The following is a 47,329-nucleotide window of genomic DNA, read 5'->3' on the forward strand; positions in this document are numbered from 1 at the left end:
TGGGGAGACATTTTTCCGGCATCAGAAGTAGTACCAACTGAATTATAGGCCGGATCACCCGCACAATATACATCGGTATCCGATTCTTTATCGTACCAGTTATTGCCAATTATGCCATGCATAGCCGGTGTTGTACCTGTATATACAGAAGTATGCCCAGGTCCTGTACTCGTGGGAGCATAGTTATAATGATTGTTCTTACAATTGAAACCTTCATTTACCAAGCGTTTAAATCCATCATCACCATAATGGTCCCAAAAACGGGTAATATAATCATAGCGCATTTGATCCACAATAATACCCACCACAAGCTTTGGGTCTGTTTTCAATTGGGCTTCAGTTTGTTCTTTTGATTTTTTTTGACCGAATGACGTAAGCGGTAAAAAAGTAATGGTACAAATGGTAAAAAATAAGACGGTAAAATTCTTGGACATAGTTGTTTTATTGAGATAGCAAAAGTAAATAAATTCCCCTTTTAAAGTTTAAATGGAGGTTAAATGAAATCGTTTATTGTTATTTTTGTTAGGATATACCTATTTTCATCACATGAACTACCTAAGATCGATTGGCAGATATGCCATTATGATAAAAGAGGTCTTTAAGAAACCTACAAAATGGCGCATTATGAAGTCGCTCATTTTGAAAGAAGTAGACGAATTGATCTTCGGTTCTTTGGGTATCTTAATTTTCATTTCTTTTTTCATGGGAGCTGTTGTCGCCATACAAACGGCATTGAACATTACCAGTGAACTTATACCAAAAAACCTGGTGGGCTTTGCAACTAGGCAATCTATTATTCTTGAGTTTGCCCCTACTTTTTGCTCAATTATCATGGCAGGAAAAGTAGGATCCTATATCACATCTAGCATTGGTACTATGCGAGTAACAGAGCAAATAGATGCGCTAGAGGTCATGGGAGTAAATGCGCTTAACTATCTGGTTTTTCCAAAAATTATAGCACTTTGCCTTTACCCGTTCATTATCTCAATTGCTATGTATGTTGGGATTTTTGGAGGTTGGATGGCGGCCGTATTTGGAGGATTTAGCACCAGTGCAGATTTTATAGAAGGGGTTCAATTAGATTTTATTCCTTTTCACGTAACCTATGCCTTTCTCAAAACATTGGTATTTGCTTTTGTTTTAGCTACGGTACCTTCCTATCATGGTTTTTACATGACCGGTGGAGCTTTAGAAGTAGGAAAGGCCAGTACCACCTCGTTTGTTTGGACGAGTGTGGTAATAATCATTGCTAACTATATACTCACCCAACTCTTATTAGGCCAATGATAGAAGTAAACGACATACACAAATCTTTTGATGGCACCCATATTCTTAAAGGGGTGACCACTAGTTTTCAAAAAGGAAAGACCAATTTAATAATTGGACAAAGTGGCTCCGGTAAGACCGTTTTCTTAAAGTGCTTGTTAGGACTTTTTACTCCAGAGGAAGGCACGATTAGTTATAACGGTCAAATCTATACGGAACTTACCGATGAACAAAAGAGAGACCTACGCCAAGAAATGGGCATGGTGTTCCAAGGAAGCGCTCTGTTTGATTCTATGACCGTAGAAGGCAATGTGAAATTTCCGTTGGAAATGTTTACAAAACAGTCCAAATCCGAAATGCAGGACAGAGCGGATTTTGTACTAAAGAGAGTTAATCTAGTAGATGCGCATCATAAATATCCTTCCGAAATTTCCGGGGGAATGCAGAAAAGGGTAGCCATTGCCCGCGCCATTGTTATGAACCCTAAATATCTCTTCTGTGACGAACCCAATTCTGGACTTGATCCAAAAACCGCTATTGTCATAGACAACTTGATCAAGGAAATTACAGAAGAGTATGACATTACCACTATTATCAATACCCACGATATGAACTCGGTAATGGAAATAGGAGAAAAAATTCTTTTTCTTAAAGACGGTTTAAAGGCTTGGGAAGGCACCAACAAGGAAATATTTAAAACCGATAACGAAACGGTTACCGATTTTGTGTATTCTTCCGACCTCTTTAAGAAAGTGCGCCAGATGTATATTGAAGAGCGTAACTAAATTTATAATCCTATTTAGCAGTTCCTCGCAGCTGTATGGTGGTATCCTTCAATCGTACTTTTAACCACTCGTGAACCCTTTTGTTCTCCGAAGCAATTTTAGCATTGCTCAGCCCTTCTTTCCATTTTACTTCAAAGATTGATAGGGTATCTGTTTTACTGAAATCCGTAATAACGGCATTATCATACTGCAACGAAACCAAATTCTCATAGTTGGCTTTTGCCTCGGCACTTATATCCTGAAAAGGAATTTGTTTTCTACTAGATGCATCCTTTTGCAAGCGAGTGACCTCGGCCTCTAAAAACGCAATTTTCTCCGCTTTACTAGACAATTGGTTTTTCTGGGACTCATAGAGTTCGTTAATATATTTCAACTGATCTACCTGATCATTTTGAGACCCTTGAATAATATGAAGCTCGGTATTCGTAAGCCGCTTATAATCTTCATCTTCTTTTAGCATGGTATTCCATGAGGAAATTATATTGGCCGGAATAACCTCGTTACCCATACAAACAATCTCAATTACCGGCTGTTCACCTTCATTATATTCAATACTGGTAAAATTATCCAGATACCTTCCTCCACTTGTAAATTGGTATTTTCCTATGGTCTCACTAACAAATTCATTGGCCTGCTTTTTAAACATGGACTCCTGAAACACCTTATAGAACGTCCATCCCGCAGGTATCATAACCAATAAAGCCACAATAGAAGCTATACGCGCTATACGCCTTCTTTTGGCGGAGTTTACATAACGCACCATAGGAAACTTTAAAAGTTTTATGGTCAAGAAAGTCGCCAAGGCTATGAAAATGGTATTTATGATAAATAAATACATGGCCCCAAAAGCGTAACCGGGATTACCTATTGCCAGACCAAAGCCTACCGTACACAAAGGCGGCATTAAAGCCGTAGCAATGGCAACACCAAAAATAACGCTGGCAATAGTTCCTTTTTTAGCCCTTGCAATTACCAATGCCAAACCACCAAAAAAGGCAATAAGAACATCCCTAATATCCGGAGCCGTACGTGCCAATAACTCAGAAGACTCATCTTGAATTGGAAAGAATTCAAAAAATAGATAAGCCGTTAGCACACTAAGAACTACCATTACAGCAAAGTTCTTTAATGATCGCCTTAGTGTGTCAATATCATTAATGGCCAAAGACATACCCAGACCCAAAATGGGGCCCATAAGCGGTGATATTAACATGGCACCAATAACTACCGCTGTAGAGTTTGCATTAAGACCAATAGAAGCAATAAAGATAGAACAGATCAAAATCCATGAAGTATGCCCTTTGAAGGGTATATCTGCAATAATAGCTTCCTTCGTAGCTTCTTGATCCGTATTTTCACGAATATCCAATAATTCACGCATAAACCTCCGCAGGCTTTCCCACAGACCTTTTGCATCTTTCCTTACGGCCTCTTCGCTCTCCTTTGGAGCCTCAGTTGGCGTGATATTATCTTGATTCAATTTATCGCTCATGTATTAGAATTAGGCATATTCGTCGCCATATTTATTCTTAACGGCACCCAACACCTTTTTAATATCCTGTTCTTTAGTTTTCGGGTATATTAAAAGTACTTCTTTTTTGTCTACGATGATATAGTCGTTAAGACCATCTACCACAACAATTTTATCTTTTGGGGATCTGATCATATTGCCGGATGCATCAGTAGTTACCACCTTGCTGTTTACAATGGCGTTATTATCATCATCCTTGTCCAATTTATCGTATAAAGAGCCCCAAGTACCCAAATCGTTCCAGTCAAAAGTAGCCGGTAGTACAAATATGGATTTTGAATTTTCCAAAATAGCGTAATCTATAGAGATGTTTTCTGCTTTTGGATAGTTCTCTTTTATAAACTCTTTTTCTTCGCCAGTATTGTAACAAGACATACCGGATTCAAAAAGTGAATACTGTTCAGGTTGATAGTTTTTGAACGCATTTACAATGGTCTTCACGCTCCACATAAAAATTCCCGCATTCCAAAGAAAATTTCCTTGGGCCAAAAATTCCTTTGCCGTTTCGTAATCAGGTTTTTCACGGAACTGATTTACCTTCTTTAAACCTTCCGGACTTTCCTTTTCAAATTCTATATAACCAAAGCCTGTATTAGGAAACGATGGTTTAATACCTAAAGTACAAAGTACGTCTTCCTTCTCACATTTATCAAAACAGGTGGTTACATCTTTGGCAAAGGCATCTTCATCTTCGATCCAATGATCACTGGGCGCTACAATCATTACACCGTTCTCGTTCATCTTTTGAATTTTTAATGCTGCGTACAGAATACAAGGAGCTGTATTTCTCATGGCAGGTTCAAGCACTACTTGATCCTGTTTAACCAAAGGTAGCTGCTCCAAAACCAAATCATTATAGCGCTCATTGGTCAGGATAAGAATATTTTCGGTAGGAACAAACTTGTTCAGACGCTTAAAAGTTTTTTGAATTAAGGTGTCTCCCGTACCCAACATGTCATGAAATTGCTTTGGATAAGAAGATGTACTGATTGGCCAAAACCTTGAACCGACACCACCGGCCATTAGAACTGCGTAATAATTGTTGTTTTTCATTTCTTGATTGCTATGAAAGCGGAAGTAACCAAATCTTTCGCTTATTATTAATAGTTAGTTATCCTTAATTTACGTAATTTCTTACAATTTTAATCAAAAACCAATTCCACTTCTGCATTAGGTTGAAAAAGATACATTCGCCCTGTAGCCACCTCTATACATTCATATCGCTTAACGCGTCTATTCCCTTTTTTGTACAATTTACCATTATGAATGCGAAAAATACTACCTAACGGCACCTCAAAAACGTAGGTCCTATCCGTTTTTTGTTCGTCAAAATGTTTTAATGCTATGGACAGCCTTGCATCCGTACTACTACTTGCCTTTGGATTTTTAAAATGATTTGCTAAAAGAGGTAGTAATTGGGTAGGGAAAATTTCGGGCCTTATAAACGGTAACATTAAATATTGAAAAATGCGTTTCCACTCCGTACCATGTGGTTTTATAGTCCTGCCGTATTTTTCAAAAGCCACTAAATGGGCAATTTCATGTATGAGCGTAATTAAAAATCGATATTTATTGAGATTGGCATTTACTGTTATCTGATGCTTTCCATTGGGCATCCGCCGGTAATCCCCATGGCGGGTAACCCGTTCGTTAACAATCTTTAAGTGAACGCCTGTCTTCTGAATCAACTCCAAACAGGATTCTATAGCCCTTTCGGGAAGATATTTTTGTAGCACATTATCCACTGCGGACAAAAATAAGTTAACTCAACCAATAAATGAAGTTATCTATTATTAAGCCTATGTCAAAAAATAACACCTATTCACAAGAACGACCCTATGTAAGGAAAAACCAAAAGTTTAGGGCGTACTATTAGTGACCTGAAGTAGTTTTCCGTTATACAGCTGATGCCCTTCTAAAGCAAAGTTCTTGATGTATTTGGCCATTTGCAAAGCTGTTGTAGGCGCTTCATACCCTGGAAAAGCCTCTTGTAGCATTTCAGTCTGGACTGCGCCCAACGCCAACACATTAAAGGAAGGACCGGTTTCCTTAAATTCTTCGGCCCACAATTCGGTTAGAGTAATTACCGCCCCCTTACTGGAACTATATGCAGATAAGCCCGGAAACTTAACACTGCCCTGCACACCTCCCATAGAACTAATGGTAAGCACATGGCCGTCTTTAGGCATTCTTGGTAGAATCTTCCTTGTCATTTCCGCTACTCCAAATACATTTACTTTGTAAACAGCCTCAAACTCCTCGGCTTCGGTTTCAAGAAAAGGTTTGTTCAACAACTTTCCCGCATTATTTATAAGTACGTCTACCGTTTCAAAGTTTTCAGCTAAAAAATCCTCCATCTTTTTAAAATCGGATGGATTACCTAAATCAAAGGAGAAACTAAAAATATTTTCATGAGTCAAACCGGAAATTGACTTATCATTTCGGGATAGAGCCAAAACTTTGTGCCCCTCATCAGCAAACAATTTGGCCAGTTCAAAACCTATACCCCTACTAGACCCCGTTATTACGATATTTGCCATTAGTTGTACTTAATTTCTTTTGTTGGCGCGTTAACGATACCCTCCACAACCGGAATACTCTTATTTATTAAGTTAGCCATGTGACCGAAGTCCATTTCAGAAAGTTCATCTCCCACTTTGTGATAATGGTTAAAGTTCGTAAAATCAAACGTACTGAAAGTCTGTGAAGGCACCCCAAAGGCTTCATGAAACGGATAATTATCCGATCGCTTAAAAAGATTGAATTCCTTTGCTTTAGGAAGAAAGCCCGCGTAGGTCTGTTCTGCATAGCTATTAGCTACTTTGGCCATATTGGATTCTTCAAATCCGGTTAAGTAAGCCAAGTAATCCTTACCTACCAAGGGCACACCAACCATTTCATAATTAAGCATTGCATACAGGTTCAAATTCTCCTCCTTTAGCTTTTGCGCCAAGTGTTTTGACCCTAACAATCCCTTTTCTTCAGCACTGAAAAGAGCAAAAATTATGCTTCGCTTATTTGTTCTTGATTTCCCAAAATAACGGGCAAGTTCCATCACGGTTGTAGTTCCCGTTGCGTTATCATTTGCACCATTGGCTATGGCATCTCCATTCTCCTCTGCTATAAGTCCTATGTGATCGTAGTGAGCACCAATTATTACAAACTCATTTTTTAGTTTAGGATCACTGCCTTCAACCACACCAACAACATTAAAAGCGGGCGCATCATAATTAGAAAGGTCATCTCTATACGTTTCAAAATAAGGTTTGACGTTATTTTTTGAGAAGCTGCCTTCAATGAGCTCAGCGGCTTTTTCAATTCCTTCACTTCCAGTATCCCTACCTTGTAGCTCGTCCGAAGCCAGAAAATTCATGATTGAAGCCACTTTTTCCGCGTTTGAAAATTGATTTTGCCCCGCACCTACAATACTCCCTATACCATTTAAATCGTCTGCCTTTTTAGGCACCTCCATTAAGCTGCGGTCAAACTGCACCGCTTCTTCACTTTCTAATGTTACGGATTCATCAATCTTTTGAGAACCGCACGACAAAGCCAATATACTGGCAACAAACAGAAAACTCTTTTTCATAGGTGTTATTTTTAATGGTACAATTTAGAAATAAAAAAAGGCATCCGGAAATAACCAAGATGCCTTTATTATAATAGTTAGCGATCTGTTTAAGCCAGCATGGTTACCGGATTTTCCAAATACGCACGTAGTGTTAATAAAAATTGAGCGCCTGTAGCCCCATCAACCGTTCTATGGTCACACGCCAAAGTTACCTTCATTGTATTACCAACTACAATCTGGCCATCTTTAACCACTGGTTTTTGAACAATGGCTCCAACGGATAAAATTGCGGAGTTAGGTTGATTAATGATTGAAGTAAACTCGGTAATACCGAACATACCCAAGTTAGAAACTGTAAACGTACTACCATCCATCTCGGCTGGAGTCAGTTTTTTGTTTCTCGCACGACCGGCCAAATCCTTAACGGCAGCACCGATCTGAGTTAAACTCAATTGCTCAGTAAATTTCAATACAGGAACAACAAGACCTTCATCTACAGCTACGGCAACACCAACATGTACATGATGGTTATAACGTGTAGTATCTCCGTTCCAAGTAGTATTTACCTGCGGATGCTTCTTCAAGGCCATGGCACATGCTTTCACTACCATATCGTTAAAAGAAACCTTTGTATCAGGCAAATCATTTATCTGTTTTCTAGAAGCCATGGCATTGCTCATGTCTACTTCTATAGTCAAGTAATAGTGAGGTGCGGTAAATTTAGATTCGGACAAACGCTTTGCGATGGTTTTTCGCATTTGCGAATTTTTGACCTCCTCAGAACCTTCTTCACCTACTGGCAGGATTACAGGAGCACTTGCAGGCGCCGCCGCTTGTGAACTAGCCGCTTTTTGCGGAGCTTGTGAAGCTGCAGCAGGAGTATACCCCTCTACATCTTTCTTCACAATTCGCCCGTTATCTCCAGAACCTTTAACATTGGCTAAATCAATACCCTTTTCCTTTGCTATTTTCTTGGCCAAAGGCGATACAAATATACGTTGACCGTCATTTGCAGCCTTGGGAGCTGAAGTATCTTTAGAAGCTTCCTTCTTTGGCTCTTCTTTCTTAGTCTCAGAAGAAGTACTTTCTTTCTTACCCGAAGACGGCTTGGCATTAAGCACAGCATCAACATCCGTACCTGCAGGTCCTATAACCGCCAACACTGCATCAACCGGAGAAGATTCACCCTCTTGAATACCGATATATAATAAGGTACCCGAGTAGAAGGATTCAAATTCCATTGTAGCTTTATCCGTTTCGATTTCAGCTAAAATATCTCCTTCTTCTACCGTATCACCCACTTTTTTCAACCAAGCAGCAACAGTACCTTCTTCCATAGTATCACTAAGGCGAGGCATCTTTACCACTTCTACGCCCTCTGGAACATCTGCAGAAGCAACTTCCTCAGAATCTTCAGAACTTGCAGCTACAGGTTCATTGGATTCTTCCGCCTCTTCTTCGCCAGAAGTATCTGCACTACCGTTTAACAATGATGAGATATCTTCTCCCTCTTCACCTATAATGGCCAAAAGAGAATCTACCGGTGCACCATCTCCTTCTGCAATACCAATATGCAATAAAGTACCTTCATAAAAGGACTCAAATTCCATTGTGGCTTTGTCAGTTTCTATTTCTGCAAGTATATCGCCTTCCTCAACTTTGTCACCAACGTTTTTCAACCATTTGGCTACGGTACCTTCTTCCATGGTATCGCTCAAGCGGGGCATGTTTATTACTTCTGCCATTTACCTAAAATTATTTATGTTGTACAAATGGAAAATCTTCTTGCTCATAGACCATATCGTACAATTGCTGTACTGGCGGATAATCTGATTCGTCTGCGAATTTTTCGCATTCCAACACCAAATCCTTAACTTTTTTGTCTATTGCCTTAATGTCTTCTTCAGATGCGTAATCGTTCTCTTTAATAATATCAAGAACTTGGGTAATAGGATCTATTTTCTGATATTCCTTTACTTCCTCCTTAGTTCTATAATGTTGTGCATCCGACATAGAATGACCTCTATATCTATATGTTTTCATTTCAAGGAAAGTTGGCCCACCTCCAGAGCGTGCTCTTTCTACGGCTTTACTTACCTCTTGAGCAACCGTTACCGGATCCATACCGTCTACAGGACCACAAGGCATCTCGTAACCCAAACCTAGTTTCCAAATTTCAGTAGAATATGATGTTCTCTCTACGGAAGTACCCATAGCATAACCATTGTTTTCACAAATGAATACTACTGGAAGTTGCCAAAGCATTGCCAAGTTCAACGCTTCATGAAAAGAGCCCTGACGTACGGCACCATCACCCATATAACATAAGGTAACGTTATCCCTACCGGCGTACTTATCACCAAAAGCCATACCAGCACCTAATGGAATTTGTCCTCCTACGATACCATGACCACCATGAAAACGGTGTTCTTTTGAGAATATATGCATTGAGCCTCCCATACCTTTGGAAGTACCAGTAACCTTACCATACAATTCTGCCATTACTTGTTTAGGATCAACACCCATACCAATTGGTTGAACGTGATTCCTGTAGGCGGTGATCATACGGTCTTTGGTTAAGTCCATTGCATGCAATGAGCCAGCCAAAACAGCTTCTTGACCATTATACAAGTGTAAAAAACCTCTAACTTTTTGTTGAATGTAGACCTGTGCCAGCTTGTCCTCGAACTTGCGCCAGAACAACATATCTTCATACCATTTCAGATATACTTCTTTGGTAATTTTTTTCATTGATGCTAATAATTTGGATTCGTGGTTACAACACCCTGACCGTTCCTTTTTTATTCACGGAACCAACCAGAAGGGCAAAAATACATATTAAATCAATAGTTGAAAAAAATTGAAGTAAAAGGTTTGTTAGAATTTATCCTTAGGTTGTTCAGAACTGTTACAAAAACGAACTATCAAAGCCCAATGGCAGAATATCCGCCATGGAATTACATTTAAAAATTTTGCCTTTTTCCCCCATCATCAAAAGTGCTATGGGAGTTTTTTGCTTTACTTCATACTCCGAGATAGCCTGCCTACAGTTTCCACAAGGTGCCGCCGGGTTGGTTAACTCGTAATTGATAGAGGTTGCGGTTATGGCTATAGCAGTAATGCCCACACCCGGATATTTTGCCCCAGCGTAGAAAATTGCCACACGCTCAGCACAAAGCCCGGACGGATAAGAAGCGTTTTCTTGATTGTTACCTATAACCACTTCGCCATTTTCCAATAGCACCGCAGCACCAACCTGAAAGCTCGAGTAAGGTGCATAAGCATTTTTTCTTGCTCCAATGGCATCTATCATAAGTTTACCATCCTCTTCCGAAAGCTCCTGAATTGAATCAAAAATGGTCAATTCAAAAGATATATTCTGTTTTTGCATACTTGTTTAATAAGGGCCTAAAATAAGAAAACCTACCGTATGGCAGGTTTTCTTATTATATATTTATACGAATCTTAATCGTTGTAGAACTCATCCCCTAAATTAAAGGTTAAAGAGAAACGAAGTGAATTCTCTACAGGGTTAGTGATTTTAGATGTAGAAAATAGATAGGATAAATCTATTTGAGCGGAATTAAATTTAAAACCTGCACCTAACGTAAAGTATTTTCTAAAACCTTTTACATCACTCTCATTGAAATAACCTGTACGGAACATAAAAGCATCTTGGTATGTATATTCTGCACCTAAAGCCCATGTCATTTCTTTTAGCTCCTCACTAAAACCATCAGGGGCATCTCCAAAAGATTTAAACACACCACTTAAAAATCCAATATTTTGATACTCGTCGTTATCCGCGGCATCCATATCCCCATCATTATCAAAATCCTGAGGTGTTGGTACTAACAACTTATTGAATTCGGTAGTAAGGCCAATTACATTGTCTTGATCAAGAATAAAATCAAAACCAAAACCAAACTTTAAATTTGTTGGAATGAAGTTATCTTGCCCATTTTCATCATAAGCAATTTTACCCCCTAAGTTTGAAATATTAAAACCACCTCTCCAGCGGCCGTCAAACCTGTTATAGGCAATTTCCCTAGAACGGTAAAAACCTGCTACATCAACAGCGAAAGTGCTTCCCGGCTTAGAATCTACATTATTATCATTTTGGAATTTGAGGTTAGACCTAATATATCTACCCCCTACAGCCATTGAAAAAGTAGGGCTCAATTTTAAAGAATACGACCCATCAAAAGACAGTTCGTTTGGCTTAACAACCGTTCCTACATCATCAAAAGTTTGCCTAAGCTCAATATCTCCCAAGGTAAAATAGCGAAGACTAACGGCAAAAGCGCTCTGATCATTAATTTTATTGAAATAACTTGCGTTTAAAAGACCAATACCGGAGATGGCATTGCTAAGATAAGGCGTATACCCCATACCAATACCCATTTTACGCTCCGCAAATGCAAACTTTGCAGGGTTCCATTGCTGAGAATATGCGTCGGTTGAAGTGGCCACACCCAAATCACCCATACCTGCCGCTCTGGCATCTGCTGTTATGTTCAAAAAGGGAACTGCAGTGGTAATTACACGATCACCTGCTTCTTGGGCCGATACTTTGCATGCAAACACAAGCAAAATAAGTATTGAAATTTTTTTCATTTTTAATATAGCTAAATTTAGTCGGTCAAATATTACAATATAGTGCTACAAACCAAAAATATATTAGTTGTATTACATGTAAACGGCCTTTTAAGGAATATCTTGCATAGAAAACACAAAATTTTCAAATTTTCGTTTCAAATCAAAAACGGGGTATAAAGTACGTACATCTTTTGTAATTTCGCATTCGCTTAGAAATATTATGACCTTCATACTGTTTTTTGGGCAAAAGAAATGCATCTAGCCATACTATAAAGTTATTTGCACCGTTATGATTTTTGAGGCGGCATCGGTTAATTGCAAACGCGATGTCTCCTTGGCAGACAAAATAATTTTTCACAAATAAAATATTCTGTGCAAATCATCGTTTTATATGCCGAAAGTGACACTAAAAATTAATCAAAATAAAATAACCAACTGCGCTACCATTTTATGCAGTGGTACTATTTGAACTCAAGTCCTAATTATGAAAAAACAGTTTATCAAAGTTGTACTTTCTTGTGCAGTACTAGCGGGAGGTTTTACGGTTACCAGCTGTAAAAATTCCGGTTCTTCCAAAGACGTGTCAAGAGCCACAGGCTGGAAAATAAACGCCAAAGAAGGTGGTTTTCAATACAATACGGATTTTAAAGAACAAGAAACGGCACCAGGCCTTGTGTTTGTTGAAGGTGGTACTTTCACCAAGGGTAAAGTACAGGATGACGTTATGCACGATTGGAACAACACACCTACATCGCAACACGTACAGTCTTTTTATATGGACGAGACAGAGGTAACCAATGTCATGTACTTGGAGTACCTTGATTATCTTAAAAGTGTTTATCCTCCAGAAAATCCGCAATACGCAAACATCTATAAAGGTGCTTTGCCAGATACTTTGGTTTGGAGAAATAGATTAGGCTTTAACGAAACTATGACCAACAACTATTTAAGACATCCGGCTTACGCTGAATATCCTGTAGTTGGTGTAAACTGGGTTCAAGCAACACAGTTTGCCGAATGGCGTACAGATCGTGTTAACGAAGTAATGTTGGAAAGAGAAGGTTACTTGGCAAAAGATGCCAAATACCAAGCGGCCCAAGGTGAAGTAGCAGGTACTTTTAGTACAGAAGCTTATTTGAACAGACCAGAATCTGTTTACAACGGGCAAATAGACTCTTTACAAGGAAAAGCTAAAAAAGACAGTGTAAATACATTTGCCAAAAGAAGTAGCGGTGTAATTATGCCGGAATATAGACTACCAACGGAAACCGAATGGGAATACGCCGCACAAGCCAACCAAGGTAACCGTGAATACAATAACTATAGAGGTAGAAAAAAATATCCTTGGGAAGGGGATTATACCAGAAACGGACAACGTGTAGGTAGAGGCGACCAATTAGCTAACTTTAAGCAAGGTAAAGGAGATTACGGCGGAATTGCTGGATGGTCCGATGATGGTGCCGATATTACTGCTCAAGTAATGTCTTACAAGCCTAACGATCTTGGTCTTTATGACATGGCGGGTAACGTTGCCGAATGGGTTGCTGATGTTTACAGACCTATTGTAGATGATGAAGTAAGTGACTTTAACTACTACCGTGGTAACATTTACATGAAAACCGCAATCGGGGAAGATGGTAAAGTAAACATTCTTAGAGACTCTGTAATGTATGATACCATGCCAAACGGAAAAATAGTTGCCGTTAACCTTCCTGGTGAAATTAAAATGGTACCTGTTGATGAAGAAGAAACTTATTTAAGAACTAACTTCTCTTCAAGTGACAACAGAGGATACCGTGATGGCGATCCAGGTTCTTCTAGATTCTTTGATCAATTTAGTGATGAGGAAGATGAGAATGACAGAAAGAAAATGTACAACTCTCCTAAGCATAGTGTTGAGCGTGACTCTACCGGGAAATTGGTTCGCCAGTATGATAAGTCTAACAACAGATCAACATTGATCAATGACGAAGTTAGAGTTTACAAAGGTGGTTCTTGGAGAGATCGTGCCTACTGGTTAGATCCTGCACAAAGAAGATACATGCCTCAATATATGGCTACGGATTACGTAGGTTTCAGATGTGCTATGTCTAGGGTTGGATCTAAATCTAAAACTAAGAACAAAACACCAAGAGGTAAAAAAGTAAGATAAGCTCCTTAAAATATTTTTCTAAAAAGTCTCGGTATAATATGCCGAGACTTTTTTTATACTTTTACTTTATGAAAACAGCTCAATTGCACGACATCTTTTTGGAGTTTCCAGAAATCTGTACGGATACCAGAAAAATAAAGGAAAACTGTATTTTCTTCGCCTTAAAAGGAGACAACTTTAATGGAAATGAATACGCCGCCAAGGCATTGGAGAACGGAGCTGCCTATGCCGTGGTTGATGAGGAGGCTCATGCACAATCAGACCATAGGTTTATTCTTGTTGACAATGTTTTGGAAGCCCTTCAAAAATTAGCTGCTTTCCACAGAAATCACTCAAACGCAAAGGTTATTGCGTTAACGGGAAGTAACGGCAAAACCACCACCAGAGAGTTGATCAATGCCGTGCTATCAAAAAAGTACCGCACTATTGCAACCAAGGGCAACCTCAACAACCATATTGGAGTACCCCTTACCCTACTCTCAATAAAACCAGAGACTGAAATTGCCATTATAGAAATGGGAGCAAACCACCAAAAAGAAATTGAGTTCCTGTGCAGTTTGGCACTGCCGGATTTTGGATATATTACCAATTTTGGAAAAGCCCATATTGAAGGTTTTGGAAGCGAAGAAGGTGTTATAAAAGGTAAAAGCGAATTATATGATTATCTCACCCAAAACGATAAGCATATATTCATGAACGGTGATGACCCGGTTCAGTTTCAAAAACTAGGGAGCTACATAAAGAAGTACGGCTTTAGCACTAGTCTAAAAGAATTTTACAAAATAGAATTCTTAGGAGCAAATCCATTTGTGACAGCATCATTTGAAGACCTAAAAGTTGAATCACAGTTAATAGGCAGTTACAACTTCACCAATTGTGCAGCGGCCATACTTATAGGAAAATACTTTAACGTTCCCCTTAGTGAAATTGCAGAAGCCATAAAAGGCTACTCCCCTAACAACAATCGCTCTCAAATCATTAACCATAACGGCCACCAAATTATCCTTGATGCCTACAATGCTAACCCTACAAGCATGAAAGCTGCCTTGGAAAATTTCTCTCAGATGGAAGGAGGCTACAAAATTGCTTTTTTAGGCGATATGTTCGAGCTTGGGGAAATTGCATCTGTTGAGCACCAAAATATAGCAGATTTAGCAAAAGAATTAAATTTTGGCGAGGTTATACTCGTTGGTGAAAACTTTCACAAGACCAACACATCTTTTAAGAAATATAGCACTTTTGCCAAACTTAAGGACTATTTAAAGGACCAACAACCTAATCCCAAAAGCCTTATCCTTATAAAAGGGTCACGAGGCATGGCCTTGGAACGCATTCTAGATTCCATTTAAACCAAAAAAGGCAGCACCCCTAAAGTACTGCCTTTACCATCTATTACTACTTGTTGGCTTCTATTCCAACTTAACCCTATTTTCTACAATCTCTTTTATAGGTACAATTAGCTTTCCTTCTTTTGTATTTAAGGTTACACTAATATTATCTATCGCTTCAATTGTGCCCTCTATATCCGCAAACTTCACCTTATCTCCTGCGGCATAATTTTTTCGTGCATAAAAAGTCTTCAACAGGCTTTCAACCACATTTCTAGACCCAAGACCTAGTCCTAACGCAAAAGCTAAAAGAAACGCACCCAATATAAGCGTGAAATTACTTGTAAACATGGAAGTATCAATCCCCGCTTGATTTAAAGCCGTTATGGTAACAAAAATCACCATGATATAGAAAACTATACTACTAACAAGCTTTCCGCCTCCAAAGCCCATAGAATCAAAAACGCTTTTCAGTGCGGATTTTATCAACTTGGCCGCATATAGTCCGATCATAAAAATGACCATTGCACTAAGTAATATTGGAAGATAACGGAGCAGGTTGGCTATCTCCTGCGAGATGATGGTAAGCTCTACTATATCTGCCGCAACTATAATAAATACCAACAATAGTATATACTTCACAAACTGAAGCAATACTTTCTCTATATCTATTTTAACGTTACTGTCTCCAAATAACCTTGCTTCATTAATTTTATCCGAGACTTTACTCAACTGCGCTATCTTGAACACCTTTTTAAGAACAAAACGCACTACTTTACTAATACCCCATCCCAACAACAAAATAACAATAGCTCCCAAAATATTGGGTAACGCAGATGCTATATCACTTACGATAGTACTTAAGGTATTGAAAGTCAAATCTTTCCACTCTGAAACTTTATCCATTTTCTTAAATGTTATGCGTTAAATAATATCGGGCTTGGTTTTAAATATATCTTCAATTGCAGACTTATAATTACATGTAAACAAGTTTGCCATGTCCATAACAAGTTTGGCAGAAGCTATATCATCCATAACCTTCTTTTTCAAATGAGGAGGAACCTCGTGCAACGAGTCTTCCATTTCCTTAAATGGATTTTTCTTTTCCATAGACATTATGGTATTTTGTTATAAGCTTCCACAATACGAGACTTTGCTCGTTTGAGTCGCATTTTCACGGCACTTTCCCCTATATCCAATATTGAGGTCAGTTCTTTTATCGATATATCGTCTTGGTATTTTAAAAGCAATATTTTTTTATCCTCTGGGTCTACTAAATTTAAGGCCTTTTTAAGTTTTTCCGACCGCATATTGGCTATTTCCGCATCATCATCTACCACTGTTATGGGTTTAGTTGTTTGCGAAATAGAATCAGATTTATCACTCATTAACCTCTGCTTGTTCCTTTTCACATAGTTCACACAAAAATTATAGGTGAACGCATATACCCAAGTAGAGAATTTTGACTTTCCCTTAAAACTGGAAAGCTTCACAAAAAGCATCAGGAAAACATCCTGCGTAAGGTCTTGGGCCTCTGCTTGCGAATTAGAAAAGCTGTAACATTTATTATATACTCTTTGTGCATACCTATCGTAGAGTACAGCAAAAAGCAAAGCATCATTATGCCTCGCTATCTTGCGCACAAGCTCTTCATCCGACATCAATTCCGGTACTACTTCTGTTTCCAATATTTGGTTCTGGTTGCTAGTTACTAATTGCGACACAAAAAATGTCTTAAAGTCACCGTAATATATTTTAACAGACTCATAACGACACGCAAAGGTATAAATATAGCGCCATTAATCACCTTCAAAACAGAAAAGTAATCAATAAAAAAAGCTCAACATCTGCTTTTTAAACAAAGCAAGAATGAGCTTTTCCATCTTAATAATAAAGAACATTTTCCAACCCTAAAACCTATGTCTTGGTTTTAATAGTTGACCAAAAAGGTGTCAATTATTCTTTTTTCTCTTTATCCTTGAGCACCGCAGGTTTCTGTTCTTTGGCACTGGAATTTGTAGAAAATAAAATGTTGGGAAGCATAACTACCATACCCAATAAGAATATGGCAATGCTTATACTGAAGAATACAAATACAAGATCATTCATCATATAGTAATGTTAGTTAGTGTATTCTTTTAGACACGGCAATTAACAAAAAGTCACATTATACCAAAAAATTCTATTTTGAAACCAACATTACAGCTTTATCTACCCCTAAACACAAATATCTTAGATCATATAATTTTCGTTTTTACTTTGATTCTACTCAGGTTTTTCTTTCATCTTTTTTTTCCATTTTGTTTTACCTCTTAAATCTAAATAGCCCCTACCTTTTCTAGTATGCTCTTTAGAAGATAAGGCCGATGGTATCACAAATACCACAATCACCAAAAAAATGATTAAACTAACTGCCAAAAGAAGAACAAACGGATTAAACACACTTAGTAATTAACAGGTTATACACTTAGTAGGAAACCACTTAACGAAAAAAGTCACATAAAAAAGTATAAATATTTACCTATTCCTCAAAAAAGAAAGAATTGTCCCTGATGTAATTATTGAATTTTAAAAAAACACCTGATCTACATTGTTAAAATGTGAAAATTGCAAGCAGGGAAGAAGAGAGAAATATGTGGGTCATACTGGATTCGAACCAGTGACCTCTGCCCTGTCAAGGCAGCGCTCTAAACCAACTGAGCTAATGACCCATAAATAGTGGGCCAAAGGTAAAATTAATTTCGGATTAAGAAAACATAAATTAATTGTCTTTAGTAAGAGAAAACCCGCATTGCACGTTCAATACAAAGAGTCAACAACTTACACCTAACAACATTAAAGTTTATGCTAAATTATTATCCATTAACCAACCTAACACAAGTTTACGCACTTTACAAAGTCTACAAATACTCAACATTGCATAGATTGACCATTTATTGCACTAATCCTATCATTTAAAATATGTATTTTGCGTCAATCACAATAAATTTACAATAGCTCAAAGATTGACTCATTATTTTACAGTATGCGCAACACATACACTGAGTTGATATTAAACATGAGTATTTTTTTTAATTATAAATTTATTTTTCAACTCAAACCAACAATTTAGAACCAAGATTCATGATAGCATTAGAATTCTCAACTTTTTTAGGTCGCTTTCACCCACTATTTGTACATCTTCCTATTGGGTTTCTTTTTTTAGCCATTGTTTTAGAATGGTACGAAAGCTTCAAAAAAACCGAAGTCAAAAGCAAACTAATTCCATTTGCATGGTTATTAGGTGCACTTAGTGCCGCAGGTGCCGCAATTTCCGGATGGTTCTTAGGTGAAACCGGCCTATATGAAGAAGAACACCTATTCGCCCATAGATGGCTGGGCATTGCCTTGGTAATAGTGGCCTTTATTGGATGGTACCTAAAGAGCAAACCAAAAGCTTTCCCCATTAAATTACAACACGGTTTTAACATCCTACTTTTGGCCATGCTTTTTATAGAAGGCCATAAAGGGGGAAATTTAACCCATGGCGAAACTTACTTGACCGAGTACGCTCCTGCCCCTATCCAAAAACTATTGGGTGCAAAAGCTGCAAAGGACTCCGGTCCTTCATTTATGACTCCAGATTCTGTTCAAGTTTATGCCGATTTGGTTGCTCCAATTTTTGAAGCAAAATGCGTAGGGTGCCATAATGATGAAATAAAGCGAGGCGGACTTAACATGAGCCACCCAGATTCATTACGTATGGGCGGAGATAGCGAAAATGTTATTGCCGCCGGAAATACCCAAGACAGCGAACTTTTTAGAAGAATTACCCTTCCACCAAAAAATGTAAAGTTCATGCCGCCTACAAATAATGCCCTCACCTATGACGAAATCAAAACTGTAGAATGGTGGATTGAACAGGGAGCTCCTTTTGAAGGCGCGTTAACTAGCATGAACGTAACCGAAAACATAAAGCCAGTTCTACTAAGACGCTATGGCATTGACACCAACCCAAAACCATGGTATGAGACCGTACAGCTTCAAAAATTGGACAGCATTCAATTATCAAATCTGGTACAACAAGGTTTTGAAGTTAAAATCTTAGGTCCTGATAATTCCTTATTAGACGTTAAATATTCAGGTTCGGACCTTACTCAAGAAAAACTTGCAGAACTCCATAAGGTAAAAGACTATGTGACTTGGTTAAACCTGGCCAATACGAATGTCAGTGACGAACAACTTTCTAATATTTCAGAGTTTTTGAACCTTACTCGTTTACAATTAGAAAAAACAGAAATTTCGGATAAAGGTGTTTCTCACTTAGCAGGACTAGAGCATTTAGAAGCCTTAAATCTATACGGTACTAAAGTAACTGACGCATGTTTACCAAGTATAGAAAAAATAAGCAGCCTTAAGCGCGTTTATTTATGGCAAACAGGAGTAAGTGCCCAAACAGCAAAAAACATTCAGGAGAACAACGAAAAACTAAAGATTGTAATAGGAAAAGGATAGCCGATTGACATTTAAAATTTTAAAAGCCATCTAAACTATTTAGGTGGCTTTTTTTTATGAATACTGAGCATATTTGGTGGTTGACAAACTATAAATGCCTAACAACTCGTGACCTTTGCAAAACTGTTCCATTTCTGATTTAGACACAAGCAATACCATGCTTCTACACTTGTGGAAAAAATCGTCGCACACTATAAAAACCTGGCTTTAATCTTTGAGTAAAATCCAATAGCTTTTCTAACGTTCTTAATAACGAGCGGACAAGTTTTGTGAAGGGATGATTTAACGCTGTCCTAACCAAAACAAGAAGTAAAATGTGGAAAGTAAAAAGTCTCAAAAATAAAAAATCCTCAAACATTTTAATGCTTGAGGATTCTGGTGGGCAATGAGGGATTCGAACCCCCGACCCCCTCGGTGTAAACGAGGTGCTCTGAACCAACTGAGCTAATTGCCCTAAAAGGTGTGCAAATATAAGACTCTTTTTTACTTCTCAAAACAAAAAAAGAAAAAAAATTAAATTACTTCTGAAACAGTGAACGTACTACCTCCAACAAAGATAAAATCTTCCGGTCCGGCCTCTGTCAAAGCAGCATGATACGCAGCTTCAATAGATGTATATTTTCTTCCGTTCAAACCAAAATCTTTCACCCTGTCCATCAACTCATTAACCTCTAATCCTCTTGAAATACTTGGTGATGACAAGTAGTAATTTGCATCTTTTGGGAACAACGGAAGTATACCATCAAGGTCCTTACCCTTCACGAAACCAAGTACGAAAAATAATTTTCTAAATTTTTGCTGAGATACCTGATTTATCACAATAGATAGACCTTCTTTATTATGTGCGGTATCGCAAATAACGGTTGGAGCAACATTTATTTGCTGCCACCTCCCCATTAAACCCGTATTCTCGGCCACATTCAAAAGCCCTTTACGTATTTGTTCATCTGCCAAACTAAAACCATTTAGTTGTCTTATAACAGCCAATACGCCTTTAACATTCTTTTTTTGATATACACCTAAGAGCGAAGTAGGATACACCTCTTCAATTTCGAGCTCGGCATAAGTAAGTTTTGCCTTCTTAGATTTGGCCATCTTCCGAAAGGTTTCGTCCGTTTCTGGCTGAAATTCACTTACCACCACAGGAACACTCTCTTTAATGATACCCGCTTTCTCAAAAGCAATCTTAGGTAACGTATCACCCAACATATCTACGTGGTCAAAACCTATATTCGTAATCAGACTTACTTCAGGATGTATAATATTGGTTGAATCCAACCTACCTCCCAGCCCTACCTCAACCACGGCAATATCAACCTTTTCCTTTGCAAAATAGTCAAAGGCCATGCCTACGGTCATTTCAAAAAAAGATAAATTATGATTTTCAAAAAAAGTTTGATTATTCGCTACAAATTCAACCACGAAGTTTTCATCCACACATTCGCCATTTATACGAATACGTTCACGAAAGTCCTTAAGATGTGGTGACGTGTATAAACCTACTCTGTATCCGGCCTCCTGAAGTATTGATGCTAACATATGACTACTGGAACCCTTACCGTTGGTCCCGGCCACGTGAATACTCTTAAACTTGTTCTCCGGATGATTTAAATGATTTGCAAATTTGCGAATACCATCTAGTTTGGCATTATAGGCTTGTTTTCCTTTTTGTTGATACATTGGAAGTTGCGCAAACATCCAATCCAAAGTTTCCTGATAGGTCACTCTCCCAATTTAAAATTGACGACCACAAAACCAACTTGCTGACTAGGCGCATTGGAATCTAAATTCCATTTATGCTTAAATGCAGTTTTCTTTGCAGGCTCCAATAAGCAAGGACTATTATTGGTAGTTCCCTTAACCCCAGGCGTAGCACTCACTACATTACCGTTGCGATCAACAATAATCTTCACTACTACCCTACCTTCTTCGTTACATTGCTGCTTTACCTGTCCTTTACCCACCAAGGAGCGACCATTTAAGCCATAACCACCTGTTCCGCTACCAGAACCGGGACTTCCATAATAACTCGTAGCATAGGGGTCACCATCTGGCTGTCCCTTATCACCCGCTCTGTTATCATCTCCTTCGCTTCCCGAAGCATTACCTTCGGATTTACTGATACCGCCAATAAGCGCATCTAGCTTTTTCTTTTTAGCCTCTTGTTCCTTACGAGCCTTTTCTTCAGCAGCTTTTTTCTCTTGAGCTTTTTTAGCCGCTTCTGCCTTTGCTTTTTTCTGAGCGTCCTCGGCCCTTTTCTTAGCGGCCTTCTCAGCTTCCTCCACTTTCTTTTTGGCCTCTTGAGCTTTTTTAATTTTGATGGATTCTTCGTTCTCTTGAGTCAACACTTTTTCAGCCGGGGCTTCTTCAGCCACAACTTCTTCAGGCACATCTTCTGCAACCTCCTCTACTTCCTCAACAACCTCTTCTTGTTTAGAAGGCTCAACAGGTGGTGTATCCAAAGGTTCTGATCGGATTTTCTCTTTTGGTTGCACATTACCACTACCAAAGTTGGTAGTACCGAAATTAACGGAAATTCCGTTTTCGATAGGTGGGTCCATATAGGTAAGGCCTATATAGAACAATACAAGCAGCAATACACTTAGTAGAAAAGTAGTAAGTGTAAAAGATTTCTTTTTGTGTTTCGTGTCTAGGAATGACATTAATTGGGTCGCACGGCCAAGATCACCTTATAACTATTTCTATTGGCAATATCCATAACGTTCACCGCTTCTTTGATGGCAACGCTTTCTTCCGCCCTTAAAATAATTGTGGGTTTATCTTGTCCTTCTAGTGCCTTTTTTAATTCAATTTCTATGTATTCTCCGTTTATTCTCTCGTTGTTAACGTAGTACTGCAAGTTCTTATCAATACTAACGGATACGTTTTGTGTGTTCGTAGACTTTCCTTTTGCCTTTGGAAGTAATAAATCTAAAGCATTGGGAGAGTTTGCCGTAAGCATAAAGAATATCAATAACAGAAATACGATATCTGTCATTGAAGACATACTAAAATCCGGGCTAACTTTGTTTCTTCCTCTTAGTTTCATGTCTTGCGAATTATAAAGGTTCGTTCAACAAGTCTAGAAACTCTACGGCGTTCGCCTCCATTTTATGAACCACTTTATCGGTCCTGTTCACCAAATGATTGTACCCAATGTAAGCTATAATACCTACGATCAAGCCCGCTACGGTAGTTGTCATTGCGGTATATATACCAGAAGCCAATGAGCCCATCTCTGCTTGACCACCACTTGTAGCCATTTCGTGGAACGCCAATATCATACCAATTACGGTTCCTAAGAATCCGATCATTGGTGCGGCACCCGCAACCGTTGCAAGAATACTAACATTCTTCTCCAGTTTATAAACCTCTAGGGTACCTGCATTTTCTATGGCCGTATTAATATCATCCAACGGCTTTCCAATTCTAGAAACCCCTTTTTCAGTTAACCGCGCTACAGGAGAATCGGTCTGGACACAAAGCAATTTTGCCGCTTCCAACTTACCATTGGTAACATGGTCGCGAATCTGGTTCATAAAGTTGCTATCTATCTTCGAGGCCGCCTTAATCGCGAATATTCGCTCAAAATAAATATAGAGAGCAACGAACAACATGATAAAAAGTACCGTTATAATAAGCACACTACCTGTACCGCCATTAAATATCAAATCGATAACGGAAAGTGTCTTCTCTTCTGACATAACATCCGCAGCTGCAGGATCTTGAGCCATATCTTGAAATAACATCATAGAATTCTTAGGTATTAGAGTTGCCTCTATAACGGTATTTTATCGATTAAATTATACGTTTAATACAAAATCTCTTAATAAAATAAAAGTTACGGCTCCGGATATAAAACCAACCAATGCCAACCATGCTATTTTCTTTAAATACCAGAAGAAATCTATCTTCTCCATACCCATGGCAACAACACCGGCAGCGGAACCGATAATCAACATGCTACCTCCCGTACCTGCTGAATATGCTATGAAGTGCCATAATGGATTATCCATTGGTTCTGAGAACATTCCCAAACTAGCAGCCACTAAAGGCACATTATCAATTACAGCGGAACCAATACCAAATAGCATTACCACAATGTCCGTATTAGGAATAGCTTCGTTTAGACTTTCGGCATAGTGGAATAACATACCCAAAGATTCCAAAGCTGCAACCGCCAATAATATACCTAAGAAAAACAATATACTTGGCAGTTCAATTTTTGAAAGTGAATGATGAACAGGACTATGGTGACCTGCAGTATCATCTCCTTCTCCTTCTACATTTGAAATACTGAATTTTGAATTACTATAAATTTCAGCAAATGTTGCTACAACGGCCAATGACAACATCATACCCACGTATGGAGGTAAATGAGTAACCGTTTTAAAGAAAGGAACAAATACGATAGCACTCAAACCTAAGTACAACATTGTTGCACCATATTTAGACTTTGGCTCTTCTAAAGCATCAATATTACTATCAAGATTCCCCTTAAAAGCTTTAAATCTACTAGCTATCAATACTGGCACTACCATACAAACTATTGAAGGAAGAAGAACGTGTTCCACTAATTGTAAAGCAGACACTTTGTTTGCGATCCATAGCATGGTAGTTGTTACATCTCCAATAGGAGACCACGCACCACCAGCATTTGCCGTAATGATAATCATACCCGCAAACCACAGACGTGTTTCCCTATCATTAACCACTTTTTGCAATATGGTAATCAAAACAATTGTAGCAGTTAAGTTATCTATGATAGCCGAAAGGACAAAGGCCAATATTGAAAATAACCATAACAACTTTCGTTTACTTTTAGTTCGGATGAACCCTTTAATAGTCGCAAAACCATCAAAATAATCAATGATTTCCACAATGGTCATCGCTCCTAATAGAAAGACTAGTATTTCTGCCGTTTTACCTAAGTGATGCAGTAAAATTTCATCTATATGTGTGGGCTCGAGCTCCCTAAGTTGTGTGTTGACCTCAAAAACATCCATATGGGTCAAGGCAATTATAGCCCAGAGAATAGCCATCATGGCAAGAGCCGGAATTAGCTTATCTATTTTAAGGTTATGCTCAAGGGTAATCGCAAGATAACCTGCGAGGAATACAATAATAATAATGGTCTCCATACTCAATCTATTTATATTAGTTGTTTCAATGCAATTTCAAATGCCGTTCGGCTGATATTCTCCTTAGAGGAGTTTTGTTTGTAAGTGTTCAATATAGCTTTTCGGATGGTATCCGAAGTATCTTTAAAAATAAGCTCATCATCAATGCCTACTCTTTTTTCCATGAAGTAAGCAAAAACTCGTGCCATACCACAGTTTGATATAAAATCTGGAATTACACTCACCTTTCCGTCCGTATACTCCATAATCGGCCCAAAAAATATCTCCTTATCCGCAAAAGGTACGTTAGCCCCGCAGGAAATTACTTCTAAACCTGTGTTGATCAAACTATTTATCTGATCTCTTGTTACAAGACGAGATGCGGCACATGGCGCAAATATCTCTGCCTGCAAAGACCAGATACGCTTATTTATTTCATCAAAAGGAATCATCTCATCAGCCCCAGCTATTAGATTGTTCCCATTTTTATTAAGGAAAAAAGTCTTGATTTCTTCAAAAGAAAACCCATCTTCATTAATTACACCTCCGGCGCGATCAATTATCCCAACGATTTTAGCTCCCATTTGGGCCAAGTAATAGGCCGCGGCGCTCCCTACATTTCCAAAACCTTGAACTATAGCTTTTTTCCCAACAACGTTCCCGCCGTATATATCGTAATAATGTTTCACTGCTTCGGCAACACCATATCCGGTAATCATATCGGCAACGGTATACTTCCTGGAAACTTCAGGGGAATACTTTTTGTTTTCCAAAGCTTTGATCACCCCAAGGCGCAATTGCCCAATTCGGTTGATTTTATCTGCTTCGGTAGGCTTAAAATGACCATTAAAAACACCTTCTTGCGGATGCCAGACTCCTGCATCTTCAGTAATTGGAATGACCTCATGAATCTCATCTACGTTAAGGTCCCCTCCGGTACCGTAGTAGCTTTTTAATAACGGTGATACCGCATGGTACCAACGTTCCAACACTCCTTTTTTTCTTGGATCATTGGGGTTAAAGTTAATTCCGGACTTAGCCCCGCCAATTGGTGGGCCAGAAACGGTAAATTTAACCTCCATAGTTTTTGCCAAAGAAAGCACCTCGTTCATATCCAATCCTTCACGCATCCTGGTTCCTCCTCCTGCAGCTCCACCTCTAAGTGAATTTATGACCGTCCACCCCTCGGCTTCCGTCTCACTATCTTTCCAGTTAAAGACAATCTCAGGCGATTTATTTTCGTATGCTTGTAGTAACTCTTTCATTATAAATTGATTTAAATACTATTATGACTCTAATTCCCCATTTAAAAATTTCTCTTTCTCTACGCCAAAACGGCGTTACTGCTGTGTCATAACTTTCAGTTTAAATCAATTCGAAAAACGAATTCAACAAATATAAAAATTTGGCTTGGGATACAAAGTTTTTGACCACTAATGAATCATTAATTTTTTAAAAAAAATTAGCTCACTTTGCTAGGTGTACAATTTATTTCAGAAGCTTATATTTGTAGAAGCTCAAAAAAAAGACAGATAAATTATGGATTTCTCATTATCAGAAGAACATTTAATGATTAGACAGGCTGCGCGCGATTTTGCTCAGAACGAATTACTACCCGGAGTAATCGAAAGGGACGAAGCTCAAAAATTCCCCTCTGAGCAAATCAAGAAGCTTGGCGAACTTGGGTTTTTAGGCATGATGACCGACCCTAAATATAGCGGCAGCGGCATGGACACTCTATCTTATGTTATTGCCATGGAAGAACTATCTAAAGTTGATGCTTCTGCATCTGTAGTGGTTTCCGTTAACAATTCATTGGTCTGCTGGGGCCTAGAAACCTTTGGAAATGAGGAACAAAAACAAAAATACCTGACACGATTGGCTTCTGGAGAAGTAATTGGCGCTTTCTGCCTTTCCGAACCCGAAGCAGGGAGTGATGCCACTTCCCAAAAAACTACGGCTATAGATAAAGGTGACCACTATATTCTGAACGGAACCAAAAACTGGATTACCAACGGCGGTACTGCGGACATATATTTGGTCATAGCCCAAACGGATAGAGAAAAAGGACATAAAGGTATTAACGCCCTAATTGTGGAAAAGGGAATGCCCGGTTTTGAAATCGGCCCAAAAGAAAATAAATTAGGGATACGTGGTAGTGACACACACTCCCTTAACTTTAATGACGTAAAGGTTCCTAAGGAGAACAGAATAGGTGAAGATGGTTTTGGTTTTAAATTTGCCATGAAAACCCTATCCGGAGGCCGTATAGGTATTGCCGCACAAGCACTAGGTATTGCAGCTGGGGCGTATGAGCTGGCACTTAAATATTCTAAAGAACGAAAAGCCTTTGGCACGGAAATTTCCAACCACCAAGCCATAGCTTTTAAACTGGCGGACATGCACGTACAAATAGAAGCAGCACGAAACCTAGTATATAAAGCGGCATGGGACAAAGACCAAGGCAATAATTACGACCTATCTAGCGCCATTGCCAAACTTTATGCATCCCAAACAGCTATGGACACGACTGTTGAAGCAGTACAAATACACGGTGGTAATGGTTTTGTTAAAGACTACCACGTAGAAAGACTTATGAGGGATGCCAAAATAACCCAGATTTACGAGGGAACTAGCGAGATTCAAAAAATAGTAATCTCCAGGAGTATTTTAAAAAATTAATATCTAAGGCACTGCCCACCCCGTTAATTCTATCACATTTACAATAAAAAATAGACCTAAATACCACAACACTACACAAAACAGAGGGGGTTAACTTCAAAAATTAAGAAATATAACAAATACCCCCTCTAAAAACCTTTCACAGGTCTATTGAATGTGCTAATTTTACCATTCTGATAAATTTAGCTCACATAAAAACCATATATGAATATTTTTCAACGTTTTATTTGAAACGTTGAATTTTTATTTGATTAGACAAAAATAGCTGCTAATTATTCATCAGAAATGCTATTTTTGGATAAATACCATAATCTATGACGTTGAAGAAGCAAGGGTTGTACCTACCGGAATTTGAACATGACAACTGTGGCGCAGGTTTTATCTGTAGCCTTAAAGGAAAAAAGTCCAATGATATTATCCATAAAGCACTGGAGATATTAGATAAGTTAGAGCACCGTGGTGCTGTTAGCTCAGACGGAAAAACTGGTGATGGTGCCGGTATACTTATAGATATACCTCATGACTTCTTTAAAGCGGTTTGTGATTTTGAACTTCCTGAGCCAGGTGAATATGCCGTAGGTAATATCTTCCTGCCACAAAAGGAGAACCAGCGTGAGTTCTGTATTTCCACATTTGAGGAAAACATAAAAAAACAAGGCTTAAAATTATTGGGTTGGAGAGATGTTCCTGTTAACCGATCTATTCCTGGCCGTGTTGCTATGGAAACGGAGCCTTTTGTTAAACAGGTTTTTGTTACCAAGGAAAGTGAAGAGCAGGACTATTTTAACTTTAACCTTAAATTGTTCGTTGCCAGAAAAGTTACAGAGCATACGGTAATCAACTCAAAACTATCTGAAAGCAAGTTCTTTTACGTACCTAGCCTTTCAACAAAAATTATCATATTTAAAGGGCTTTTGATGCCTAAGGACATCAGTCTATACTATAAGGACTTGATGGATCCACGTGTGGTAACCCGTTTATCTCTGGTTCACCAACGTTTTTCCACCAACACCTTCCCTACTTGGGATTTGGCACAACCTTTCCGTTACATGTGTCATAATGGTGAAATAAACACGCTACGTGGTAACGTATCTAGAATGCGTTCTAGAGAAGAGCTATTAAAGAGCGATTGGTTTGGCGAGGATATAAAAAACATCCTACCTACTATACTTCCAGGTAAATCAGATTCCGCAACTATGGATATGGTTGTTGAACTTTTGTTGATGACCGGTAGGTCTTTACCAGAGGTTATGATGATTCTTATTCCTGAAGCATGGGAAAAGAACCCGGATATGTCCGAAGCAAAAAGAGCTTTCTACGAGTACCATTCTTGTATGATGGAACCATGGGACGGTCCTGCATCCGTACCTTTTACTGACGGAAACTATATTGGTGCCGTACTTGACCGTAACGGTCTACGCCCATCTAGATACACGGTTACAAAAGATGATTACGTTATCATGTCTTCTGAAACCGGTGTGGTGCAAATTGCTCCTGAAAATGTTGAATTCCACGGAAGACTGGAACCAGGTAAAATGTTCTTGGTAAACATGGAAGAGGGCCGCATCATTAACGATGAGGAAATTAAAGAAGACATCGCCAGCCGACTTCCTTATAAAGAGTGGTTGGACAACAACTTGGTTCACTTAAAGAATATACCTTATAATGATTGTCCGTTATTTTTAGGTGAAGCTTCACTTGAAAAACGTAAATCTGTTTTTGGTTACACCTTAGAGGATATCAATACCATTATCCTTCCAATGGGAAAAACGGCAAAAGAACCGATCGGTTCCATGGGTTCGGATACGCCTATTGCAGTACTATCTCAACGTCCACAGTTAATTTACAACTACTTTCAGCAGTTGTTCGCCCAGGTGACCAACCCACCGTTAGATGGTATTCGTGAAGAATTGATTACTGATATTAGCCTTACCTTAGGTAGTGACCATAATATATTTGACTTCTCTGAATTACATTGTAGAAAATTAAAAATTCAGAACCCGGTTATTTCCAAAGAAGATTTGGATAAAATCAAAAATTACGATGCCAGTCCGGATTACAAGGTTGTTTCCATCCCTGTTCTTTATGAGATAGAAAGAGGTCATAATGGTTTGGAAGATGCTCTAGAATCTATTTTGCAACAAGCATCAAAAGCTATAGATGAAGGCACTAATATTATTATCCTTTCGGATAGGAATGTAAGTCAGACTATGGCACCTATCCCTGCGTTATTGGCCTGTTCATTTGTAAACAGTGGTTTGCAACGTTTAGGAAAGCGAAGTAAGCTTAGTATCATAATTGAATCTGCCGAACCAAGAGAAGTACACCATTTCTGTTTACTGTTCGGTTTTGGGGCCAGTGCAATTAACCCATACTTGGTAAATGAAATTATTGGCGAGCAAATAGAGGAGCATGATATAACCGATTTTACTTTTGAAGAAGCCGTTAAGAACTACAACAAAGCAGTTGGTAAAGGTATTCTTAAGGTGATGAACAAAATTGGAATCTCTACGCTAAACTCGTACCGAGGCTCACAATTGTTTGAGTGTATAGGAATAAACACCAAAGTAGTAGATAAATATTTCCCTAACACACCTACCCGTATTCAAGGTATAGGTTTGTACCAAATAGAAAAAGAAGTAGCTAAACGTCATAAAAAAGCGTTCAACACCAAAGAAGTTGCCGCTAACCTTGATTTGGAAATGGGCGGAGATTACCGCTGGAGACGTGATGGCGAAAAACATATGTTCAACCCATTAACCGTTGCCAAGTTGCAAAAAGCCGTACGTGGTAACGAAAATGAGACGTACAAAGAGTACGCAGAAATGGTGAACGAACAGTCTAAAAACTTAATGACCATTCGTGGGCTATTTGAATTCTCCAATTACGATCCTATTCCATTGGACGAAGTTGAACCATGGACAGAAATCGTGAAGCGCTTTAAGACCGGAGCTATGTCTTACGGTTCTATTAGTAAAGAAGCACACGAAAACTTGGCAATAGCCATGAACCGTATTGGTGGTAAAAGTAATTCTGGTGAAGGTGGTGAAGATGCAGAACGTTTCTACAAAAATGCTACTGGAGATTGGAAGAATAGTGCCATTAAGCAGGTAGCTTCAGGACGTTTTGGAGTAACATCCGATTACCTGACCAATGCACAAGAAATACAGATTAAAATGGCACAGGGGGCCAAACCTGGAGAAGGCGGCCAACTACCTGGCCCAAAAGTAAACCCATCCATAGCCAAAACAAGAAACTCTACTCCTTACGTAGGATTGATTTCGCCTCCACCACATCACGACATCTACTCGATCGAGGATCTATCGCAGTTAATCTATGATTTAAAATCGGCTAACCGTGAAGCTCGTATAAATGTGAAGCTGGTTTCCGAAGTAGGTGTTGGTACCGTTGCGGCAGGGGTTTCTAAAGCCAAGGCAGATGTTGTTCTTATTTCCGGATTTGATGGAGGTACGGGAGCGTCCCCATTGACTTCCCTAAAACACGCTGGTCTACCATGGGAGCTTGGTATAGCGGAAGCACAACAAACCTTGGTCATGAACGACCTAAGAAACAGGATTGTTCTTGAGTGTGATGGTCAGCTTAAAACAGGACGTGATGTTGCCGTTGCTTGTCTCCTTGGAGCAGAAGAGTTTGGTTTTGCGACCGCTCCGCTTGTTGCTTCAGGATGTATTATGATGCGCGTTTGCCATCTAAACACATGCCCAGTAGGTATTGCAACCCAAAACCCTGAATTACGTAAGAAATTTGCAGGGAAACCGGAACACGTTGTAAACTACATGTATTTTGTAGCTCAGGAATTACGTGAAATCATGGCTCAACTAGGTTTCAGAACTATAAATGAAATGGTAGGTCAGGTTCAAAAACTAGACCGTAAGAAAGCTATTGATCATTACAAATCGGCAGGTATTGATTTAACCCCTATTTTATATGAGGTTGATGTCCCGGCAGGAACTAAATTTTATAACACTCAAAAACAAACGCACGACATTGACAACTCAATTGAGTTTGATATTATAGCAAAAGCAAATCCATCTTTATTTAGAAAGGAAAAGCTAACATTAGATTTCCCTATTAAAAATACAGATCGTGCCGTTGGAGCAATCATCAGTAATGAAATCTCTAAAGTATACGGGGCACAAGGCCTTCCTATCAATACTTTAAAACTGAACTTTACTGGTTCTGCGGGACAAAGTTTTGGTGCATTTGCCACCAGAGGTCTTACCATGACAGTAAACGGAAACACTAATGATTACCTTGGAAAAGGACTATCAGGGGCCAAATTGGTCATTAAAGTTCCAGAGAAATCTACCATTGTACCAGAAGACAATGTAATTACGGGTAACGTTACGCTTTACGGAGCAACCGCGGGACGTGCTTACATCAACGGAAAAGCAGGAGAACGTTTCTGCGTTCGTAACTCCGGAGCAAAAGCGGTAGTAGAAGGTATTGGCGATCACGGTTGTGAGTATATGACCGGAGGTGTGGCCGTAATACTTGGTGAAGTAGGAAGAAACTTTGGAGCTGGTATGAGTGGTGGTATCGCCTACATATATGATCAGAAAGGAACTTTCAGAAAAAAATGTAACAATGAAGACCTTAATTTGTTAGAGGTTACCGAAGATAATGATGTTAAACAATTGAAGGATTTAATAGAAAGTCACTACAACTCTACCTTGAGCCCATTAGCACAAAGAATTTTAGAGAAATGGGAAGATTGTCTACCTAAATTCATCAAGGTCTTACCTGAAGAATACAAACAGGCATTATTACGTATGGAAAGAGAAAAATTAGAAACTATTTAAAGTCGAGACATGGGAAAGATTACAGGATTTTTGGAATTCGATAGAAAAGTAGAATCATACGCGCCTGTTGAAGACCGCGTTAAGAATTATAATGAGTTTACCGTTGCCTTAAATGAGCCGGAACTTAAGGAACAAGGTGCAAGATGTATGGATTGTGGCATTCCTTTTTGCCACAGTGGTTGCCCGTTAGGCAACCTTATTCCTGATTTTAACGATGCCGTATATCGTGGCAAATGGGAAAAGGCAGCTACAATTTTACACGCCACCAACAACTTTCCGGAATTTACCGGAAGACTTTGCCCGGCCCCATGCGAAGAAGCATGTGTTTTAGGCATCAACGAAGACCCGGTAACTATAGAAAATATAGAAAAAAATATTGTTGAAACCGCCTTTAAAAAAGGATGGATAGTTGCAAAACCTCCAACAACAAGAACTGGTAAAAAGGTAGCTATTGTAGGTTCCGGACCTGCCGGGCTTGCTGCGGCACAACAACTAAACCGTGCAGGACACACCGTTACCGTTTTTGAAAGAGACGAGAAACCAGGCGGACTATTACGTTATGGTATTCCAGATTTTAAGATGGAAAAACATATCATTGATCGCAGGCTAGAGGTTTTAGAAGAAGAAGGTATTGAGTTTAAGTGTGGTGTTCACGTTGGCAAGGATATTTCAGGTAAAGACCTTCAGAATGATTTTGATGCTGTAGTACTTTGTGGTGGTGCAACCGTTCGCAGAAACCTGCCAATAGAAGGAGCCGATTTAAACGGTGTGGTTCAGGCGATGGATTTCTTACCTCAGAACAATAGAAGAGTAGATGGCGTTAAAGAGTTTGAAAACGAAATCATGGCCACGGGCAAAGACGTTATCGTTATTGGTGGTGGTGATACTGGGTCTGACTGTATAGGTACATCTATAAGACACGGGGCAACTTCTGTTTCAAATTTTGAAATCATGCCAATGTCCACAACCGAAAGACCGGAAGGACAACCTTGGCCTTTTTGGCCAATGCGCCTAAAAACAAGTACGTCCCACAAAGAAGGAGCGGAACGTTTCTTTAGCATATCTACTAAAAAATTCATTGGAGACGATAAAGGTAACCTAACTGGACTAATCACTACTCAGGTAGAGTGGATTAGAGAACCAGGAAAGGCTATGGTCTTAAAAGAAGTGGAAGGCACCGAAAAAGAGTGGAAGTGCGAATTGGCCCTATTAGCATTAGGTTTTACCGGATCTGAAATGACCATTGCCGAGCAATTGGGTATCGAAGCTGATGGAAGAACCAATATTAAGGCTAGTGAAAGCAACTATAAGACCAACGTTCCCGGCATATTTGCCGCAGGTGACCAAAGACGAGGTCAATCCTTAATTGTTTGGGCCATTTCTGAAGGTCGCCAAGCTGCCCATCATGTAGACACCTATCTTATGGGAGAATCTGCCTTACCGCTAAAAGGTGAAGGAGATTTGCCAAGGGTGTAACCAGGGTTAGTTTTATATAACTAGAATTTATACGATCCAACCCAATTAATTGGGTTGGATTTTTTTATCCACTACATCACGTAGTAAAAGGCCTTTTAGGTTTCCGTTATGAACATTAAAAAAGTTCTCTTTTACATGATTCTTAGTGCATTGGCATTCACCCTAATGAATGTTGCCGTAAAACAACTACAGCACTATAACGTCTATCAAATTGTATTTTTTAGGGGGTTTGGCTCGTTCCTACTCACAATGGCCATCCTAAAACGCTTGAAAGTTCCTGTATTGGGAAATAACAAAAAGCTTCTGGTGTTACGCGCAATTGTAGGCACAAGTTCTATGACCCTTTTCTTTATGTCATTGAAATACCTCACGGCAGGAACAGCAGTTTCACTTCGCTATCTAGCACCTATTTTTTCGGCAATATTTGCGATATTTTTATTGAAGGAAAAAATAAAACCAGTGCAATGGTTGTTTTTTATCGTTTCGTTTATTGGCGTTCTAATTCTAAAAGGACTGGACACTAACCTAGATAACACTGGCCTAATTTTAATCTTTGGAGCAGCGGTATTAAGCGGACTAGTTTATATTATCATCAGTAAAATCGGTCAAAGTGACCACCCTATTGTAATTGTAAATTACTTTATGTTTACCGCAACTGTTTTTGGCGGAATATTTGCCATACCCTACTGGCAGAACCCCATAGGAATAGATTGGCTCTTCTTTTCAACATTAGGGTTTTTCGGATTTATAGGGCAACTCTACATGACCAAAGCATTCCAAATAGCCTCCAACAATCTAGTTGCTCCCTTTAAATATCTTGAAGTACTCTTTACTGGACTAATTGGCTTTATGTGGCTAGGCGAAGTTTATACGCTATGGAGTTTAGTAGGTATTGTTTTAATCATCGCCGGTTTGGTAATGAACGTTGCCTACAAAGCCCGAGACAAAAGATATACGATGTAACACTTAATCTATTTATAAATTAAGTAAGTATAATGCCCTATTTTAATTTGGCATAAAGATAACTCAATCACTAATCCTTTTTAGAAGTATACCTAAATATTAGTTAAAGAGGACCAATCAACACTGTAAAAACTCAAATGAAACGGGCTTACGCCTTTCTAAGACAAGAAAGCGCACAAAAGATAATCCACTGTTTGGTATGGCTTTCTTTTATGCGCTAACTAACCTTTATATTTTGCACTGTATTTTTGGCTTATTCAAAACTCTCAATACTCACCTGTTTTGAAGGCCAATAATCATCCTTACGGAACTCAAATTTGGTGGGCTTGTAATCACCTACCAAGGTAACATCTGCCCTTTCTGGAATGGGCAAGTCAAGTCCCCAAAATATGCCATTTACCAGTAATCTTCTGGTACCTTCTACCAATAGGTCATTTGCGGCACCAACTGTAGAGGTAAACGCTTTTCCTTTTTTACCATTAGGTAATTGGTAGGTCTTAATCCATGTAACGGGCATCAACTCTTCACCTAGGCTTTTTCCATCTTTGTTGGTAGTTGCAATTTCATCATCCGTAGGTCTCATTCCGTAAAACACATCGTTTTCATCATACTCTCCTTTTCTATTCATCACCTGCCCTAAGACTATAGGTTGCGAGTCTCCAGGAAGGGGAAGTCTAACCCCGTACACATCACTAGCACCCCATACGTCTCCATCAGAAATTCCGTTGGTTATGCCAGTTGTACCAGCACCAATAGCCACCATTCCCTTTGTACTTTGGTGTTTATGGTGCCCATGATGATTGATCCAGGTTTCGCCAAGAACCAAGCGACCAAAACCGCCGTCCCATTCCGTCTTGTCTCCTTTGTAATTGAAACTATAGTGCGCATATGGAGAATTGGAATCTTCAGGAAAATTAAAACCGTGGGTCGCAGTTCTTAACCCCATAACCGGTTTTCCAGATTTTAAATAATCGTCTATATATTTCATTTGATTATCGGGCAGTGCTCTAAATCGGGTAAAGATTACCATCATATCGGCCGAAGTCAATGCCTCTAATCCCGGTATATTTTTAACGTAATTCGCATTTATAATACCTGGCTTATCTTCTTCCTGCGCAAATAGAACGGTACATTTAAACCCATGATGTTTAGATAAAATTTTTGCCAATTGGGGTAACGCTTCTTCGGAACGGTACTCCTCGTCTCCCGAAATCATAACGATATGCTTCGCATTGTCATTGGCTCCCTCATAGGTCAACCATTTTTTTGGAGCATCTATTTCTTGAGCCATTTCGGGTTCTGTATCAACGGTTTTCTTTTGCTCTTTGCATGCAAATAAAAATAGACAAATAACAATTGGCAGTATATTTTTCATTCTATTCTAGTTTAAATATTTTATTTTTTGATTCCCAATCCTTCTGAGATGAGTTTAAATCCTTCAGTATACACCTCCTCAACCGGCGAATAGTTTCTCCATACATTAATAGCATTGGCAAATTCCGGTATAGTTGTACTAAAGGCTTCAATGGTTACCCAACCTTTATAGTCTATTTCCTTTAGCCCTGAAAAAACGTCTGGCCAGTTCACTTGTCCCCTACCTGGTGTTCCCCTGTCATTTTCACTAATATGCACATGCTTTAGATAGGGCGCTATAGTTTTAATAGCACCAGATTGACTTTTCTCTTCTATATTGGCATGGTGCGTATCGAACATAGCTCCCAAATTTGGATGATTCACCTCCTTTACCATATCACCTAAATCGGCCATGGTATTATATAGGTAACACTCAAATCTATTTACGGCTTCAGGCGTTAGAATAATATTTGCCCCTTTGGCATACTCTGCTGCCTTTAGCAACATTTCATTGCTCCACTTCTTTTCTTCCTGAGTGGGTGGTTTGCGAGTAAATAAGGCAAAAGTGGAATGAAAAGGTCCGCATAAAACTTGGGCATTGGCAGCCGCACCCATATCAATTGACCACTTTAAACGTTCCAGACCCGCTTCTCTTACTTTTTTATCGGGACTTGCAATATTTTGCTCAGCAGATAAAGAGGCTACACCGGTAACCCCCATATCCATTCCGGAAAAATGGTTGCCCAGCTGTGAATAATATTTTTCGGTTCCCTCTCCAAAAAAAAGCTCAATACCGTCATATCCGGTATCCTTTAGAGTATCTACAATACCAAAATGCTGCTCAGTGACATGATTAGTCCAAAGCAACATATTCATCCCTATTTTCATTGTGTAATGGTTTCTTTAAAATTTGTTGTGAAATAAATAAAACATGAAATTCGATTCTGATTTCCTTCTAAAAATCGCGCCGGGGGACTTATGAATTCCATATAGTGAACAAAACTAGCGCTAAATGAAACTTTAAAATTCCTTTATTTTCTTAAAGATTGATACTTTTTTGCCATTTACTACGGAGTACAGCACACAGTCATACATAATTAAACTGATTTTTGAATCTTTAAAAATAGCTTCCTATACTCAAGGGGACTCATGTCTGTAATAGACTTAAATTGTCTATTAAAATTTGATAGTGCGTTATAGCCGCATTCATAACTAATTTGGGAAATATTAAAATTATCCTCTAAAAGCAATTTTCGGGCATGACCAATTCGTATCTCGTTAACAAAACGTGTAAAGGTCTTATTGGCCCTAGGCTTAAAATACCTACAAAATGAAGTTGTGGTCATGCTTAAAAGACCTGCGGCCTCGTCCAGAGATATATTGGTCTTAAAATTAGACATCACATAATCATACACTTTGCGCATTTTTTCCGCATCTCCACCTTTAAAAGCATTCATATAGTTAGGACTGGCCAACATCGTATACTCATTGCTATTGGATAAAGTGTCTAATATTTTCAACAGATGTAAAATTCTCTTAAAACCCTGTTGGTTATCCAACTCTAAAATAAGTGCTATAATGGCTTCCCTTGTTTCTCCATAAAATTCTATACCCCTTAAAGAATGTTCTACAAGCTTATTTATCTTGTAAAACTCTTCCATCTCAAGAAGTGGCTCGTTTAAAAGTACATGATCAAAATAAATGACCAAGCCCCTAGTAGAAAGTTTACTGTCCTTTTGAAAATAGACATCGTCACTTCTCCATAAATGAGGAAGGTTGGGCCCCGTCATTACAAGGTCGCCTTCTTTGAAATTCTGTACATGGTCACCTATAAATCGCGTTCCCTCGCCTTCTACGATATATGAAATCTGAAACTCAGGATGAAAATGCCAATTGGGATTAAAATAAGGACCAATAAGGTCTTTATAGATAAAAGTTTCCTTTGGCGTCAACGTCTTTTCTATACTTGGAGCACTCATAAATTTTCTCTATAAATACGTTTAGACCCCAATATATGATAAAAAAGTATCAACTTTTAATAAGATACAGGATAATTTAAATCAAAATCTATCATAGCTTTGTCTACAATCTCAACAACAATCTAATTTTATCGGCAAATTTTTAAAAATAGTTAAGCTAATGTGGATGCAAATTCCGATATTAACAAGTGTAAAAAGTACATTAATAATTTTAAGCCTATTTAGCTTGTAAGAGCGATATAAATACTCAACCAAGACCAAACCATCGTCATCTTAACTCAAAACAAAATTATTCTACCTATTATGAAAATTATTAAAACGATCGACAAAGCAAAGCTCATCATGACCTTTGTCGTAGCACTTTCATTTTTGGCATGTAGCGAAAAAGAAAACAACACCTTAACCGTAGATAAAAACTCTCGCATTGTTTTAGTAGGAAACAATTTAGGATCAAGAATGATGGAGTTTGGGCATTTTGAGACCGAAATGCAACTAAGGTACCCCACCGATTCCTTATATATTAGAAATATGTGCGATGGAGGAAACACTCCTGCCTTTAGACCACACGCCGCTAGAAAATCTCCATGGGCCTTTCCTGGAGCCGACAAGTTTGAACATGACCCAGGAAGCAGAATACACTTTATTGAAGATGATGGCGGACACCAATCCGGAAGTGTAGGTCACTTTCCTACTCCCGATGAATGGATTACCAGCTTAAAACCGGATATCATACTTGCATTTTTTGGCTATATAGAATCTTTTGAGGGCCAAGAAGGTCTTGAAAATTACAGGGAAGAACTGCGTGCGTTCATAAAACATACTTTGGCCACCAAATATAACGGCATTGCTCCTCCACAGCTCGCCATTGTTTCGCCTATTGCTTTTGAAAATCTTTCGGCCAAAATGGATTTACCCGATGGTATACAGGAAAACAAAAATTTGGCACTTTACACCCAAGCTATGAAAGAGGTTGCCAATGAAGAAGGTGTACTTTTTGTTGATGCGTTCGATGCTACAAAAAAATGGTACGAAACCGAAGATGAAGACCTTACCCAAGATGGGTTTCAGCTTACGGATTCTGGCTATAAAAAATTCGCCAAATTATTGGCCAACTCCGTATTTGGAGAAAAGCAAACTACTGAAACCAACAGCCAACTTGTTCATGAGGCCGTTATGGAAAAGAACTGGTTTTGGCTCAACGATTTTAAAATACCCAATAGCGTTCATGTTTACGGAAGACGGTACGACCCTTTTGGACCGGACAACTACCCTTTTGAGATTGCCAAAATTCGGGAAATGACGGCTATACGTGATACTGCTATCTGGATGGCCGCTACCGGTAAAAAAATGGACTTGGTCGCTGCCGATGCAAAAACAAAAAAATTGCCTAAGGTAGAGACCAACTATAAAGAAAGTGAAAAAAATGGGACTCCTAAATACCTCTATGGCCAAGAAGCTCTAGCTCAAATTAAAACCGCTCCAGGCTACAAAGTAGAACTTTTTGCCTCCGAAGAGCAGTTTCCTGATTTGGCCAATCCTGTTCAAATGTCTTTTGATAACAAGGGCCGTTTATGGGTGGCCGTAATGCCAAGTTACCCTCATTATAAAGCTGGAGACAGTAAACCAAATGATAAACTTCTCATTTTTGAAGACACGGATGGCGATAACAAGGCGGATAAGCAAACTGTTTTTGCAGACGGTCTACACCTTACCATTGGGTTTGAATTTGCTCCGGAAGGCGTGTACATGTCCCAAGGAACCAACCTAATTTTATTAAAGGATACCGATGGAGATGATAAAGCCGATAAAAAAGAAATTATTCTAAGTGGGTTTGATGATCATGATACACACCACGCTATTAGCGCCTTTACTACCGATCCATCCGGTGCTATTTATATGGGCGAAGGTACTTTTCTTCATTCCAATGTAGAAACGGCCTATGGAAGTGTTAGAGGGTCTAACGGAGGTTTTTACCGTTATAGTCCACAACGTCATCATCTTGAACGCACCGCCCAATTGGCAATTCCAAATCCATGGGGTATAGCTTTTGACGATTGGGGGCAGCCATTTTTTGAACATACCTCTGGTCCGGCTGCCACTTGGATGATGCCGGGAACTATTGTTCCGCGTTACGGGGTAAGCTCTCCTATCCCAGAAAACCTTATTGAGAAAGACCACTTAGTGCGTCCTACTTCCGGCCTAGAATTTGTTTCTAGTCGTCATTTCCCGGATAATGTACAAGGAGATATGTTGATCAATAATACGATTGGATTTAGGGGAACCAAACAACACAAAATGGTAGATGACCCCAAAACTGCGGGCTATATCAGCAAACATAGACAAGACCTTATTTTTTCCGATGATAAAAATTTCCGCCCCGTAGATATGGAGTTCGCCCCAGACGGTTCACTTTACTTTTTGGATTGGAGCAACGTACTCATAGGTCATATGCAACACAATGCACGCGACCCACTAAGAGATCACGTACATGGTAGAATTTATAGGGTTACCTATCCCTCTAGACCATTGGTAAAACCAGCTAAGGTTGCAGGTGCAACAATAGACGAATTGTTGGAGAACTTAAAATTACCGGAATACAGAACGCGCTACAGAACCAAAAGAGAATTACGTGCTCGTAACGCCGATGAGGTTTTGGCCAAATTGGATATCTGGGTTTCCAACCTTGATAAAAAAGATGAAAATTACGAACATAACCTTTTAGAGGCTCTTTGGGTTAGTTGGGGACTTAACAATATTGACCATGATTTATTGACCCAATTATTGGGAGCTAAAGATTTTAGGGCACGTGCAGCTGCAGTTGAAGTATTGAGATATAGCGGACACCAAATTAATGATCAAGCAGAATTGTTGATGCAGGCCGCAAAAGATGACAATCCTAGAGTACGCCTTGAAGCATTGGTTGCCGCATCTAGACTAGGTAAAGATATTGGCATTCCTATTATTACCGAAGCCGGAAAAAAAGGATTGGACAAATGGATGAAAAAACCTTATGAATCTGCCCTTGCACATTTGAACGGACATAGAGCTGGAGAAGAAGCTAAAGAAGTAATAGAAACAGATTTAAAAGGAAAAGATTTAGAACTGTTAATGGCTGGACAAGAAATTTATGAAAGGGATGGCTACTGTGCTACCTGTCACCAATCGGATGGTGAAGGCCTTAGCGCTTCAGGGTTCCCTCCTCTAGCAGGTTCAAAATGGGTAACCGGCAGTGAGGAAAGACTGATTAAACTCACCACAAACGGAATTATGGGCCCTATAGAGGTAAAAGGCAAGAAATACCCTGGTCAAGTACCCATGACCCCATTTGGCAAATTATTGAATGAAGAAGAGACTGCCGCCGTACTTACCTATGTTAGAAATACATTTGGCAACAAAGCTTCAGCCATTTCACCTGAAAAAGTGAAAGAAGTTCAGGAACAGATTAAAGATAAAGAAGGGTTCTATTCTCCCGAAGAATTACTTCAGGAGCACCCAATGAAATAATTTAAACGTATACCATTCTACCATTTGCAAAGGGGACATTCTTATGAGTATCTCCTTTGTTTTTTCTTCACGTTAGAAAATTTTGATACTGTTTTACAGAATGAGCAGCCGTTCTCTTCAATTACAAAACTGATACTATTTTATCTTTTGTTAAAACAAAAAAATACCACTCTTCTAAGCCTCTTAAACTTTCATTTAACCCTTTAGTAAAAAAACAAAATCCTCAAGCCATACCATTCAACAAAAAATAGCAAGTATTGATAATTTCTTAAAAAGTCTTCCCAACTCTGTTTTTTAATACCACTTTCAAAACTTCAAAAAACAATCCGCAACCAAAATAAAGGCCTTCCTCTTCCCCATTTTTTTGCGTCAAAAATTATAGCGACTAAAAATGCGAAATTAGAAAAACAATAAAGCTAATAATATCAAATAATTAAAAAATGACAAAAAAATACCATTATTAGTAAAATTACAGGTGTACTCGCACACTACATACAATTACATTTGAAGGAAATCCCCCTAACTAATTCATCAACTTAAACTTTTAGACTATGACTTCAATGTTATCATCTTTTAAGATCAAACAGTTTTGCATCTTATTAGGTATTCAAATTGTATGTCTCCAATCTTCCTTTGGGGCTAGTTTATCTATCGATTCAATTGATAGGTTTACAGAAAGAAATGACACCGTTCGGCTACTCATCAAGAATGACCAGGACAACGTAATTACGGGTACCGTTAACGACCAAGGCAACCAACCTTTACCTGGTGCAAGTATTATTGAAAAAGGCACAACAAATGGCGTAACCACAGACTTTGATGGAAATTTCTCCATTGAAGTTAGCAATCAAGATGCCGTACTGGTTATCTCTTATATAGGATATGCTACGAGAGAAGTACCCATTAATGGCCAAAACAATATAACAATCGGCCTTGAGGAAAATGCATCTGCGTTAGACGAAGTAGTACTGGTTGGCTATGGCACCCAAAAGAAGAGTGATTTAACTGGTGCCGTGGGCTCCGTAAAAGCGGAGGAACTAGCCGAAAGACCAGCCGCGTCTATGAACCAAGCCATTGCCGGTAAGGTTTCAGGGGTTAACATTACTTCAGGATCAGGTAGACCCGGAGGTAGAACTGTTGTTAGAATTCGTGGAAATACATCGGTAAGTATTGCCAACACACCACTTTATGTTATTGACGGCGTAATCCTTAGCGCCGCTAGTCTACCCAACGGAAGCACGCCCATAGATTACATGAACCCTAACGATATTGAATCTATTGAAGTACTTAAAGATGCGTCGGCAACAGCTATTTATGGGGCTAGAGGTGCAAACGGTGTAATTCTGGTTACTACAAAGAGAGGCACAACAAGTGGTGGTGGCCGTCTTAATTATGATGTTGATTTTAGCATAGGAACACTCCCCAAAAAGCTTAATTTATTAAACTCCGAAGAATTTCTTCAAGTAGAAGAAACGGCGTACGCCAATGCAGAAAAGTTTGACCCTGAAGGTTGGGCAGGAGGAAGGTATACAGACCCTAGACTCAAAAGAACCGACCCAAGGTTGTTTGATTCAGAAGGAAACCCTCTATACGATACGGATTGGCAGGATGAAGCTATTAGAACTTCGTTTACACAAAACCATCAACTTTCTTTTACCGGAGGAACCCAAAAGGGCAACTACGGACTTTTTATGGGCTTTCGAGATGAACAAGGACTTATTATAGAATCATGGTTAAAGCGTTATTCGGCTAGATTCACAATGGATTCCGATATCACGGATTGGTTAAGAGTTGGTGGTAGCTTAGGTTATAATGACCAAAATGAAAAACAAGTAGACCAATTAGGTGGTGGCGGTATCACCACAATGCGTCAAGTTTTTGAAGCGCTTCCTATTATACCGGTCACTTATGAAGATGGCACATGGGGCTCTAACATAGATTATCCCGGCATGGAAGGTGGCGGAAGTCCTGTTGCTGTGGCCAATGACAGAAGGTACTTCCTCAAGACTCAAACGGTTTTAGGTAATTTCTATAGCAACATTGCCTTCAATAAAAATTTGCAATTGAGAACTACAGTTGGGGCAAACGTCATAAATCAAAGGAATGACTACTACGGAGGTCGTGACTTAAGATATATTGCCAGACCTGATGGAGCGGCCTATGTTTCAAACGGAAGATATAACTCTTGGCAATTTGAAAACTATTTGACCTATAACAAAGATTTTGAAAACGAAAATTCGTTAACAGCCATGCTGGGACTTTCTTGGCAGCACATAGATGAATTTGAGTCCAAAGCGGAGACTAGGGGTTTTGCAGATGATTTTTACGGTTTCAACAATCTTGGAGCTGGGTCCAATCCGCAAACACCAACGTCAAGTAAAATAGCATACGGACTTAACTCTTATTTTGGCCGTGTAAACTACAACCATCAAAACAAATATTTGCTGACCTTAACAGGAAGAGCGGATGGGTCTTCCAAATTTGGTCCAGAAAATCAATTTGCATTCTTCCCGTCGGCGGCATTGGCATGGAGAGTATCCAACGAAGATTTTCTGTCCCAAAGTGAAACCATTTCCAACCTAAAAATAAGGGCTAGTTATGGAGCCACAGGAAACTCAGAAATTAAAGCTTATAGAGCCTTAGCAGGTCTTGAAAGTGGGTCCGTAATCTTTGCAGGAGACCGCGCTTCCTTTAATATACCGGAACGAATGGCCAATCCAGATTTAAAATGGGAAAAAACAGAGCAGGTAGATGCAGGAATTGAGCTTGGCCTGTTAAACAACCGCATAGCAATAGAACTTGATGTATACCGTAAATTAACTACAGATATGCTCTTGGATGCTCCCGTACCTTCTACCAGTGGTTTTACAAGCGTTTTCCAAAATGTGGGCAGCATGGAAAACAAAGGGGTTGAGTTTACCTTAAATACTACCAACATTGATAACGAGGTATTTGGATGGAATTCAAATTTTAATATTTCCATAAACAAGAACAAGGTTGTAGCATTAACGGGAGGTTCTGATATTTTCCTTGGGTCCACGCTAATACGAGAAGGAGAACCGGTAGGAACTTTCTTTGGTTATATTGATGAAGGTACATGGAATACAGATGAGGCCGCCCAAGCAGCCATTTATGACAGACTTCCCGGCGACATTAAATACAAAGACCTAAACGATGATGGAGCCATAAATAGTGATGATAGAGCTATCATAGGAAAAGGAATTCCAGATGGCTTTGGAACTTTCTCCAACACATTTAGATACGGCAATCTTGAGCTATTGGTTGATCTTCAATTTCAATATGGTAACAGTCTCATGTACCGTGATGAGCATTCGGCCGAAGACCGTCAGACCATTGCCAACAGCTTTTCTACTGTATTGAATGCTTGGACACCTGATAATCAAGATACAGATATAGCCCAAATTAGACCTATAGCCGCTGGATATGACACCAATAATGATTCTGGAAAATTAAAGGATGCCTCTTTCTTAAGAGGAAGAAACTTAATGCTTTCCTATGTCTTTAATCCTGAACTTACAAAGCGCTTACATTTAAACCGCCTAAGACTCTATACGTCTGTTCAGAACTTCTTTGTATCCACAAAATTTCCCGGGTACGATCCAGAAAGCTCCAATGGAGGAGGCACGTTTGACCAAGGTTACTCCTTATATGATTACCCAAGACCCCGCACATTTATGATTGGGCTTAATGTTGGATTATAATAATATAAAACGATAAAAAATGAAAACCTATAAAAACATCATAAGAACTATAGTGGCCCTGACCGCTATATCGCTTACAACTTCATGTAGTGACTTTTTAGATGAAGAAGACGAGTCCAATTTTACTACTGATACCTATTTCACCAAAGCAGAACATGCCGAAAGTGCAGTAAATGGTATATATGAACCTCTAGTTCCTATTACAAACAGTGGGTTCGGAGGAGGAACTTGGCTCATGCTAGAATTTGCAACTGGTTTAGCAAATACTTCTTTAGGACAAGCCACCAACATTTATTTAGTCAAAGATTTGATTAATAATTCGGACAACGGATACGGAAGTAGCTTTTGGAATGAATATTATACAGGTATATCAAGAGCAAATTTAGCTATTGAAAAAATTCCAGAAATAAATATGGATGAGACCGCTAAACAGAACTATTTGGCCGAAGCCAAGTTTTTTAGGGCTTATTATTATTTTGGACTGGTAAGAATGTTCGGTAACATTCCAATTATTACAGAATCCGTAGACTTAACTTCAGAACAGCTATACCCTGAACAAGCTTCACCAGAAGCGGTTTACGACCTTATTGTATCAGATTTAACTGAAGCCGAAAATTCCTCCCTACCGTGGAGAGATGAATCAGGTAGAGTAACATTAGGAGCGATTAAAACATTGTTGGCAGATGTTTATTTAACTATGGGCGGATACCCTCTTCAAAAAACCGAAAATTTTCAACTAGCCGCCAATAAAGCCAAAGAAGTAATAGACTCTGGTCAGTATACTATATTCGATTCATATGATGATTTACATAACCCCGCTACTAAAAATACAGGGGAGTACATCTTTATGACGCAATTTGCCGCCAACATACAATCGGCAAACTGGCAACCGGCAATTCTACCGTATAATTTAGGAATCTCAGCCTACTCAGCACAGACTGGAGGTATATTTTCAACCAATGAATTTGCAAATTCCTATGAAGCGGGAGATAAACGTGCTGAAGAAAAACAATTCTATTTTACAAGCTACTCTTTGGAAGCGGATAGAAGTGACAGTGTTAATTTGGGCGCTCCGTATATATTTAAGCATTTTGATGTTCAGGCCAATGAAGAAAGCGCACAATCCGATTTAAATTGGTGCATCTATCGTTATTCCGATGTGTTATTAATGTATGCCGAAGCTGTTAATGAAGCAGAAGGAACACCCTCCGCAGATGCGTATGCGGCCATTAATGAAATTAGACAACGTGCTGAAATTGCGGATTTATCCGGCCTATCACAAGAAGCATTTAGAAATGCAGTACGAATAGAGAGAATTCATGAACTAAGCTTTGAGAACAAAACTTGGTTTGACATGGCTAGATGGAGAAAAGCTTATAACCCAGAAACCAATCAACTAGAAGATTTTGTAGGGCACAACTTTTCCTACCTCCCCAATAAAGCATTAACAGAAAGAGAACTCCTGTTCCCAATTCCAACATCAGAAATGCAAAACAACCCTAACCTATCGCAAAACACAGGTTACTAATACATAAGATACTTTTAAAAATTTCTTTTTTTTGATAGTTAGTTGATAGTGAAGATAGCCCTTGGTTTTACCAAGGGTTATTTTTTTTGTGGCACCTTTCACAAGAAGAAGACACTCTATAGATTGTTTGGAGACGGATAATCCTTATCGAATACAACTAGCTTCATCGGGTTTGTACATAGTGGATAGTCATATAAAATCACGCTACTCACATATCAAACCAACACCATCCCTCGGGGCAGGACAAAAAAAAAGGTCCCGACCAGTAAAACTGATCGGGACCTCGAAGCAAGGCGGCTTCCTACTCTCCCACCTATTGGCAGTACCATCGGCGCTGGCGGGCTTAACTTCCCTGTTCGGAATGGAAAGGGGTGGGCCCCGCCGCCATGGCCACCTAAATTTTGGATATTTTGATACTTGGCCCTTTCGCTATCGCAGCGGCCGAAGTATGAC

At 39.0% G+C, this 47,329-nt stretch carries 35 protein-coding genes, 2 tRNA genes and 1 rRNA gene (1 of these 38 cut by a window edge); 12 read left to right on the forward strand and 26 right to left on the reverse strand.

Annotated elements, in window-relative coordinates:
* A protein-coding gene (gene pafA / locus KO513_RS00765; RefSeq protein ID WP_215911862.1) for an alkaline phosphatase PafA crosses the window boundary here: on the reverse strand, positions 1-434 show its start. The gene continues 1,228 nt to the left of window position 1, outside the view; the window shows 434 of its 1,662 coding nt (coding positions 1-434); its start codon is at positions 432-434; the stop codon falls past the left edge of the window.
* Positions 435-546: 112 nt separating this feature from the next.
* Here pafA and KO513_RS00770 point away from each other — a divergent pair, with 112 nt between their 5' ends.
* Positions 547-1,287: an MlaE family ABC transporter permease gene (locus KO513_RS00770; protein ID WP_215441120.1), complete on the forward strand. Its 741-nt coding sequence runs from the start codon at positions 547-549 to the stop codon at positions 1,285-1,287.
* Positions 1,284-2,051 carry an ABC transporter ATP-binding protein gene (locus KO513_RS00775; RefSeq protein ID WP_215441119.1) on the forward strand — a complete coding sequence of 256 codons (768 nt, stop codon included), beginning with the start codon at positions 1,284-1,286 and terminating at the stop codon, positions 2,049-2,051. The genes KO513_RS00770 and KO513_RS00775 overlap by 4 nt, the downstream gene beginning before the upstream one ends.
* A gap of 10 nt (positions 2,052-2,061) precedes the next feature.
* Here KO513_RS00775 and KO513_RS00780 read toward each other — a convergent pair whose 3' ends face one another.
* The 9 genes from KO513_RS00780 to porV form a co-directional block, all read right to left on the reverse strand.
* A complete protein-coding gene (locus tag KO513_RS00780) occupies positions 2,062-3,543 on the reverse strand; it encodes a DUF389 domain-containing protein (RefSeq protein ID WP_215911863.1) in 1,482 nt (493 codons plus the stop codon).
* 9 nt (positions 3,544-3,552) lie between these two features.
* Positions 3,553-4,635 (reverse strand): mannose-1-phosphate guanylyltransferase, encoded by a 1,083-nt coding sequence (locus KO513_RS00785; protein ID WP_215911864.1) that lies wholly within the window; start codon positions 4,633-4,635, stop codon positions 3,553-3,555.
* An 89-nt stretch (positions 4,636-4,724) separates the two neighbouring features.
* Positions 4,725-5,327 (reverse strand): SprT-like domain-containing protein, encoded by a 603-nt coding sequence (locus KO513_RS00790; RefSeq protein WP_215911893.1) that lies wholly within the window; start codon positions 5,325-5,327, stop codon positions 4,725-4,727.
* Positions 5,328-5,441: 114 nt separating this feature from the next.
* Positions 5,442-6,122, reverse strand: a complete 681-nt coding sequence (locus KO513_RS00795; protein WP_215911865.1) for an SDR family NAD(P)-dependent oxidoreductase — start codon at positions 6,120-6,122, stop codon at positions 5,442-5,444.
* The gene (locus KO513_RS00800; protein WP_215911866.1) at positions 6,122-7,171 is read right to left on the reverse strand and encodes a M28 family metallopeptidase; all 1,050 of its coding nucleotides are present in this window, start codon (positions 7,169-7,171) and stop codon (positions 6,122-6,124) included. Before KO513_RS00800 ends, KO513_RS00795 begins: the two co-directional genes overlap by 1 nt.
* Positions 7,172-7,260: 89 nt before the next feature.
* Positions 7,261-8,898, reverse strand: coding sequence for a pyruvate dehydrogenase complex dihydrolipoamide acetyltransferase (locus tag KO513_RS00805; RefSeq protein WP_215911867.1), 1,638 nt, complete (start codon positions 8,896-8,898; stop codon positions 7,261-7,263).
* A 10-nt stretch (positions 8,899-8,908) separates the two neighbouring features.
* A complete protein-coding gene (gene pdhA / locus KO513_RS00810) occupies positions 8,909-9,904 on the reverse strand; it encodes a pyruvate dehydrogenase (acetyl-transferring) E1 component subunit alpha (RefSeq protein WP_215911868.1) in 996 nt (331 codons plus the stop codon).
* Between the two features lie 157 nt (positions 9,905-10,061).
* Entirely contained in the window at positions 10,062-10,544 is a 483-nt protein-coding gene (gene cdd / locus KO513_RS00815) for a cytidine deaminase (protein ID WP_215911869.1), read from the reverse strand.
* A gap of 74 nt (positions 10,545-10,618) precedes the next feature.
* Entirely contained in the window at positions 10,619-11,770 is a 1,152-nt protein-coding gene (porV, locus tag KO513_RS00820) for a type IX secretion system outer membrane channel protein PorV (protein WP_215441109.1), read from the reverse strand.
* 466 nt (positions 11,771-12,236) lie between these two features.
* Here porV and gldJ point away from each other — a divergent pair, with 466 nt between their 5' ends.
* Positions 12,237-13,904: a gliding motility lipoprotein GldJ gene (gene gldJ, locus KO513_RS00825; RefSeq protein WP_215441108.1), complete on the forward strand. Its 1,668-nt coding sequence runs from the start codon at positions 12,237-12,239 to the stop codon at positions 13,902-13,904.
* 68 nt (positions 13,905-13,972) lie between these two features.
* Entirely contained in the window at positions 13,973-15,253 is a 1,281-nt protein-coding gene (locus KO513_RS00830; protein WP_215911870.1) for a UDP-N-acetylmuramoyl-tripeptide--D-alanyl-D-alanine ligase, read from the forward strand.
* A 60-nt stretch (positions 15,254-15,313) separates the two neighbouring features.
* Here KO513_RS00830 and KO513_RS00835 read toward each other — a convergent pair whose 3' ends face one another.
* The 5 genes from KO513_RS00835 to KO513_RS00855 all read right to left on the reverse strand — a co-directional run bounded on the left by KO513_RS00835 (position 15,314) and on the right by KO513_RS00855 (position 17,943).
* Positions 15,314-16,138 carry a mechanosensitive ion channel family protein gene (locus KO513_RS00835; protein ID WP_215911871.1) on the reverse strand — a complete coding sequence of 275 codons (825 nt, stop codon included), beginning with the start codon at positions 16,136-16,138 and terminating at the stop codon, positions 15,314-15,316.
* A gap of 18 nt (positions 16,139-16,156) precedes the next feature.
* Positions 16,157-16,348: a hypothetical protein gene (locus KO513_RS00840; protein WP_215441105.1), complete on the reverse strand. Its 192-nt coding sequence runs from the start codon at positions 16,346-16,348 to the stop codon at positions 16,157-16,159.
* Positions 16,348-16,956: an RNA polymerase sigma factor gene (locus KO513_RS00845; protein WP_303406378.1), complete on the reverse strand. Its 609-nt coding sequence runs from the start codon at positions 16,954-16,956 to the stop codon at positions 16,348-16,350. Before KO513_RS00845 ends, KO513_RS00840 begins: the two co-directional genes overlap by 1 nt.
* A 232-nt stretch (positions 16,957-17,188) precedes the next feature.
* A complete protein-coding gene (locus KO513_RS00850; protein WP_215911872.1) occupies positions 17,189-17,344 on the reverse strand; it encodes a hypothetical protein in 156 nt (51 codons plus the stop codon).
* Between the two features lie 524 nt (positions 17,345-17,868).
* Positions 17,869-17,943 (reverse strand) — tRNA-Val (locus KO513_RS00855).
* 412 nt (positions 17,944-18,355) lie between these two features.
* On the opposite strand from KO513_RS00855, the gene KO513_RS00860 reads away from it, so the two are divergent.
* Positions 18,356-19,726: a c-type cytochrome domain-containing protein gene (locus tag KO513_RS00860; RefSeq protein ID WP_215911873.1), complete on the forward strand. Its 1,371-nt coding sequence runs from the start codon at positions 18,356-18,358 to the stop codon at positions 19,724-19,726.
* A 376-nt stretch (positions 19,727-20,102) separates the two neighbouring features.
* Here KO513_RS00860 and KO513_RS00865 read toward each other — a convergent pair.
* From KO513_RS00865 to KO513_RS00895, 7 genes are all read right to left on the reverse strand, one after another.
* Positions 20,103-20,180, reverse strand: a tRNA-Val gene (locus tag KO513_RS00865).
* Between the two features lie 59 nt (positions 20,181-20,239).
* Positions 20,240-21,451, reverse strand: a complete 1,212-nt coding sequence (locus tag KO513_RS00870) for a bifunctional folylpolyglutamate synthase/dihydrofolate synthase (RefSeq protein WP_215911874.1) — start codon at positions 21,449-21,451, stop codon at positions 20,240-20,242.
* The gene (locus tag KO513_RS00875) at positions 21,448-22,389 is read right to left on the reverse strand and encodes an energy transducer TonB (protein ID WP_215911875.1); all 942 of its coding nucleotides are present in this window, start codon (positions 22,387-22,389) and stop codon (positions 21,448-21,450) included. Before KO513_RS00875 ends, KO513_RS00870 begins: the two co-directional genes overlap by 4 nt.
* Positions 22,389-22,775: an ExbD/TolR family protein gene (locus tag KO513_RS00880; protein WP_215441096.1), complete on the reverse strand. Its 387-nt coding sequence runs from the start codon at positions 22,773-22,775 to the stop codon at positions 22,389-22,391. The genes KO513_RS00875 and KO513_RS00880 overlap by 1 nt, the downstream gene beginning before the upstream one ends.
* A 10-nt stretch (positions 22,776-22,785) precedes the next feature.
* Complete coding sequence (locus tag KO513_RS00885; protein WP_215911876.1) at positions 22,786-23,478, reverse strand: MotA/TolQ/ExbB proton channel family protein; 693 nt, start codon at positions 23,476-23,478, stop codon at positions 22,786-22,788.
* A gap of 51 nt (positions 23,479-23,529) precedes the next feature.
* A complete protein-coding gene (nhaD, locus tag KO513_RS00890) occupies positions 23,530-24,867 on the reverse strand; it encodes a sodium:proton antiporter NhaD (protein WP_215441094.1) in 1,338 nt (445 codons plus the stop codon).
* 11 nt (positions 24,868-24,878) lie between these two features.
* Positions 24,879-26,111, reverse strand: coding sequence for a Glu/Leu/Phe/Val dehydrogenase dimerization domain-containing protein (locus KO513_RS00895; protein WP_215911877.1), 1,233 nt, complete (start codon positions 26,109-26,111; stop codon positions 24,879-24,881).
* Between the two features lie 274 nt (positions 26,112-26,385).
* On the opposite strand from KO513_RS00895, the gene KO513_RS00900 reads away from it, so the two are divergent.
* The 4 genes from KO513_RS00900 to KO513_RS00915 all read left to right on the forward strand — a co-directional run bounded on the left by KO513_RS00900 (position 26,386) and on the right by KO513_RS00915 (position 34,790).
* The gene (locus KO513_RS00900; RefSeq protein WP_215911878.1) at positions 26,386-27,528 is read left to right on the forward strand and encodes an acyl-CoA dehydrogenase; all 1,143 of its coding nucleotides are present in this window, start codon (positions 26,386-26,388) and stop codon (positions 27,526-27,528) included.
* Positions 27,529-27,842: 314 nt separating this feature from the next.
* Complete coding sequence (gene gltB, locus KO513_RS00905) at positions 27,843-32,351, forward strand: glutamate synthase large subunit (protein WP_215911879.1); 4,509 nt, start codon at positions 27,843-27,845, stop codon at positions 32,349-32,351.
* A gap of 9 nt (positions 32,352-32,360) precedes the next feature.
* Positions 32,361-33,827 (forward strand): glutamate synthase subunit beta, encoded by a 1,467-nt coding sequence (locus KO513_RS00910; protein WP_215911880.1) that lies wholly within the window; start codon positions 32,361-32,363, stop codon positions 33,825-33,827.
* Positions 33,828-33,935: 108 nt separating this feature from the next.
* Positions 33,936-34,790, forward strand: a complete 855-nt coding sequence (locus KO513_RS00915) for a DMT family transporter (protein WP_252735631.1) — start codon at positions 33,936-33,938, stop codon at positions 34,788-34,790.
* A gap of 253 nt (positions 34,791-35,043) precedes the next feature.
* Here the strand turns inward: KO513_RS00915 and KO513_RS00920 are convergent, their stop codons facing one another.
* From KO513_RS00920 to KO513_RS00930, 3 genes are all read right to left on the reverse strand, one after another.
* Positions 35,044-36,165 (reverse strand): ThuA domain-containing protein, encoded by a 1,122-nt coding sequence (locus KO513_RS00920; protein ID WP_215911881.1) that lies wholly within the window; start codon positions 36,163-36,165, stop codon positions 35,044-35,046.
* A 20-nt stretch (positions 36,166-36,185) separates the two neighbouring features.
* Entirely contained in the window at positions 36,186-37,031 is an 846-nt protein-coding gene (locus tag KO513_RS00925; protein ID WP_215441082.1) for a sugar phosphate isomerase/epimerase family protein, read from the reverse strand.
* A 209-nt stretch (positions 37,032-37,240) separates the two neighbouring features.
* A complete protein-coding gene (locus KO513_RS00930) occupies positions 37,241-38,122 on the reverse strand; it encodes an AraC family transcriptional regulator (protein WP_215441081.1) in 882 nt (293 codons plus the stop codon).
* A 303-nt stretch (positions 38,123-38,425) separates the two neighbouring features.
* Between KO513_RS00930 and KO513_RS00935 the strand changes: the two genes are divergently transcribed.
* The 3 genes from KO513_RS00935 to KO513_RS00945 all read left to right on the forward strand — a co-directional run bounded on the left by KO513_RS00935 (position 38,426) and on the right by KO513_RS00945 (position 46,876).
* Positions 38,426-41,626, forward strand: coding sequence for a PVC-type heme-binding CxxCH protein (locus KO513_RS00935; RefSeq protein ID WP_215911882.1), 3,201 nt, complete (start codon positions 38,426-38,428; stop codon positions 41,624-41,626).
* A gap of 551 nt (positions 41,627-42,177) precedes the next feature.
* Complete coding sequence (locus KO513_RS00940; protein WP_215911883.1) at positions 42,178-45,348, forward strand: SusC/RagA family TonB-linked outer membrane protein; 3,171 nt, start codon at positions 42,178-42,180, stop codon at positions 45,346-45,348.
* A 19-nt stretch (positions 45,349-45,367) separates the two neighbouring features.
* Positions 45,368-46,876 (forward strand): RagB/SusD family nutrient uptake outer membrane protein, encoded by a 1,509-nt coding sequence (locus KO513_RS00945; protein WP_215911884.1) that lies wholly within the window; start codon positions 45,368-45,370, stop codon positions 46,874-46,876.
* Between the two features lie 288 nt (positions 46,877-47,164).
* On the opposite strand, the gene rrf is transcribed toward KO513_RS00945, so the two are convergent.
* Positions 47,165-47,274, reverse strand: a 5S ribosomal RNA gene (gene rrf, locus KO513_RS00950).
* Between the last annotated feature and the right edge of the window lie 55 nt (positions 47,275-47,329).

The sequence above is a fragment of the Zobellia sp. B3R18 genome (genome assembly GCF_018860715.1).
GTDB lineage: Bacteria > Bacteroidota > Bacteroidia > Flavobacteriales > Flavobacteriaceae > Zobellia > Zobellia russellii.

Bases quoted from the DNA above. Each gene is read 5' to 3' on its own strand.
- KO513_RS00910 (WP_215911880.1), top strand. From the start codon at position 32,361: ATGGGAAAGATTACAGGATTTTTGGAATTCGATAGAAAAGTAGAATCA.
- pdhA (WP_215911868.1), bottom strand. From the start codon at position 9,904: ATGAAAAAAATTACCAAAGAAGTATATCTGAAATGGTATGAAGATATG.
- nhaD (WP_215441094.1), bottom strand. From the start codon at position 24,867: ATGGAGACCATTATTATTATTGTATTCCTCGCAGGTTATCTTGCGATT.
- cdd (WP_215911869.1), bottom strand. From the start codon at position 10,544: ATGCAAAAACAGAATATATCTTTTGAATTGACCATTTTTGATTCAATT.
- KO513_RS00895 (WP_215911877.1), bottom strand. From the start codon at position 26,111: ATGAAAGAGTTACTACAAGCATACGAAAATAAATCGCCTGAGATTGTC.
- KO513_RS00915 (WP_252735631.1), top strand. From the start codon at position 33,936: ATGAACATTAAAAAAGTTCTCTTTTACATGATTCTTAGTGCATTGGCA.
- KO513_RS00940 (WP_215911883.1), top strand. From the start codon at position 42,178: ATGACTTCAATGTTATCATCTTTTAAGATCAAACAGTTTTGCATCTTA.
- KO513_RS00860 (WP_215911873.1), top strand. From the start codon at position 18,356: ATGATAGCATTAGAATTCTCAACTTTTTTAGGTCGCTTTCACCCACTA.
- KO513_RS00935 (WP_215911882.1), top strand. From the start codon at position 38,426: ATGAAAATTATTAAAACGATCGACAAAGCAAAGCTCATCATGACCTTT.
- KO513_RS00900 (WP_215911878.1), top strand. From the start codon at position 26,386: ATGGATTTCTCATTATCAGAAGAACATTTAATGATTAGACAGGCTGCG.
- gltB (WP_215911879.1), top strand. From the start codon at position 27,843: ATGACGTTGAAGAAGCAAGGGTTGTACCTACCGGAATTTGAACATGAC.
- KO513_RS00795 (WP_215911865.1), bottom strand. From the start codon at position 6,122: ATGGCAAATATCGTAATAACGGGGTCTAGTAGGGGTATAGGTTTTGAA.
- KO513_RS00880 (WP_215441096.1), bottom strand. From the start codon at position 22,775: ATGAAACTAAGAGGAAGAAACAAAGTTAGCCCGGATTTTAGTATGTCT.
- KO513_RS00780 (WP_215911863.1), bottom strand. From the start codon at position 3,543: ATGAGCGATAAATTGAATCAAGATAATATCACGCCAACTGAGGCTCCA.
- KO513_RS00785 (WP_215911864.1), bottom strand. From the start codon at position 4,635: ATGAAAAACAACAATTATTACGCAGTTCTAATGGCCGGTGGTGTCGGT.
- porV (WP_215441109.1), bottom strand. From the start codon at position 11,770: ATGAAAAAAATTTCAATACTTATTTTGCTTGTGTTTGCATGCAAAGTA.
- KO513_RS00830 (WP_215911870.1), top strand. From the start codon at position 13,973: ATGAAAACAGCTCAATTGCACGACATCTTTTTGGAGTTTCCAGAAATC.
- KO513_RS00840 (WP_215441105.1), bottom strand. From the start codon at position 16,348: ATGTCTATGGAAAAGAAAAATCCATTTAAGGAAATGGAAGACTCGTTG.
- KO513_RS00885 (WP_215911876.1), bottom strand. From the start codon at position 23,478: ATGATGTTATTTCAAGATATGGCTCAAGATCCTGCAGCTGCGGATGTT.
- KO513_RS00805 (WP_215911867.1), bottom strand. From the start codon at position 8,898: ATGGCAGAAGTAATAAACATGCCCCGCTTGAGCGATACCATGGAAGAA.
- KO513_RS00930 (WP_215441081.1), bottom strand. From the start codon at position 38,122: ATGAGTGCTCCAAGTATAGAAAAGACGTTGACGCCAAAGGAAACTTTT.
- KO513_RS00945 (WP_215911884.1), top strand. From the start codon at position 45,368: ATGAAAACCTATAAAAACATCATAAGAACTATAGTGGCCCTGACCGCT.
- KO513_RS00925 (WP_215441082.1), bottom strand. From the start codon at position 37,031: ATGAAAATAGGGATGAATATGTTGCTTTGGACTAATCATGTCACTGAG.
- KO513_RS00835 (WP_215911871.1), bottom strand. From the start codon at position 16,138: ATGGATAAAGTTTCAGAGTGGAAAGATTTGACTTTCAATACCTTAAGT.
- KO513_RS00850 (WP_215911872.1), bottom strand. From the start codon at position 17,344: ATGATGAATGATCTTGTATTTGTATTCTTCAGTATAAGCATTGCCATA.
- KO513_RS00770 (WP_215441120.1), top strand. From the start codon at position 547: ATGAACTACCTAAGATCGATTGGCAGATATGCCATTATGATAAAAGAG.
- KO513_RS00800 (WP_215911866.1), bottom strand. From the start codon at position 7,171: ATGAAAAAGAGTTTTCTGTTTGTTGCCAGTATATTGGCTTTGTCGTGC.
- KO513_RS00920 (WP_215911881.1), bottom strand. From the start codon at position 36,165: ATGAAAAATATACTGCCAATTGTTATTTGTCTATTTTTATTTGCATGC.
- KO513_RS00775 (WP_215441119.1), top strand. From the start codon at position 1,284: ATGATAGAAGTAAACGACATACACAAATCTTTTGATGGCACCCATATT.
- KO513_RS00875 (WP_215911875.1), bottom strand. From the start codon at position 22,389: ATGTCATTCCTAGACACGAAACACAAAAAGAAATCTTTTACACTTACT.
- gldJ (WP_215441108.1), top strand. From the start codon at position 12,237: ATGAAAAAACAGTTTATCAAAGTTGTACTTTCTTGTGCAGTACTAGCG.